This is a genomic window from Luteithermobacter gelatinilyticus, from assembly GCF_005849285.1.
GTDB lineage: Bacteria > Pseudomonadota > Alphaproteobacteria > Sphingomonadales > Emcibacteraceae > Luteithermobacter > Luteithermobacter gelatinilyticus.
The window spans coordinates 112,501-168,881 of record NZ_CP040517.1; the positions used below are offsets into that span (position 1 = coordinate 112,501).

Consider the following 56,381-nt stretch of genomic DNA (forward strand, 5'->3'; position numbering starts at 1 on the left):
GTCCTTGAGTAGGGCGGGACACGTGAAATCCTGTCTGAACATGGGGGGACCACCCTCCAAGCCTAAGTACTCCTATGCGACCGATAGCGCACAAGTACCGTGAGGGAAAGGTGAAAAGCACCCCGATAAGGGGAGTGAAACAGAACCTGAAACCGTATGCTTACAAGCAGTCGGAGGAGCCATGAGCTCTGACGGCGTACCTTTTGTATAATGGGCCAACGACTTAATATATGATGCGAGCTTAAGCCGTTAGGTGTAGGCGCAGCGAAAGCGAGTCTGAACAGGGCGTTTGAGTATCATGTATTAGACCCGAAACCGAGTGATCTAGTTATGGGCAGGCTGAAGGTGCGGTAACACGCACTGGAGGGCCGAACCCACTTCTGTTGAAAAAGAACGGGATGACCTGTGACTAGGGGTGAAAGGCCAATCAAACTCGGAGATAGCTGGTTCTCCGCGAAATCTATTTAGGTAGAGCGTTGGATGATTACCGCCGGGGGTAGAGCACTGGATGGATGCGGGGGGCGCGAGCTTTACCAATTCTAACCAAACTCCGAATACCGGTGAGTACAGTCCAGCAGACACACTGTGGGTGCTAAGGTCCGCAGTGGAGAGGGAAACAGCCCTGACCAACAGCTAAGGTCCCTAAATCATGTCTAAGTGGGAAAGCAAGTGAGAAGGCCAAAACAACCAGGAGGTTGGCTTAGAAGCAGCCACCCTTTAAAGAAAGCGTAACAGCTCACTGGTCTAATAGCCATCTCGCAGCGAAGATGTAACGGGGCTCAAGACATGTACCGAAGCTTTGGGTTTACTCCTTTGGAGTAAGCGGTAGCGGAGCGTTCCGTAAGCCAGTGAAGGGCGACCTGCGAGGGCGCCTGGAGGTATCGGAAGTGCGAATGTTGGCATGAGTAGCGATAAAGAGGGTGAGAGACCCTCTCGCCGAAAGTCCAAGGGTTCCTGCGTAAAGCTAATCTGCGCAGGGTTAGCCGGCCCCTAAGGCGAGGCCGAAAGGCGTAGTCGATGGGAACTCAGTTTAATATTACTGGGCCTGGCGGGATGTGACGGATCGCGTAAGTTGTCTTGTCTGATCGGATTGACAAGGCCGCGAAGCGGTCCCAGGAAATAGCCCCGCCGTATAGACCGTACCCTAAACCGACACAGGTGGACAGGTAGAGCATACCAAGGCGCTTGAGAGAACGATGTTGAAGGAACTCGGCAAATTGCCTCCGTAACTTCGGGAGAAGGAGGCCCTCCATGAAGGCAACTTTATGGAGGGGGCACAGACCAGGGGGTGGCGACTGTTTACTAAAAACACAGGGCTCTGCGAAGCCGCAAGGCGACGTATAGGGTCTGACGCCTGCCCGGTGCCGGAAGGTTAAAAGGAGGTGTGCAAGCACCGAATTGAAGCCCCGGTAAACGGCGGCCGTAACTATAACGGTCCTAAGGTAGCGAAATTCCTTGTCGGGTAAGTTCCGACCTGCACGAATGGCGTAACGACTTCCCCACTGTCTCCAACATCGACTCAGCGAAATTGAATTGCCCGTGAAGATGCGGGCTACCCGCGGTTAGACGGAAAGACCCCGTGCACCTTTACTACAACTTCAGAGTGATAATGGATATGTTATGTGTAGGATAGGTGGGAGGCTTTGAAGCGCGTGCGCCAGTTCGCGTGGAGCCGTTGGTGAAATACCACCCTTAACCTGTCTATTATCTAACCGCGACCCGTGAAGCCGGGTCCGGGACCCTCTGTGGTGGGTAGTTTGACTGGGGCGGTCGCCTCCCAAAGAGTAACGGAGGCGCGCGATGGTAGGCTCAGGCTGGTCGGAAATCAGCTGTGAGAGTGCAATGGCATAAGCCTGCCTGACTGCGAGACTGACAAGTCGAGCAGAGACGAAAGTCGGTCATAGTGATCCGGTGGTCCCGCGTGGAAGGGCCATCGCTCAACGGATAAAAGGTACGCCGGGGATAACAGGCTGATACTGCCCAAGAGCTCATATCGACGGCAGTGTTTGGCACCTCGATGTCGGCTCATCTCATCCTGGGGCTGGAGCAGGTCCCAAGGGTTTGGCTGTTCGCCAATTAAAGAGGTACGCGAGCTGGGTTTAGAACGTCGTGAGACAGTTCGGTCCCTATCTGCCGTGGGCGCAGGAGAATTGAGAGGAGCTGTCCCTAGTACGAGAGGACCGGGATGGACACACCTCTGGTGGACCTGTTGTGGCGCCAGCCGCACTGCAGGGTAGCTATGTGTGGAAGGGATAACCGCTGAAAGCATCTAAGCGGGAAGCCCCCCTCAAGATAAGTTCTCCCCTGAGAGCCGTGGAAGACCACCACGTTGATAGGCCGGGTGTGGAAGTGTGGCAACACATGAAGCTAACCGGTACTAATTACTCAATCGGCTTGATCCATCACCGTCATGAACAGAGATGAGATTATCTGATCTCTACAGACGCTCACACACAAAACGGAACATAATCAGAGCATACACAAACCCGATGTTTTTAATTGACCTGGTGATCGTAACGCCTGTGTCCCACCCGGCTCCATCCCGAACCCGGAAGTGAAACCAGGTTGTGCCGATGGTACTTCGTCTTAAGACGCGGAAGAGTAGGTCGTCGCCAGGTCTATTAAAAACATCGGACCCCAAGACAAACCCAGTCACAATGTCAAAAAACAAAACAAGCGGCCCAAAGCCGCTTTTTTTGTCCCAACAACGCTCTCCCGCGCGCCAGGCTTGCGGGCAAGCGATAGGCCAGTTAGCTTAACCACGGGGGAAGCACCCCCCAGCCCTGGCTCCCCCAGGGCGAAAAGATAAAAAAGCTTCAGGTCCCCTGAAGCGGAAAACAGAAAAAACCTCGGCTCCCCCGAGGCGGAAAATAAAGTGCCGGGCAACGTCCGGAACCATGCACTCAAGCAGCAAAGCGGTAGTGCGATTAAAGTGACGCGGGGTGGAGCAGCCCGGTAGCTCGTCAGGCTCATAACCTGAAGGTCGTAGGTTCAAATCCTACCCCCGCAACCAATAAAGCCCGTTATCTCAATGAGATAGCGGGCTTTCCCGTTCTGAAGGCCAGGATTTGAAATGGCTGAGGTAAGCTAACGGTAAGCGAACGCCAGAGTCAGATGTCTTTGATCTCTTTTTCGATTAGCTTGAATTTTGACCTAACCTGATCGGCGTAGTAGAAGTCCAGAAGCTCCTCTTTGGTTAGAGTGAATTGTGAAAAGGTTGGGTCGGAAAGGGGTTCCCTTTTTGCTTTATTTGTGATTCAAGATAGGGGCTGGATAAGGAGGCCAGTCTCTATGCCGAAAGTGCTTGATCAGGATTTGCGTGACCGCGTTATTGATGCGGTTCTTGTTGAGGGGATGAGCCGCCGTGGAGCAGCAGCGCGCTACGGCGTCAGTGCCTCCACCGCTGTGAAGTGGTTGCAGGCCGTGACACAGGACAAACGCCGCCATCCTGTTGGTACAGGTGGGCATCGCCCTTCAGCCCTGCCTGCTGTACAGGACTGGCTTGTGACCCGGATCGAAGAACAACCAGACCTTACCCTTGAAGCTCTGTGTGGCCTTTTACAGGATGAGCATGGTGTTCGTGCAGACCCGGGCATGCTTTCCCGCTTTTTCCGCACGATCGGTATCAGCTTCAAAAAAAACCGTATTCGCCAACGAGCAGGACAGGCCTGATATTGCCTTCAGGCGTCAACAGTGGAAGAAATACCAGAAGCGGATCACATCTGAACGACTTGTCTTTGTCGATGAGACCTGGGCCAAGACCAATATGACCCCCACCCATGGCTGGAGCCCAAGGGGCCGGCCTTTGAAGGCCCAGGCACCGGGGGGGCACTGGTTGACCATGACCTTCATTGCAGCACTGCGTCATGACGGCATCACGGCGCCATGTGTCTTCGACGGCCCCATCAACGCGGAACGCTTCCTCGCATGGGTGAAACAGTTCCTCGTGCCAACCCTGAAGCCTGGCGATGTCGTGATCCTCGACAATCTCTCGTCCCATAAAGGCAAGGCTGTCAGGGAGGCGATCCGGAACGCTGGCGCAAGGATGTTCTTCCTGCCGCCCTATAGCCCGGACCTCAACCCCATCGAACAGGTCTTTGCCAAACTCAAACGACTGCTAAGGAAGGCAAAGGAAAGAACCAAGGAAGCAACATGGAAACGCATTGGGACACTCCTCAATGAATTTTCACCGCAGGAATGCGCCAACTATCTCAGAAATGCAGGTTATGCGTAAACCTATTAACAAAAGACTCTAGCGCTGTGGCTTCTACAGCTGCCGGGCCCCTGCCTTAAGGTCGATCCCCCCAAGCGAACAAAGGCGGGGCCCGTCAATTTAGTGGCAGATGGTCTATTTGCTCAGCCAGCTAGCGATGATCTCCGTAGAAGGTACGCTGCCAGTATGGATGACTTTTTCGTCACAAACCACAGCCGGGGTACTCATAACGCCGTATCTCATAATCGATTCAGGATTGGTTTCATGGGTAAGTTCGATCTCGGTTCCAGATTTCAGTGCAACTGCTTCAATAAGCTCAGCGGTTTTCTGGCATTTGGCACAGCCACTGCCCAGTACTTTGAATTTTTTCATGAAGTGGTCCTTATAAAAACGGGGTGAACAAGTTGAAGACCCATCCTACAACGCTGAAGGAGAGTAATAACAATATAAACAGGATCACGAGCAATCGCCATTGCATCACTTGCTTCAGCAGGACAAATTCCGGAAAACTCGCGGCGACTGTGCTCATGCAGAAGGCAAGAGTTGTGCCAACAGGCAAGCCCTTGAGGATGAGACTTTCCATGACTGGAATTACGCCAGTAGCATTGGAATAAAGCGGAATGCCTAGTAATACTGCGCCTGGCACAGACCACCATTGTCCACCACCCAAGTGGGCTTCTATCCAGCCATCAGGAACGAAACCATGCAGGGTCGCGCCGAGGCCAACACCCACAATCACCCATTTCCAGACCAGCCTGAAGATATCCAAAGTTTCATCTTTGGCAAAATCATGCCTTTCTTTGAGGCTTAACTTTGGAGCGGCATCAATATTTGAGGAATTCGCAGTCTGACTTTGAGCTTGTTCAAGTGCTTTTTTTGCAAAATCCTGAAGCCAGCGTTCAGCTTTGATCATATCCAGGAATATACCTCCCAGAATGCCTACAAACATACCTACCAGTACATAGAGCAAGGTAAACTTCCAGCCCAGCAGGCTGAGCAGCAAAAGTACGGCCACTTCATTGATAAGTGGAGAGGTCAGCAGGAAAGCCATGGTAATACCAACAGGAATCCCGGCGGAAGTAAAACCAAGGAAGACAGGTATGCTGGAACAGGAACAAAAGGGAGTGACCGCTCCAAAACCAGAGGCCATAACATAACCAAACCCACGGGTTTTGCCCGCAAGGAAGTCACGTACTCTTTCCACCCTGAGTGAAGCGCGCAAAAGCGCTATCACATAGATCATTACAATCAACAGAGCGAAGATTTTAGTGGTGTCCTCAACAAAAAAATGGAGTGCGCTGCCTAGTTTAGTGTCCGAAGACAGGCCCGCAAGATCATAAATCAGCCAAGTGGCGAGGTCTGTAAATATCTGAAACATGATATCTTATCCCGGAAACCAATGCCGTGTTCGGTTGGCGATGGCCACCAGAGACAGCATGACAGGCACTTCCACCAGCACCCCGACAACTGTAGCCAGTGCTGCCCCTGAATGCAGTCCGAACAGGGAAATGGCCACGGCGACCGCCAGTTCGAAGAAATTGGAGGTGCCGATCAAGCAGGCAGGTGCTGCAATGTTATGGGGCAACTTCAGGAATTTGGCCGCGCCATAGGCAATTACGAAAATCCCGTAAGTCTGAATCAACAGCGGGAGGGCGATTAGGACAATAGTCTGGGGTTGGGCAAGGATCACTTCCGCCTGAAACCCGAAAAGAAGCACCACGGTAGCCAGCAGCCCAAGGATTGACCAGGGCTTAAGTGTCCGGGTGAAGAGTTCAATCCGGTGTCCATCTGATTTGTGTTCAAGCAGGCGCCGGGTGAAGACGCCTGCCCCTAACGGCAATACCACATAAAGAACGACTGATAGGAGCAGGGTTTCCCATGGGACATGGATATTGCTCACGCCCAGCAGGAAGGCAGCGATGGGGGCAAAAGCAAAAACCATGATCACATCATTCACCGAGACCTGTACCAAAGTATAGTTGGGGTCCCCCTTGGTGAGCTGACTCCAGACAAAGACCATGGCGGTACAGGGGGCGACCCCCAGCAGGATCATTCCGGCGATATATTCCCCGGCGGTTTGCGGATCGACCCAGTCCGCAAACACAACGCGGAAGAACAGCCAACCCAGCGCCGCCATGGTGAAGGGCTTGATCAGCCAGTTGACGATAAGGGTCAGCGCCAATCCCTTGGGCTTTTTACCGATGTCCTTCATGGCGGAAAAATCAATCTGCACCATCATGGGATAGATCATGACCCAGATGAACACGGCCACCACAAGATTGACATGAAAGACTTCCAGGGCGGCAATAATAGTGAAAACGCTGGGAACAAAATTACCAAGCGCTACGCCACTTATGATGCAGAGACCTACCCACAGGGACAGGTAACGTTCGAACAAACCCATTTTATTTCCTTATGTTTGATTTCGGGGCCAGCTTCTTTAAAAGATCTGACAGCTCCTCCGCGGTAAGAGAATTAATATCCTCTGTTAAAAGGGAGCTGATACTGTTTTCCAGAAGCTCAATGATTTCTGTAAAGGCGGCATCGGTTGTCGGGCCTATCTGGGCATTCCTGCCCGGGTCCGGTAGACCCCAATGTCCTTTCACCGCGTTTCCCAGCCAGATCGGGCAGCTTTCACCTGCCGCCTGGTCACAAACAGTGATAACGATATCGGGAGCATATTCACTGATATCATTCCAACTTTTACTGGTCAGATCGTCGGTGCTGTAGCCTTTCTGATGGAGATAATGGAGGGTAAGTGGATTCACGAAGCCTGCCGGATGGCTTCCAGCGCTGGTAACCTGGACTTTTTCGGCCCGCAGTTTCCGCGCGAGCTGCCGGGTTATAGCTTCCGCTAAAATACTTCGACAGGCATTATGGGTACACAGGAATAACAGCTTCATGACTTTTGCTCATTTGGGAACTTGTAGGTTTAGCGGGGCTGCGGGCAACGGATCTCGGCTCGTTCCGGTCGATCTCCCATGTTATTCAACTTCATCAATGGCTTTTCGAGGAGGTGGATGTTCTGTTCGGTTGTTTGCTGAAGGGTTATAACTGCCCAAGGGGGAAGGTCAGGATTAAGACTGTAGAAATTCCATATTCCCTGCCGCCGATCCCGAAGGATACCGCATTGTTTTAACTGGGACAGATGACGAGAGATTTTAGGCTGGATCTCTGACAAAGCCTCGGTGAGTTCGCAAACACAAAGCTCTCCTTCCTGCTGGATAAGCATCAGGATACTCAGCCGTGTTTCGTCGGCAAGGCATTTGAAAAACTGCAAGGGGGTCATGATGAGCTTTTCCGTTAATCATATACGGGAAAACATATATATGAAAAAACGTATATGTAAAGTGAAAAAGTGTGAACTAGCTTTTTTCGGCTGTCATGCACAGTCCCACACTGCGGCAATCGGGATACACGTCCGGTTTTTGCAGATAAACCTCCGCCTGTTGCACCCGGGGGGAGCGGAAACAGAGTTTCAGAATTTCTTCACACAGGGTTTCCTGAAGATTGAAATGACGATCCCGAACCAGATCCCGGATCTCGTCACGCAGAAAGTCATAGTCCAGAACTTCGGAAATATCGTCCCGGGCGGGGGGAACATCGCTGAGCGTGAGGGTGACATTGATCAACACCCGTTGGCGTGCCTGGCGCTCAAAGTCATGAATCCCGATGGAGGCCTCACACACGAAATCCCGCAGTCGGATTTCCCGGCGGCGGATTTTGTACTCAGTCATGGGGGGTGGTCTCCTTGCCGGCGGTCGGGTTTGGGGGAGCCGGTCTGTTATGGCCCGGTAGTGTTCCCAGGAGGTCTTCGGCAATCCGGGCCACATCCCGGTTGAGCCGCAGATTTTTCTGTCCCCCGTCCAGCGGCAGCACCGCCGCATTGATGGAGGGCGTGCGGATCAGGTGCAGGCAGCTGGTGGCGATATCCTCGGGCGTCGGTGCCTGTCGGTTCAGGTTGAGCCCCCCGGCCAGAGTGAAATTTTCTTCACTTTGGTCACCGCTGAGCAGGGTCAGGCCCGGCGCAAGACCATTGACCCGGACCCGCGGGGCCAGCGCCATGGCCAGGGTTTCGGTCGCCCCCAGCAGGCCATATTTACTGAGGCTGTAGGTGAAAAAGTCCGGATTCATGGCAAACACGCTGCTGTCAATGATGTTAATGACACTGCCCCGGCGGTCCTCGCCCAGCGCCCGGTACAGCCCCCGCGCCAGTTGCAGCGGGGCGCGCAGATTGACATTCATATGGCCTTCGAAGCTGTTCCGGGTGAAATTAAACGCCGTGTCGTCGGCAAAGCGCGAGGCATTGTTGATGACATGTTCAAGCGGCGGGGCGCCGCTGTCCCGGATTAGGGCGGGGATCAGGTTGTCCACCTCGTGAGCATCGCCGAGATCGGCCTGGATCAGCTGTGCGGACCCGCCCTGTTCCCGGATGTCCCGGGCCGTTTGCTCCGCGTCATTCTGTGAGTGGTGATAATGCAGATGAATATGGTATCCGGCCCGGGCCAGGGTAAGGGCGATAACGCGTCCGATCCGTTTTGCGGCGCCGGTGATAAGGATGCTGCTGGTCATGATAGGTCCCTGAAATTTTTATCAGAATACCCTTGAGCGCGATACAGATTCAAGAGGCTTTGCGGAAGGTTGGGGCCGTGCAGGCCAGCCCCGGTTTTTCCAGGGCCTGTTTCAGGGCAGGTCAAGGTCGTTAATGGACATGTCGGCGCGTTTCCACCAGGGTATGGCGGGGCCGTCATACTGCCCCATGTTCAGGGCCTTGTCCGGGTCGCCTGAGAAAACCACCGTATTGGTGGGGGTTTCTTCGATTTCAAGCCGGGTGCAGCGCATGCCGTTCTGTTCCGCGGCCAGAAAGGCGCTGATCTTGGCGAACATACAGGCGGCCAGCGCCTCGGTGGTGGGATCTCCCGGCGTGATCAGCAGATAACGCAGGTTTTCCGGCTCCCGCTCGCGGAAATAGTCGAGCAACGGGTCGCGGCTGGCCAGATGCAGACTGTGATCCACATGGCCGTCAATCCAATCATGCCAGCGCTTTTTCATCTGCCGGAAGGAGGCCGCCATGTTGCTGCCCCCATCCAGTGCATCGTTGCCGTCATAAACCAGCGTCACCTTGACATATTCATTGTGGCCGTGGGGGATGACGCAGGGGCTGCCTTTCAAACTGTAGAGCCGGTGGCCCATGGAATAGCGCCGGGTAAAGCAAATCTCAAACATTGGGGTTCTGTTATTCCAAATTCGGAACTGTTAATCCTGCCTGCTTGATATATCAGGCGGGGCTCAGAGTCAAAGAGAGAGTGCGGACAAATTTCCATGAGACGGGGGCCTGTGGCTCATCCGGTTCCGGTTTGAGGGGCTGGTCCGCTCCATTGCCGCCCTTAATCGCCGAGACGGTATCCGCCCGGTTCGGTAATCAATAGTGTTGCGTGGCTGGGATCGGGTTCGATTTTTTGGCGCAACCGGTAAATATGGGTCTCCAGCGTATGGGTGGTCACCCCGGCATTATACCCCCAGACCTCGTCCAGCAGAACCTCCCGGCCGACCGGGTTGCCGCCGGCCCGTTTCAGATATTTCAGAATATTGGTTTCCTTTTCCGTCAGCCGCACCTTTTCCCCGGTAGTTTCATGCGTCATCAGCTTTTCGCCGGGTTTAAACAGATAGGGTCCGATGACAAAGGAGGCGTCCTCGCTGATGGAATGTTGTCTGAGATGCGCCCGGATACGCGCCAGAAGCACGCCGAAGCGGAACGGTTTGGTCACATAGTCATTGGCGCCGGCGTCCAGGCCCAGAATGGTGTCCGCCTCGGAATCATTGGCGGTCAGCATGATGATCGGGATTTTGACATTGGCCTTACGCAACATGCGGCAGATTTCCCGCCCGTCAATGTCCGGCAGTCCCACATCCAGAAGAACCAGATCAAAATTGTCGTCCCGGGCCGCCTTGAGGCCATCCATGCCGGTGCCGGCTTCTGTCGTTTCGAATTCTTCATGAAAGGACAGTTGCTCGGCCAGAACGTGCCGCAAATCCGCGTCGTCATCCACAATCAGGATACGATATGTCTGGGCCATGATGAATTTTCCCTTTAAACTGTTCTTTTTTCATAAGTCGCATTATATAAACTTACGACGATCAGTAAAACAGAGTTTTGGATAACAATATGGGACCCCGACCCCCGGCATCAACAGGACATCACCCGGAAAAGCTTTTGGATCACAACATTGTGAAGGTGGAACGGGCAGCGGCGGAGTTACGTCGCGGGCGGCCGGTGCTGATCAAAACCGACGATGAAGCCGTCCTTATGGCCTCGGCGGAACTGATTGGGGAGCCGCGGTTGGACCAGTTCCGGGCGTTAAGTTCACAGGCGCCAGTGGTGGGGCTGACCTATAACCGGGCCAATATCCTGAAAATTTCTCCCCGTTCGGGCGATGTGGCGCTGGTGGATATCACCGCCCATATCAACAGTGCCGCCATCCAGAGCATGGCTGATCCTGCTGATGATCTGTCCCGCCCGTTGCTGGGGCCGTTCCGGGTGGCGGACCGTTCGGCCGGGCCAGCTCATGAGGCGGGCCTGAAACTGTGTAAAATTGCCCGGCTGTTGCCGGCGGCGGTTTTTTCCGGGCGGGTTGAGCCGGATATATTGCAGGCACAAGGGGTTCTGGGGGTCACGGCGGCAGAGGTAATGGCCTATGATGTGCGGGATGCGGCGGCCCTGAAAATGGTGACGTCGGCCCATGTGCCACTGGCGGGAGCGGAGCAGACCACGATGATCGCCTTTCGTCCGGATGATGGCGGCACGGAACATTTCGCCATCCTGATCGGAGACCCCAATCGTCATGATCCGGTGCTGGCGCGCATTCATTCGGAATGTTTTACCGGAGATCTTCTGGGCAGCCTGAAATGCGATTGCGGCGAACAAATGCGCGGTGCCATCAAATTCATGCAGAAGGCGGGTGGCGGGGTGCTGCTCTATCTGGCGCAGGAGGGACGCGGCATCGGCCTGATCAATAAACTCAGGGCCTATCATCTTCAGGATCAGGGATTTGATACGGTAGACGCCAATGAACGGCTGGGGTTCCTCAGTGACGAGCGGATTTTTGAACCGGCGGCACAGATGCTGAAACTCATGGGTTTTTCCCAGGTGCGGCTGCTGACCAATAATCCGGACAAGGTGGCCGGGCTTGAAGCCTGTGGCATTACGGTCACGGAACGGGTGGCGCATAAATTTCCGGCTAACGCCCATAATGATTTCTATTTGCGGACCAAGAAAAAACGCTCCGGCCATCTGCTCTAAGAGATATATCGTGGAGAGCGTTGTTTCCGCGCGCCCTGGCAACCACGGCCCTTGGTAACTACGGAATGTCATCTACCCTGTTTGAGGTTTTTATTTCGGAGAGCCGGCGTCATCAACGAGCCCCCTGCCATATATCTTGGGAAAGGGGGGCGGCGCTTCGGGTCAGGTTCCCACCTGTTTTTCTACAACAGGTTATGTTTTTTCAGCTGGTGGCGCAGCTGGTGGTAGGTCAGGTTGAGATAGACGGCCGTGTCCCGCTGATTGTGTTTATTGGCCTTGAGCGCCTGTTCCAGCAGGTCTTTCTCGACCCGGCTTAGGGTTTCATAATAATCGGTGGGCCCCAGGGGGGGCGGAGATGATGCCGGACGTCGGGAGGGGGAGGCTGCGGTGACGGGTGAGGTGAGGTCATTCGGGGCTGTTGTGGGCTGGCTTCCCTCCCTTCGCCTGGCCCGGCCATTGCTATCCGGCCGCCAGGGAGACTGGAACGGATCCAGGACCATATGGTGCACCGGTTCAGTTTCATCTTCCGCGTGATAGACGGCGCGTTCCACCACATTACGCAATTCGCGGATATTGCCCGGCCAGTCATACTCCATCATCGCTTCTATCATATTCTCGGAAAACCCCGGAAAACTGCTCCAGCCGCATTCACGCGCCACCCTCTGGCCGAAATGAAAGGCCAGCAGCAGAATATCCTCCCGCCGGGCTCTGAGCGGTGGCAGCGTGATCACGTCCAGCGCCAGTCGGTCAAGCAGGTCGTGACGGAACCGGCCCGCCTCGGCCGCTGCCGGCAGATCCACATTGGTGGCCCCGATCAGGCGCACATCCACCTGTAACACCTTGTTGCCACCCACCCGCTGAAAGCTGCCATATTCGGTAATCCGCAGGATTTTTTCCTGAGCAGCCGGGGAAATAGTGGCGATTTCATCCAGAAACAGCGTGCCTTCATGGGCTTCCTCGAACCGGCCAATGCGGCGCGTGGCAGCGCCGGTAAAGGCGCCGGCCTCATGACCAAACAGTTCCGAATCCAGCAGGCTTTCGGTCAGCGCCGCACAATTGACCTGGAGAAAGTTTTTTTCCCAGCGTGGAGAGAGGAAATGCAGCCGCGCGGCAATGAGTTCCTTGCCGGTGCCCCGCTCGCCGATCACCAGTACCGGGCGATCGTGCCGGGCGGCTCGGGACACCTGGTCCAGCACTTCGAGAAAAGCCGGGCTTTCCCCGATAATATTCTGATCCTGGGGGGAAGATATGATCATTTCTTACTCTTTAGGAAAAATCACTAACAAGTAGCGTAATTTATCATTTTTTCAAAAGCAAGAAAAAATCTTCTTCTATATAATATCTTTTAAATTCAATGAGTTGGTTTGTTTTTCACAGATCTGGCACGTTTTCTGCAATTACCAACCCCGAAAAGAGTGGTAGCAGGTTTTCAAGCTATTTGGAGAAAGAACATGGGCATTTTTACCCGCCTCAGTGACATTGTGAATTCCAACATCAACCATATTCTGGACAAGGCCGAAGATCCGGCAAAGATGATCCGTCTGATGATCCAGGAAATGGAGGATACCCTGGTGGAAGTCCGGTCTTCTGCGGCACGTGTCATTGCCGACCGTAAGGAGCTGGAACGGAATCTGAACCGGCTGACCCAGGCCCAGGAAGAATGGTATGCCAAGGCCGAACTGGCGCTCAGCAAGGACCGGGAGGATCTGGCCAATGCGGCGCTCCGGGAGCGGGCCAAGCTGGAGGAAATGGCCAGGGATCTGGAAAATGACCGGGAGCCGCTGGAAGAGGCGCTCGCCAAATATGAAGCCGACATTATTTCCCTGGAATCCAAAATCAAGGAAGCCAAGGCCAAACAAAAGTCGCTGATCGAACGGCAGCAGTCCGCCACCAGCCAGCTCAAGGTGCGCCAGCGCCTGTATGACAACCGGATCGAGGACGTCATGGTCCGTTTTAACCAGATGGAGCGGCGGGTTGAGGAAACGGAAAGCCGGGTGGAAGCCGCGGATCTTGGACGGGAAAAAAGCCTGAGCGAAGAGTTTGCTGACCTGGAGGCCGAGCAGAAAGTGGCCGAGGAACTGGCGGCGCTGAAGGCACGCCTGTCCAAAGGCAAGGATGGCGGCAAGGCCGACAAGAAAAAATAACCCGCTGGGGCCCGCACCGCGGGTCTTGGCTCGCCACGGGGTAATCCCTGCGTTATCCTGATCGGCGCTTCGGGGATATAGCATAAGGAAAGGTCGATTTTATGGCTGAATTATTTGGCATTCTTTTTCTGACAATCTGTGCGCCGCTGTGGATTGTTCTGCATTATGTCACGAAATGGAAATCCTCCAAATCGCTGACCAGTGAAGACGAGAAAATCCTGAGCGAGCTGTATGACAGCGCGGAACAGATTGAAAGCCGTCTGAACAATATCGAGCGCATCCTGGATGCGGAATCCCCGGACTGGAGGAGAGGTCAATGAGCCGTTATCGCGATCCCCACCCCCCGCGCTACAACAAGTTCTATCTGGATAAACGCAACGGCAAGATTGCCGGTGTCTGTGCGGGGCTGGCCGATTATTTCGGTTTGGACGTCACCCTGATTCGGATTGTCACCCTGATCTGCCTGTTCTTTTTCGGACCGGTGATCCTGGTCGGGTATATCTTGCTGGCGTGGCTGGTTGATCCGCGTCCCGATGACCTGTTTCATTCGGAAAAGGAAAGCGAGTTTTGGAAAAATGTGCGGGTCAAGCCCCATAATACGGTGCGCGACATTCGCCATAAGTTTCGCGAAATTGAACGCCGACTGAGGGCGGCGGAGGCTCATATCACCAGCCGGGAATACAAACTCCAGAAAGAATTCCGTGATCTGGAAGACAATAACAAATAAAGACCAAGAGAGAGGGGCGGGCCCCGGCTCGTCCCGCAAGAGAAACCATCATGACATACAGATATAACAGATACGATACCTATGAAGACAGCTTCCCCCCGGGCGGGCGTCGGCTTTACAAGAACAGCCTTAAAGGCAAGATCTGCGGCGTGTTTGCCGGCCTGGGGGACTATCTTGGCATCAATGCCGCCCTGCTGCGGATCCTGGGGCTGATTGCCCTGTTGTTTGTTGGCCCCGTTGTGATCCTCGGCTATCTGGTGATGGCGTTGGTGCTGACAGACCAGCCTCACCGGTTCTATCGCTAGACGGAGTTGCGAATTTCGGCACGAACCTACGGAAAGGGAGGGTAAGGTGAACGTTTTTGAAATGGTTGTCATTCTGGTGGGGATCGGGGCAATCGCCAGCCTCGGCCGAGAATGGATCAAGGCCAAAAGAAGCGGAGTGCGGCTGGACCTGGATGAGCTGGCCCATGATCTGGGCCTTGATGACGGATATTACGACAAACAACAGATCAAACCGTATCTGGAACGGATTGAACGGCTGGAGGAACGGATCAAGGTGCTGGAACGCATCGTGACGGATCGCGAAAGCCGTCTGGCCGCCGAAATTGACCGGCTGGCCTGACCATGCACACAAAACCAGGCCCGATATGGCGGGCCCGGGAAGAGAGACCGGAATTACGCCAGGAGAAAAATGATGGAAGATGTGCTGACCGAGCTAATTGTTGTCCCGGCCAACGATAACCCCACCCGGGGCGTGCTGAAAGCCGGGGACCGGGAATTTCCCTGCGCACTGGGGAAAAAGGGGCTGGCGCTCGCTAAACGGGAAGGGGATCACAAAACCCCCATCGGACAATTTCCCTTAAGGAGCGTTTTTTATCGCTATGATAAGTTGTCTAAGCCGATTTATACCCGGGTGCCCATGCTGGCCATACTGAAGGAAGATGGCTGGTGTGACGATCCCAGAGACGCCGCTTACAACCAGCCGGTGATGCTGCCCTATCACGCGCGCGCCGAACGGCTATGGCGGGAAGATGATCTTTATGACGTGCTGGTGGTGCTGGGCCATAATGACAATCCGGTCCGGCCCGGGGAAGGCAGTGCGATTTTCCTGCATGTGGCGCGGCAGAAGGGTCGGGACGACTTTGAAGGCACAGAAGGGTGTGTGGCGCTGCGCAAGGAGGATCTGCTGGAACTGTTGCCGGCCCTATCGCCCGAGACAACTTTAAAGGTGATCAGCCACTGATAGCGGTTTTCTCTACCCCCAGAATTTCTAGCTTATTGGAGATTTCATGCTTATTGGACCATGCGTCTGATATCTTCCGACTTCCCGGCCCCTTTCCAGGGCGCCGGGCTTTTTTTTATTGTGTGGCGTGATGGAGCAACCTATTCACAATTCACTCTAAACCGTTGCCCGAAAATGGCGGTGCCGAGGCGCACATGGGTGGCGCCCAGGGCGATGGCGGTCTCATAATCATTGCTCATGCCCATGGACAGTTCTTTAAGCCCGTGCCGGGCAGCAATCTTTTTCAGTAGCGCGAAATGCGGTGCCGGGTCTTCGTCTGCCGGCGGAATGCACATCAGGCCGACGACCGGCAGGTTCAGCTCTTCTTTGCAGAAGGCGATGAAATCGTCGGCCTCCCGCGGCGCGATACCGGCTTTCTGGGCTTCCTCACCGGTATTGATCTGAATGAAAAGGTCACGCCTTATCCCTTCCTCTTCGAACAGCCGCGCCAGCGTGCGGGCCAGTTTCGGCCGGTCCAGCGTTTCAATCACATCAAACAGACGCACCGCCTGCCGGGCCTTGTTGCTTTGCAGTGGGCCGATCAGGTGTAGTTCCGTATCGGGAAAACGGTCTTTCAGCGCGGGCCATTTGGCGGCCGCTTCCTGAACCCGGTTTTCCCCGAAACGGCGCTGTCCCGCCTGAAGCACTGGCGTAATGACGTCAGCGTCGTGGGTTTTGGAAACCGCCACCAGCCGCACGCTGCTCGGCGGACGTCCGGCGGCTTTTTCGGCCGCGGCAATTTTCTCAAGAACCGTTTCGAGAGCGGTGGTCAAGGTGAATATCCTGCTGTATAGAGAAACCATGTCTTATGCGCGTCAGACCCTATCAGACATTGCTCGAAAGCTCAACGCCCGAAAGTTCGTCAATCGGAAGCCGCGGGACGGGGCGGCCCGGACGCTGCCTTTCGGAGCGGCAATGTTTTTAAGTGATGCCCGAACGGTGCCCGATCCGCGGGTGGTGATCGAACGGCTGCCGCCGGACAGCGTGGTGGTGTTGCGGGATTATGATCACCCGGCGCGGCAGGATCTGGCGCGGGATTTGGCGGCTGTATGTCGGCAAGGGGGGCATTATTTCCTGGTGGGCGCGGATGTGGCGTTGGCCCGGTCGGTAGGCGCGGACGGTGTGCATCTGCCGGAAGGACTTATGTCGCTGGCTTTCTCCCTGCGTGCCCGCCGGGCCCCGTTGTGGATCACGGCCGCCTGCCATGGGCCGCGTGCCCTGCGCCGGGCCGAGCGACTTGGCGTTGACGCGGCTTTGGTCTCGCCGGTCTTTCCGACCCACAGCCATCCCGAAACCTTTGTTCAACGGCGTCTGACCTTGGGGCCACTTCGCCTGCGGCGGATCGTTTGCGAAACCTCCCTGCCGGTCTATGCACTGGGGGGAATTACGGCGCAAAATGCGGCTCGGCTAACAGGGATCCCGTTGGCAGGTCTGGCGGCTATTCGCGGTTATCTGCCCTGATTAGGGGGTTCTAAAACATAACGATCAGAAATTCACATTGGTGCCCAGCAGGAAGATCTGGGTATCGCTCAGGGGGTCCTGTTCGTCGCTTTGCCCATAGGTGTAATAGGTAAAACGGCCGGTAAAGCGAATATTCGGCCGCAGGCTGTAGCCCGCCCCCACTTCCAGGGCATAGATGTTGTTGAAATATTGCTGCGCCATATATTCATTGGCGTTGGCACTGAACAGCAACTCCCGATCGCGACGATACTGGGCAAAACGGATGTCGGTGAACCAGCTTCGGCCACTATAGCCGAGGCCCACGTCAAAGCCGTGCAGGTTCAGATCGGAAAGGCTTTTTTCTCGGCTGAATGAGGCCCCAATGGAAAACCCGGCATAGGCCACGTCCAGAGACAGGTTATAGACCTGGCGGTTCAGGATATCATAACCGGACCCTTCGTAAAGCGGGGAAAAAATGCTATCCGGGGTGATCAGGAAACTGGAGCCCAGGGAAATGTCCAGGGTGTTGCGCGAGGTGTCGGCAGAGACCGAACCATAGGAAAAAGTGATGCGATTGCCGGTGATGATGCTGCCGGACAGCAGGGAACCGGACATCAGGTCCGCCGCTCCCGCCTCTGCCGGAAGGGTCTGTCCCGTTCCGAAAACCAGCGGTTTGATGTTAAACAGAATAGACGGTTTGCTGTCCTGGCTGCGGGCCACTTTCAACGTGGATTTCTTTTTCCCGGCGTCCTCCGGGTCGTTGAGAAAGATAAACTGGTCCGCCGTGTCCGCCGTAGGTTCATCCAGCATGATTTCCACATCATCCGTCTGATCGGCAAGCCGGTCCGAGTCCGCAGGGCCGTTAAAGGCAAAGGACAAGGCCGGGGCAGCGGGAAACTCCTGGGCAAGAAACCGGGAAGACGTCTGGGCAGCAGAAAGCGCCGACGATGGGTCTGGCTCAGCTGCCCGCCCGGACTGGCCCAACGCCAAAGGGGCCGCCAGCCAGATGCTGAAAGCCGTTGCCAGTCCTATAATGCCAGAAGGCCGTCTCACGGGGTTTCCTCTTCTTATCATTTGGCGTTTGTTCTGCGGTTTGTTGTTGCGGGTTTATTAATCCCGGGAGCCTGGTGTTGGTCCGCTCCGCCCGCAGGGGTAACGCCGAATTATGAAAACTTTATGACAGTCTTTCCCTCGTTCTTAAGTATAAGCTTCCTGAACCAGAAATTCAAATGGAATCCCAAAATATTATGGCGAAAAGCTGACTTTTTGGACCAGGAAATTCACCGGGAGACTCACCAGCAAATTTGGCGGGCCGGGCGGTGGGTTTTCGCAAATTCTTGTCGCTTGGGCGAAGAAACTGTTGTCTCAGTCCGGACAAAGGGATAAACAGCTTTATCTGAAGAAAGTCAAGGGCTATGATGCCCTGCCATATCCGCCTCTCTGCCGTTACGGGTGAGGGTCTTGTTCAGTCCCTGTTCAAGACAGTCGCCGGAAACAAAGGAGGGGCGGGGGGTAAAGTAGAACAGACGAATGGATGGTGTATGACTTTACGGGATCAACAAATCGCACAGGCCCAGGGGGCAGAATCAACAAGGACCAAAGCCGGTGGCGTAAGGCCGGCGCTGAGGCTGGGGGGCATGGTGCTTGGGATGCTGCTGCTGGGAGGATGCAGTATTTTCGGTGGCGGAGATGATAAAACCGCGCCACTTGAAGCAGCAGAAGAAGTCTATCAGATTGGTGTTAATGCCTATTTATGGCGGGCCACGCTGGATACGATCCGTTTCATGCCGCTCCTGAAGGCGGATCAGAATGGCGGCGTGGTGCTGTCGGACTGGCAGGTCAATCCCAACAATCCTGAGGAACGCACCAAGGCGGAAATTTATATCATTGGCCGGAAACTGAGTGCGGATTCCCTCAAGGTCAAGATTCACCGGCAACAAAAACGCGGTGAGGACTGGATTGAGGTGGGCCCACGCCCCGGCGCGGAATTCCAGCTGGCCAATGCCATCCTGATGCAGGCCCGGTTGCTACGCCGGAACAATGCCCCGCTCACCAATTAGGCTGGCCAATGAGGGCTGGTCAATGAGAACTGGCCCCTTGGGCATTATGGGTGCTGAAACGATACAACGATCGGAAAAAATTTCCACGAACCACCTGGGGCCTGGCATGCGGGGCCCCGTCGGAGATTCGGGATACACTGAAATTCGGGATACCATGAATGACACGCTATAACGCCGCAGTGACCGAGGCCAAATGGCAGAAAATCTGGGACGAGCGTAACACGTTTCGGGTGACGGAAGACCCGTCCCGGCCAAAATATTACGTGCTGGAAATGTTTCCCTATCCGTCCGGCAAGATCCATATGGGACATGTGCGCAACTACACCCAGGGAGATGTGGTGGCGCGTTATCGCCGGGCCAAAGGATATAATGTGCTGCATCCCATGGGCTGGGACGCCTTTGGCATGCCGGCGGAAAACGCCGCCATGGAACACAAGGTGCATCCGGCCAAATGGACCTATGAAAATATCGCCCATATGCGGGGTCAGCTGAAACAGATGGGCCTCAGCCTGGACTGGTCGCGGGAGATTGCCACCTGTGATCCAGACTATTATGGCCAGGAACAGCGTATGTTTCTGGATTTTTATGAGGCGGGCCTGGTGTATCGTAAGGAAAGCTGGGTCAACTGGGATCCGGTGGATCAGACGGTGCTGGCCAATGAGCAGGTGGTGGATGGCTGCGGCTGGCGCTCCGGGGCGCCGGTGGAGCGGCGCAAGCTCAGCCAGTGGTTCCTGAAAATCACCGACTTTGCCGACGAGCTGAACAGCGCCCTGGAGGGGCTGGACCGCTGGCCGGAAAAGGTGCGCGCCATGCAGGAAAACTGGATCGGCCGGTCCGAAGGCCTCAGGCTCTTTTTTGACGTGCAGGGCGTGGACGGTTTTGACAAGCTGGAGATTTACACCACCCGTCCGGATACGTTGTTCGGGGCCTGTGGTATGGCGGTGGCCGCGGATCACCCGCTGGCGGAAAAACTGGCGAAGGATAATCCCGAACTTCAGGCGTTTATCGAGGAATGCCGGCGCGGTGGCACCAGCGAAGAAGCCATCGAAAAGATGGAGAAAAAGGGTTTTGACACTGGCGTGACCGCCACCAGCCCGTTTGAACCGGACCGCAAGCTGCCCGTCTTTGTGGCCAATTTTGTGTTGATGCATTACGGCACCGGTGCCATTTTTATGTCTGCCGCCCATGATCAGCGCGACCTGGATTTCGCCCGCCGGTACGGCCTTGAGGTGCGCACCGTGGTCTGCCCGCCGGGAGAAGATCGGGAAACCTTTGAAGTGGACTGGGAAGCCTATACCGGGGCCGGGACGGTGATCCGTTCCGATTTCCTGAATGGCCTGGATACGGAAGCGGCAAAACAGGAAATCGCCCGGCGTGCCGAAGAGGCGGGGGTCGGCACACGCACGGTCAATTTCCGCCTGCGCGACTGGGGAATCTCCCGCCAGCGTTACTGGGGCGCGCCGATCCCGATGATTCACTGTGAGGCCTGCGGGATTGTTCCGGTTCCGAAACAGGATCTGCCCGTCAAGTTACCTGAAGATGTAAGTTTTGACAAACCCGGCAACCCGCTGGACCACCATCCCACCTGGAAACATGTGGACTGCCCACAGTGTGGCAAGCCGGCCCGGCGCGAGACGGATACTTTCGATACTTTTATTGACTCGAGCTGGTATTTCGCCCGTTTCTGTTCTCCGAAATCGGACCAGCCCTTTGAGCGGGCGGCGGTGGATTACTGGCTGCCGGTGGATCAGTATGTGGGCGGCGTGGAGCACGCCATTTTGCATCTGCTCTATTCGCGTTTTTTCACCCGGGCCATGAAAAAAGTCGGCCTTTTGGATCTTGATGAGCCTTTTGCCGGCCTGTTCACACAAGGCATGGTCTGTCACGAAACCTATCAGGACAAGGACGGCAACTGGGTCAGCCCGGCGGAGCTGGTGCGGCTGGAAGACGGGACCTATGTCAAAAAAGATAGCCGTGAGCCGGTGCGGGTGGGCCGCTCCATCAAAATGTCCAAATCCAAAAAAAATGTCATTGATCCCAGCGAGATCATTGACCAGTACGGGGCGGATACGGCCCGCTGGTTTATGTTGTCCGACAGCCCGCCGGAACGGGATCTGGAATGGACGGAAGAAGGCATCGAAGGCGCCTGGCGGTTTACCCAGCGGCTCTGGCGGCTGGTGATCGGCAATATCAATAAGGCGGCAGCCGCGCCCCTGACAGAGCCGGCCACCTTCAGCAAACAGGCACAGGATCTGCGGCGGATGACTCATCAGTCCATCGCGGCGGTGGAAAAGGATATCGAGGCGTTTCATTTCAATGCCGCCGTGGCCCAGGTCTATAAATTCGCCAATGCCATTGCTGCCTTTAAAACTGACGGGTCGGAGGGCGACGCCTGGGCGCTGCGGGAGGCGCTGGTGACCATCGTGCAGCTTTGCGCCCCGATGATGCCTCATCTGGCCGAAGAGATGTGGGCCGAACTTGGCGGCGAGGGACTGGTGGCCGATGCGCCCTGGCCCAAGGCCCGCGAAGAACTGATGCAGGAAAGTTCCGTTACCATTGCGGTGCAGATTCGCGGCAAACTGCGCGATACAATGGAGGTGGCCAAGGATATGGATAAGGCTGAGCTGGAGAAACTGGCGCTGGCCTTGCCCAAGGTGCGGTCCAGTATCGACGGCAAGGAGGTGCGCAAGGTCATTGTGGTGCCCAACAAGATCGTCAATATTGTGGTCTAGGGGGTGACGGGGCGCGCACAAAAATGACAGGCGGAAGATAACAGGCGGAACATGACACACAAAGGCAGCGGCAGGATGGTCAAGACAGGGCTGGTGGCGATGGTGTTGCTGGCCTTGGCGGCCTGCGGCTTTAAACCCATGTATGGCCGGTTCTCGGACCAGGGCCAGGATATGGCGGACGTCATGGCCAAGATCCGGGTGGTGGAAATTCGTGACGGTGAGGGCCGCAACTCCCGCATTGGCCAGGTCATCCGCAACAACCTTGCCGCCCGCCTCAGCCCGGGGCGCGAGGTGACGTCTGCCGACTATGTCCTCAAGGTCAGTTTCCAGGTGGAAGAACACGGGTACGGTTTCACGGAAAGCGAATCGGTCACTGTACAAAACCTTAAGCTTCTGGCACTCTATCGTCTGGAAGAAGCGGACAGCAGCAAAGTGGTCGTGGAATCCATGGCGCGGGCGTTGGTGACTTTTGATCTGGTGCAATCCGATTATTCCAACATGATTGCCCGCAATACGGCGCTGGAACGCCTGTCTGATGAGGTAGCGACCCGGATTGTCGCCCGGCTTGGGGCTTATTTCAGCCAGAACGGCAAAGACGGGGCGGTGGCTGCGCCGGACGTGCCGGCGGAACAGAATGAACAGGACAGGAAATAATCCCGGGAACCGCGATATATGAAAATTTCCTATCGCGACATTGAGACCCAGGTCAAGAAGCTAAACCCTGCTTATGCGGCGGTGCTCATTTATGGTCCTGACGAAGGACTGGTGCGCGAGCGGGCGGAAAGCATCGCCCGACAGGTGGTCGAAGACCTCAAGGATCCGTTTCTGGTGGCCAATCTTACACCGGACAGCCTGAAATCAGAACCGGCGCTATTGCTTGATGAGGCGGCGGCGGTTTCCATGATGGGGGGACGGCGGGTCATCCGGGTGGACGGGGCCACAGATGTGGTAACGCCGGCGGCTAGGTCCTTTCTGGACAGCGCGCGGGACAGCGGCCGGGAAGACGGCCTGGTGGTAATCACTGCCGCAAACCTGCGGCCGTCCTCGTCGCTCAGGAAATTGTTTGAAGGCGCGAAAAACGCGGCGGCTATTGCCTGTTATGAAGACAATGCGGCTTCCCTTGAACACCTTGTTCGGGATGTGATGCGCCAGCATAATCTTGATATTGAGCCGGCGGCGGTGGCCTACCTGCAAGCCAATATGGGCAGTGACCGGATGATTTCCCGCAGCGAATTGGAAAAACTGGTTACCTATATGGGCGCCCCGAAAGATGGGGCAAGGTTGACGGTCACATTGCAGGATGTCCAGGCCTGTGTCGGGGACAGCGGGGCGCTGACCCTGGACATGATTGCCCAAGCCACGACCGGCGGGGACCTTAAGCGGCTGGATGATGTACTGTTCAAGGCTTTCAATCGGGGAGAAAATCCGGTTTCGGTGCTTTATGCCCTGTCACGCCGGTTGCAACAGCTTCATTTCGTGCGCGGGTTGATGGATCAGGGGGTGCCGGCGGAGCAGGCCATGAACAAGTTGACGCCCCGAATTTTTCCCATGGAGGCGGGCCGGTTTAAAAACCACCTTGGCCGATGGACAACCCAAGGCCTGTCCCGGGCGTTGGAAATCATTACGCTTGCGGAACAGGACTGCAAATCCACGGACATGCCAGCGGAAACCATTTGCGCGCGGGCTTGTCTGCGCATTGCCAATGCCGCCCGGCGGTAGCGGTTCTATGGGGAACAATTTTAGAGTAAATTGAGCCAACCCATCCGCAATTCACTCTAGGAAGGGGGCGTCTCTCGTTCAGGCTTTTTTGTCCGGTTGATGCTTCTGGTGGGGGTGCCAGGTGAATTCCGGGGAACGTTTATTCAAAAATGCCGCGACACCTTCCCGGTGATCTTCCCCGTCAAAGGCATCATTAAACAGGTTTTCTGACAGCTCGTCATCGTCCCGCGCGCCGGTCAGGACACGTCCGAGGAGGGCTTTCATATGATGCAGGCTGAAACGGGAATTGGCGGCCAGCCGGCGGGCATAGTCCCGCACGGCTTGCTCCAGCTCCCCGGCCGGATATAACGCATTGATCAGACCCATTTGCAGGGCTTCTCCGGCCCCGAAAATACGGGCCGAGAACAGGATGTCCCGGGCCCGGCTGGCCCCCACCAGATCCACCAGTCGCCTTGTGTCGGAAAGCCCGTAAATGAGCCCGAGCCGGGCCGGCGTGATCCCATAGCGGGAGGCATCATCCGCGAAACGCATGTCGCAGCACAAGGCCAGGATACAGCCCCCGCCGACGCAGGGCCCCTGGATCATGGCGAGTGTTGGCAGGGGGCAGTGTTCCAGGGCCTGGCAGGCGGCGCGGATGGCCCGACGGTTTTCATCCCGTTTGACGGCATCTTCCATGAAAGTTTCAAATTCGCTGATATCGGCGCCGGCGCAAAAGACGGCGGGGGTGGCGGAACGCAAAATCAGAACCTTGATCTGAGCATCGTCCGCGGCTTGCTGAATCAGGGCGGGAAGGCGCTCCCACATGGCCTGATTAAGGGCATTTTTGCGGTCCGCCCGATTCAGGACAATCCAGGCGATTTCACCGTCTTTCTGAAGATACAGGGGAGAAGAAGACATGACTACCTCATTCGGTCTCGAACCATCGCAGCGGCCCCAGCATAGGCAGCGTAAGGATTTTTGCAACCTGAATCAGGTAATCAGGTTTTGAAATAAACCACGGCCAACACCATGTTTCCATTGCCCAGATATTCCATATAATCGAAACTGGCGCTGCGGGCGAGCGCAATACCCCGTCCCGAAGGCAGGATATTATTCTCCAGGGGGCGCTGGAAAAATTTGTCCACATCAAAACCTTCGCCATGATCCGTAATCCTGAAGGTGGCAAGATCATCGCCCAAATCGAAAGCCACTTCGACAAATTTGTCCCGATTTTCCGGCAGCGCTAGGCGTCGTTTGATTTCCGATTTTAAGCGACCGTTCTGAATCAGCTCTCGTTTTTCCTCAAAACCAATGCCGAGATTGCCGTGCTCGATACTATTGATCAAAAGCTCCAGAAGGCCCAGCGCAATACGGTCAGGTTCCGGACAGGCCAGGGACAGCATGGTGGCGAGTTTCTCAGCCTGTTCGAACGTTTTGATCCGGAAGATGCCGCTTTTGATGAAGCCGAAAATGTTATCGCGGGATTTGATTTCCCGGCGTAGCTCCTGACGCTTGCGATAATCGGCAAGGGCGGATTTCAAGGTGGACAATAACGCAATTTCGCGAAAGGGCTGATGGAACCAGTAGACACTGTTCTGGTATCTTTCATGCAACAGGTGGTCGGAGCAGCTGTCGTTGACGGCGACGATGATGGGAATGTCATGTAGTTGGGGATCTTTCTGCAATGCTTGGGATAGGGTCTGTCCCTGATCCAGAAACATGCGGTCGCTGAGAATGACGGCTTTGTCCTGATTGTGGGGGGGTTCGGCGCTGGTCTTGTTCTGTTTAAGATATGCCATCGCGGCTTCCAGAGTGTTCACCACATGATGCGCCATGTTCTGGCTGTTCAGGGCTGCCAGAATGGGTTGCGCCTTAAGGTCCTTATGGCTGATAATCAGGATGGTCATGATGTGCGATTTTCCGGGCTGCCACTGTATTATTGTATTATGAAAGTCTAAATTATGGAAATTTTATGCGTTTACGCGGATTCTCCAGAAAGCAGAGGCGGCCCCATGTGCCAAACTCTCCCTATAGGCCTATATTGTGTTTTTTGTGGGGCGGTCGTCTTCCTTACACAGGAGATTACGCGGGAAATCTTACTGCCCGGTTAATAAAACCGTGTAGGCTTGTTTTAAGTCATTGTTAAAGAAAACTGTTTAGGGTTTCCTGATATAGATGAGCGGGGTATTGCCAAGTGCTTCGGAATTTGTGTTGTTCACCATGCCAAAGAGGCCGGATGCTGTTTTGGGGACACTTTTTGGTGGCACTGCGGTTTCGTGCCCCTTATCATCTCTAGAGTGAATGGTGAAGAGGTTGACCCGTTCTGCCGGTCAGGTCTGGTTCAGGAGCCAGGGATTTGGTGCAGGTCATACTGGCGGTACGGCCCAGCCAAATCCCGCAGGAACTGGGCCAGAGCGGCCCGGCCCTTCGGGTTGGCGGCTTGGGGCCGCTCACGTTGTCAGACGCCTGGCCCGATGCCCCGCATCGCCCGGCGCCGTCTTCCGCGTGAGGCGGGCCGCAATCCGCCAACAGAATTGAGCCACCCTATGCACAATTCACTCTAGAGTGAATGGTGAAGGGATTCACGCGAGTATTGTTCCAGAACAAGGGGATATGAATGCGCTATCAATTGATCAAAAAAAACGGTGTGAATGAAGCCAAACTTAGAGAAAAGGTGACTTTTTCCGATCTGGAAGAATTCCGGGAAATGATTGATCATATGCTGGCAGAGAGGGCAGTGGAAAACATCATTGACCTTTCTGAAGTTGATTTTATTGATTCTGCCGGTCTTGGCATGTTGCTTCTGGCGCGGGATGAAATCAGCAAGGCGTCGTCAAGACTGATTCTGCGCGGGCCGCAGGGGCAGGTGAAACGTATGTTTGTCGTGGCCCGTTTTGACAAGATGTTTGATATTGAATGAGCGCGGAGGAGATGAACCGCATAGCCTGCCTGTGGCAAAAGCAATTTTTATGCTTTCGGGGGAGGATCAGGATTGTCACGGAGCTGGAATGATCAATGAAGAAAACGTCGTCTATCATTAACAGGGAAGTCCTCGGCGGATGTATTCTGATTGTCGATGATGTGGAGCTTAATCGGCTTCTGATCCATAACTATCTGACCCAGGCGGGATTCCATAACCTTCATCTTGCCGTTGACGGTCAGGATGCTCTGGATAAAATCAGTCAACTCAACCCGGATCTGGTTATTCTGGATCTGATCATGCCCCATACGGACGGGTTCGAGGTGTGTCGAAAACTCAGGGCGCATGAAATGTTCAGTGACTTGCCCATTCTGGTACAAACCGCCATGTCCGAACCGGAAGAACGTGCCCAGGTGTTTGATGCTGGGGCCACGGACCTGATTGCCAAACCAATCTCGCCACTGGAAATCTGCGCCCGAACCCGAATTCATCTGGAAAACAGGTTTTTGCTGCGGGACTTAAGAGCGTATCGGAAGCGCCTGACCCGTGATCTGGAAATTGCCCGGGACATGCAGACTGCGTTGCTGCCGCGCCAGGAGCTTCTGGATGAAGTGGAAAAGGAGATGCGGATTCAGGTCGCCTATCGTTATGAAAGTTCCGACGAGCTAGGGGGAGATTTCTGGGGTTTGCAGCGGCTTGGTGAACAAAAGCTGTTTTTTTATATGGTGGATTTTGCCGGGCATGGGGTCTCCGCGGCCCTCAATACGTTCCGGCTGCATTCTCTGATCTCGCAGGTGGCCGCAATGGAGTCTCCGGCGGCTTACCTTGAGGTGCTGAATCGGGAACTGTGCAAGCTGTTGCCGGTGGAACAGTTTGCGACCATGTTCTGTGGCCTGATTGATGCCGCGGAAAGGACACTGACCTATGCCTCGGCAGCCTGTCCGGTGCCCTTGCTGGGGAAAAGGGGAACGGAGCGGGTGGAGCTCCTGGATCCCGAGGGGCTGCCGCTGGGGGTGGAGCCAATGGCCGACTATATCAACAGGAGGCTTCCCTTGGCAGCCGGGGATGTCTTGTTTATCTATAGTGATGTGCTGGCTGAAACCCCCTGTCATGACGGCACCCGGCTGGAAGAGGCGGGGGTGCAGGAAATATTCCGCAGCTGCCTTGCCGACGGCGGGGACAGCCGGCGTGTGCTGGAGGCGTTTTTTGAAAAATTTGACAAACGAAGCCCTCGCCCGCTGAGGGACGATCTAACGGCAGTGTTCTTTACGTGTCAATAAGATATGTGGATTCCGTGATCTGTCGAAAATATTTTTGTGCCTAGAGGGACGGCGTTTCGCGTCAATCTCCTTATAATTGAGTCAATGCAGAATATGGCTCTATGCAGAATAACGCGTCGTGAAGCTTGTTTGGCGCCGGCTCAGGCACCAAAACCGACAATCAGAATAACGGACAGCACATAGGAAATGACAAACGCTGCACAAAATGTGCGAAGCTGAGATTTTAGCATTTTTTCTTCCCCACCTTTCCCGTGACGAACAGAAACATTACCACATTCTTAACTTCAAGAGAATGTGCCTCGGTAAGATGCTGATCCTGCATTATGATTCAGGGAGTCCCAATTTGGGATTCGTAAAACTGTTGAGACTCGGGTTTCAAAAACGATATATTGGAGGCCAGAGTGAATTGAGCCAACCTATTCACAATTCACTCTAATGGGAGGCGTACATGACCCGGAAATACAGATCGTTTCGTGAATTTTATCCCTATTATCTGTCCGAACATGCGGACAGCACCTGTCGCCGGCTTCATTTTCTGGGCACGGCCCTGGTCATCCTGCTGTTTTTCTATGCAGTGTTTTCCGGGTCCTTCCTGCTGCTTCTGGTGCTGCCGATCTGCGGATACGGCTTTGCCTGGGTGGGGCATTTCTTTTTTGAAAAAAACAAACCGGCCACCTTCCAGTATCCGCTCTACAGCCTGATGGGGGACTTCGTCATGTTTAAGGACATGTTGATGGGCCGGGTCTCGTTCTAGAGTGAATTGTCATCAGAAGGACACGCAGGCGCCGTAGGGAGCCATCGGTTCTTTCTTCTTTTCTCACAATGGTGTAGCCTGTTGCCAGAGTTTATGTCACAGGGTCAGATATGGGGAAATAGGGGATGAAGGTTGCGCAACTGTCGGATATTGAAGCCATCGAAAGCGTGCCGCTTGAGGAACGGTATGACGGGGAGTTTACCAGCTATGCCGTCATCGCCAGAGCGGCGCGGCAAATGCCCGACAAGCCGGCCTTGCAGTTTCTTGCCACGGCCCAACCGGAGGAGCCACCCCGGACCCTCACCTACGGCCAGCTTTTCACCCGTGTGACACAGACCGCCAATCTGTTTCATGATCTGGGCCTTGGGCCTGGGGATGTGGTGTCCTACCTGTTGCCCAATTTGCCGGAAACGCATTTTGTGTTGTGGGGCGGCGAAGCGGCCGGCATTGTCAATCCTATCAACCCGCTTCTGGATGTGGAACATATTGCGGGGATCATGTGCGCGGCCAAAAGCCGACTCCTCGTCGCCCTGGGGCCGGTGCCGGGCACCGATCTCTGGGACAAGGCCCTGGCGGTACGGGATCTGGTGCCGTCGCTGGAAAAGATTATCCGGGTGGGCGGCGCCGCAGACAGCAATGATCCCGATATTATACCTCCCGATGTTATACCTTATGAGGACGTCATTGACCGGTATAACGCCGCGATGCTAGATAGTGGCCGCCGGATCCGGCCTGATGACATCTGTTCTCTGTTCCATACCGGCGGTACCACGGGGGTGCCGAAGCTGGCGCAGCATACCCATCGTAACGAGGTGGCGGATGCCCTGATGATCGCGGTGGCGGGCCAGATCGGGGAAGAGGCCGTGGGGCTGTGCGGTTTGCCGCTGTTTCATGTGAATGCGGCCATGGTGACGGGCCTGACCTGTTTTCTGCACGGGGCGACGGTGGTCCTCGCGACGCCGATGGGATACCGTACGCCGGCCCTGATCGCCAATTTCTGGAAAATTGTGGAAAAATATCGGGTGACGTTCTTTTCAGCGGTGCCCACGGTTTATGCAAGCCTGCTGTCCGTGCCGCTGGAGGGCGAAGATCTCAGTTCCCTCGATTTTGCCATTTGCGGCGCGGCGCCCATGCCGCGGGAAACCATTCGCCGGTTTGAGGCCCTGACCGGCCTTGCCCTGCTGGAGGGGTATGGCCTGACCGAAGGCACCTGTGCCAGCAGTTTCAATCCCAGGGATGGTGAACGGCGGGTAGGCTCCATTGGCTTGCGTCTGCCCTATCAACAGATGAAAACCGTCATTCTGGATGAAGCGGGGCGTTATGTGCGCGATTGTGTCCCGGATGAGATCGGCGCAGTGGTGATCAAGGGCCCCAATGTTTTCCCCGGCTATGTCCAAGAGGAGGCCAATAAAGATATCTGGGTGGCAGACGGCTGGTTGAATACCGGCGATATGGGACGTCAGGACAGCGACGGGTATTTCTGGCTTACGGGCCGGGCCAAGGAATTGATTATCCGCGGGGGTCACAATATTGATCCGGCGCTGATCGAAAATGCCCTGGCCCGCCATCCGGCGGTGCGCGAAGCGGCGGCGGTTGGCCAGCCGGACAGTTATGCCGGTGAGCTGCCTGTGGCCTATGTCAGCCTCACACCTGGCGCGATGGTTACGGAAGAGGATCTTCTGGCCTTTGCCAAAGAACATATTGCCGAACGGGCCGCCATCCCCAAGGCGATCTATATTCTGGATCACTTGCCGCTGACCGCCGTGGGCAAGATCTTCAAACCGGCTCTGCGTTATGATGCCATTCGCCGGGAATTTGCCGCCGCCCTGGCCGATATTCCGGATCTGGCGGACATTCATGTTGATGCGGACCCGCAGCAGGGCACACTGGCCACGATCCGGCTGAAGCCGGGCGCGTCCGCCGCCGCCCGGGCCAAGGTGGAAAAACGGTTGGGCGCCTATCCGGTGCCATTTGTGCTGGATTAGATTTTATCCGGGTTAATGATACACAATTCTGGTGTCTTTCCGGGGCCCCGGTGAAGGCCGGATCGCGCTTAAGGCATGACGAGGCAATCCGCAAAGCCTGTGGACCGTCATCGACCCCTATCCGAACAGGCGCAGCGGGGAAATATCTCTTTCCATAAGGCCCCGCGCCACTAAGTCTTCCGGCAGGCCGGTTCGGTTAATGAGCGAAGCGGTGATCCGGCCCAGCGCCACGGCGGTCTTGATGCCAAAACCGCCCTGTCCCGCAAGCCAGAAAAAGCCCGGGGCTTCCGGGGCAAAACCGACTACCGGGCGGTGATCCGCCACATGGTTTCTGAGGCCGGCCCAGCGGTGATGAATGCGGCGCACCGGTGTATTCAGGGCCTGTTCGATATAATGGGCGGCATAGGCCACATCCAGTTCCTCCGGCTGGGCGTCACAGGGATCAGACAGGGTCTGATCCATGGGGGAGACCAGAAGCCTGCCGGCATCCGGTTTGAAATAGAATTTCTGATGCACCTCGGTGACAAAAGGCCAGGCGGCGACATTTTGGCCCTTAGGCGGGTCCACCAGGATGGCCGTGCGCCGCAGAGGCTGGATGCCAATAGGACGGACGCCGGCCCGCGCGGCAATCTTGTCCACCCAGGCACCGGCGGCATTAACCACGATGGGTGCGCGATAGGTACCGGCCGGGGTATGCACCTGCCAATGGCCTTTTGTAAAGGTGATATCCTGGGCCGGGGCCTCCAGGTGCACCTGTCCGCCCCGGGCCCTGAGTCCGCGCAGGAAACCCTCATGCAGCCCATGGACGTCAATGTCCTTCACATGCCGTTCCAGCAGGGCCTTTTCCTGAAATGGCGGGGCTAAGGCCGGCAGCAGTTTGGCAATTTCGTCTGCCGCAAGCCAGGTTATGTCTTCGGTGACGCGGGCCAGCGTGTCATACATGTCTTCAAGCGCCGTGAAATCGGCCCGGTCGCAAATATACATCATCTGCCGGGGAGACAAGAGATCGTGTTGCGCAAAACCCGCCGGCGGGTTTTCAAGAAAATCCGCACTGCCCAGCACCAGGGCCCGTAATACCCTGTCGCCGTGCTGGTAGGTGGCGCTGAACACGGCGGCGGAGCGGCCGGTGCTGTGATAGCCGGGCTGATTTTCCCGTTCCAGAAGAACAACCCTGCCAAGTTCCGACAAGAAATATCCGGCGCTGGCTCCTGCTATGCCGCCCCCGATAACAATAAAATCTGCCAAAGTGATGTCCTGCGTCATGTCCTATCCTGATGAGCCGTTGCGTCCTGGTTTATCTGGCTGACTTGTCTGGCCGATTTGTCTGGGCAGCCAAATCCGGGATTCAGCCAGGATTCGGGCGGCGTTATGCTGCATTACAGCATAAATATTCTTTTTCATCATAAGAAAATTGCATATCTTTTCGCAACTGCGAAATTTTCTGTGGATTTATGCCAATATCTTGGTAGATTAATAAACAACACGGATGACTATTTCTATGATTTAATAAACATTACGGCATTTTTCGGTCCCGGCCCCAAGGGCGGGGCGGATCAGTCAGGGAGTTTATCAAAATGAGAAAACCGCCAAAAGATTTTTTCAAACCATTGGCCATCGGGGCGCCGGAGCCGTATCGGGAAATTCCGGTGGCGCTGGAGCGTATGATTCACTTTTTTCCGCCGCATATGGAAAAGATGCGCGCCAAGGTCCCGGATATGGTGGGGCAGGTGGATGTGCTGCTGGGCAATCTGGAGGACGCCATTCCCGCCGACGCCAAGGAAGCCGCCCGGGCCGGTTTTATCGAGGTGGCCACATCCGTGGAGTTCGGGGATACGGGCCTGTGGACCCGCATCAACTGCCTGAATTCGCCCTGGGTGCTGGATGATTTGACGGAAATTGTCGGCGCGGTGGGGAATAAGCTGGATGTGATCATGCTGCCCAAGGTGGAAGGGCCGTGGGACATTCATTATCTGGACCAGCTGCTGGCGCAGCTCGAAGCCCGTCATGAAATCACAAAACCAATCCTGATCCATGCCATTCTGGAAACGGCGCAGGGGGTGAATAATGTGGCCGAGATCGCAGCGGCCAGCCCGCGCATGCACGGCATCAGCCTGGGGCCGGCGGATCTTGCGGCCTCGCGCGGCATGAAAACCACCCGTGTGGGCGGCGGTCATCCCTTTTATGGTGTGTTGGAAGACAGCGCGGGGGATGGGGCAACGCGCATGCTGTTCCAACAGGATCTGTGGCATTACACGGTGGCCAAAATGGTCGATGCCTGTATGACCTATGGGTTAAAGGCCTTTTACGGCCCGTTTGGCGACTTTTCCGACGATGCGGCTTGCGAAGCGCAGTTCCGCAATGCGTTTCTCATGGGCTGCGTGGGGGCCTGGTCGCTGCATCCGAAACAGATTGCCATCGCCAAGAAAGTCTTCAGCCCAGATGTGGATGAGGTGCTGTTTGCCAAAAAAATCCTGGAGGCCATGCCGGATGGCACAGGTGCGGTGATGATCGACGGCAAGATGCAGGATGATGCCACCTGGAAACAGGCCAAGGTGATTGTGGATCTGGCCCGGCGGGTGGCGGAAAAGGATCCTGAGCTCGGCGCGGCCTACGGCTTCTGACTGTCGATCACCCCATATGACAAAAAAGGCCTCGCCTGAAGTTCAGGCGGGGCCTTTGAGTTTGGTTGGTGAAGTGATTAATGTTTGGTCGCTGCGGTGGCACCGATGCCGCTTTCGGAACGCACCAGTTGTTCGTCAAACAGGGCTTTTTCCGTTTGCGCCCGTTTGCTCCTGTCGGTGAGAGATGTCAGCCAGATGACGATAAACGCCAGCGGCATGGAATAGAAGGTGGGATAGGCATGGGGGAAGATAGCTTCACTGTTGCCCAGCACATCGACCCACACACCGGGCCCCAGAATCATCAGCCCGATGGAGGAGACAAGCCCCGCAATCCCGCCCCACACCGCCCCGCGAGTGGTCAGTCCCCGCCAGTACATGGACAGGATCAGGATCGGGAAATTCACGCTTGCCGCAATCGCCATGGCCAGTGAGGCAATAAAGGCGATATTCTGATGTTCGAAGGCGATGCCGAGAATGACGGCGATCGCGCCCAGCACGAAAGTGGAAATGCGCGATACCTTCAGTTCCTCCACATGGGTAACGGGGGTGGTGCGGAAGGTTTTGGCATAAAGGTCGTGGGCCACGGTCGCCGCGCCGGCGAGCGTCAGCCCCGCCACTACCGCCAGAATGGTGGCAAAGGCGACCGCCGACATGAAACCCAGCATCAGATTGCCGCCAGTGATATGGGTCAGATGCAGCGCCACCATATTACCGCCGCCGATCAGCTTGCCCGCGGCGTCATAATAGTCCGGATTGTTCATTACAAAGCTGATGGCGCCAAAACCGATAATGACGATCAGGATGTAGAAATAGCCCATGATGGAGGTGGCATAGAATACTGACTTGCGGGCATCCTTGGCGTCCTTGACGGTAAAGAAACGCATCAATATGTGGGGCAGACCCATGATCCCGAACATCATGGTCAGGCCCAGCGACATGATGGAGATCGGATTGTCCATCCACAGGCCCGGTTTCATGATTTCCGTTCCGCGCGGGTGATGGGTGACGGCGCTTTCCAGAATGGCATTCAGGTTGAAGTCAAAATGCACCAGCACCGCAAAGGCGATGTAGCTGCCGCCGATCAGCAGCAGGATGGCCTTGATCAGCTGCACCCAGGTGGTGGCCAGCATGCCACCAAAACTCACATAGAGGATCATCAGGAAACTGACCAGTATCACCGCATAAACATAATCCATGCCGAACAGCAGCTGGATCAGCTTGCCGGCTCCGACCATCTGGGCGATAAGGTAGAAAATCACCACCGACAGGGAACCGATGGCGGACAGGGTGCGGATCGGTTTTTTATCAAGGCGAAAGGACACCACATCCACAAAGGTATAACTGCCAAGATTGCGCAGCCGTTCGGCGATCAGGAACAGGATCACCGGCCAGCTCGCCATCACCCCTACGGCCAGCAGCGTGGCGTCATAGCCAAAGGCGAACAATGCCCCGGTAATGCCCAGAAAGGTGGCCGCCGACATAAAATCCCCGGCGATGGCGGTGCCGTTTTGCCACGGCTTGATGCCGCCGCCGGCCGCATAAAAATCGTCCCGGGTCTTGTTTTGCCGCGCCGCCCACCAGGTAATGCCCAGCGTGGCCAGCACAAAGAGAAAAAACATGGCGATGGCGTTAAGATTGAGGGGCTGTTTTTCGATCTCCCCGTCAATGCCGCCGCCGGCCGCCATGGCCAGCGCCGGCAGGCCCGCGCCTGCCGCGAGCCCGGCACAGATTCTGATCAGGAAAGGAGGAAACATCCGTTTTTTCATTTTTTGACCTCCTTCAGAAACTCGTCTTTGAGGACGTCAAACCGGCGGTTCGCCCACCAGGTGTACACTCCCGCGCAGAGCATGCCGTTGACAATTACGGCGAGCACCAGAATAATGCCCCAGGTCAGGGTAGCCCCGTTGCTCACCGGTTGGGCAATCAGTTCCGGCAGATAGGCGGTGGCGAAAATATAAAATCCGTAGACGAGCAGAATAAAGGCTGTTAGGCCAAGTGTGACGGCAGTGCGGCGCGCCAGCATTTTTCTGAACTTCGGATGATTGATATAAGCGACAGACATATCTTTGGCGACAGTGTCTTCCGGCATGCAGCATTCCCTTTTTATTTTGTGTCGTTGTCTCATGGCCCGTTCCCGTAGGAGAGGCGGGCCACATCCCTGATCCGGCAAGAGGATAAGCATGTTTCTTTTTGGGGGCAAGCCATGCTTTCTCTTTGGCTCAGTGTGTGATCCCCAAAACGACTGACGGACGGAACCCCTCAATATGTTTTTGACTTTATGGAAGGGGACATTACCTTTTAACTTTTTGAGCGGCGCAGGGGATGAATCCCGCCTAGGCAGGTTATCTGCCCTTTGTTATGATGGAACAACAAAAAGCCTGGATGAGATAAGATAGTGGAAAACAACAGGAAACCGGAAAAAAAACCGGCAAGGGTGTCCGGCAGCAAACAGCCCGGACAAGGCCGTGCCGGCCCCCCTCCTCACCATGAGGCGGACAGGTTCATTGACAATTATCTGCTGTATTTGCTGGCGCGGGTATCCTTTCTGGTCAGCAACGATTTTCATACCCAGATCAAGAAACAGAAAGTCAGCGTGCCGACCTGGCGGGTGCTGGCGACGTTGCGGGACCGGGATCAACTGACCATCGGTGAATTATGTGATTATGTGATGATGCAGCAATCTACGCTGACCAAAGTGATTGACCGTATGACCGAAGACGGTCTGGTGGATCGGCGATTCTCCGAAGAAGACCGGCGCAAGGTATTTGTCGCCATTACGGCCAAGGGGCGTGCGCTGGTGGAGGATCTTATCCCCCGGGCTCTGGCCCATGAAAAAAGGGTCTTGAGGGAGTATAGCAAAAAAGAGCAGGACACCCTCAAAGACATGATGAAGGCGTTGATTACCCGCCTGAGCTGACATGTTTGGATTCTCTATCCGTGCCGTGTCATGGGGGCGATGACGGCGCAGCTTCACGTCATGGCAAGCGTAAGCAACGTCAGCCATGTGTTTGTCTCTGGCATGTGTTTGTTTCCGTGTTCGGCATAAAAAACCCTTCCCCGTCGGGCGGGGAAGGGGTGATGGTGTTTCCTGAACCGGTGCACAATTCACTCTAGAACGCATTGAGTCCGGTTTGCAGGCGGCCGAGGATAAGGGCGTGGACATCATGGGTGCCCTCATAGGTATTGACCGCCTCCAGGTTGAGCACATGGCGGATGACATGGTATTCGTCGGCGATGCCGTTGCCGCCATGCATGTCGCGGGCGGTACGGGCAATCTCCAGCGCCTTGCCGCAATTGTTGCGCTTGAGCAGGGAAATGGCATCTGGCGACAGCTTGCCTTTGTCCTTTAAGCGTCCCGCCTGCAGACAGGCATGCAGCCCCAGCGTGATCTCGGTTTGCATGTCGGCGAGTTTTTTCTGGATCAGCTGGGTGGCCGCCAGCGGCCGGCCGAACTGCTTGCGGTCGAGGGTATATTGCCGCGCCGCATGCCAGCAGAATTCCGCCGCCCCCAGCGCCCCCCAGGCGATGCCATAGCGGGCGTTGGAAAGACAGCCCAACGGGCCCTTCAGTCCTTCTACCCCCGGCAGCAGATTGTCCTCCGGCACAAACACCTCGTCCATTACGATCTCGCCGGTAATCGAGGCGCGTAAGGAAAACTTGCCTTCGATCTTGGGGGCGGAAAGCCCCGTCATACCTTTTTCCAGGATAAACCCGCGCACCACCCCGTCATCGCATTTGGCCCACACCACAAACACATCGGCAATCGGGCTGTTGGTGATCCACATCTTGGCGCCGCTTAAGGAATAGCCGCCGTCGACGCGCCGCGCCCGGGTCTGCATGCCCGCCGGATCGGACCCCGCATTGGGTTCGGTGAGGCCAAAACAGCCGACCCATTCGCCGGTGGCGAGCTTGGGCAGATATTTTTCCTTCTGTGCGTCCGAGCCATAGGCATAGATCGGATACATCACCAGCGAACTTTGCACGCTCATGGCGGACCGATAGCCGCTGTCCACCCGCTCCACCTCGCGCGCAATCAGGCCATAGGCCACATAGCCCACCCCGGCGCAGCCATACCCGTCAATGGTCGGGCCCAAAAAGCCCAGCTCGCCCATCCGGGTCATGATCGAGCGGTCGAAAATCTCATGCCGGTGCGCCTCCTGAACCCCCGGCAGCAACACCTCCTGACAGAAATCCCGCGCACTGTCCCGGATCAGGCGTTCCTCTTCCGTAAGACTGTCCTCCAGCAACAGCACATCATCCCACGGCGCACTCGGCCAGCTAAATTTGCTCATTATCTTCACTCCTGAATATATTGTGAAGAAAAGTCCTTCACTGTTTCAGCATACTTTTCTTCGATGTTTTGCAAGATGTCAATCTGGGTCGGGGGCTTTCGTAAGTCATTTATGATATGAAAGAGTCCTCGCGAGGACCCGATCCCGTCTTGACGCGGTTTCCGGGAAACGGATGTTCAGGCGGTTTCCCGCGGCAATACCGCCGTAGTTTCAATTTCGATTTTGGCCTCCTTTTCCACCAGGGCAGTAACCCCAACACAGGCCATGGTGGGGAAGTTTTTCCCCATATATTCCCGGTATACGGCACCGATTTCCGGCAGCCGGCGGCGATATTCCTCCATATCCGTCACATACCAGGTCAGTCTGACCACATGTTCAGGACCGGCCCCAGCTTCGACCAGCAGGGCCGTGATGTTAATCAGGCATTGGCGGAACTGGTCCACCAAATCGTCACTGGGAAATTCTTCCTTTTCATTCCAACCGACGGTGCCGGCCAGGAAGATCATTTCTCCCTCACACATGATACCGTTGGAATATCCCTTGGGCCTGGGCCAGTCGGGGGGGAGGAGAATTTTTCCCTTGGTTCCTGTCTTGTTCATAATCACCTCATCGTCATTTTGCTGTCAATCAGCTTTCAGGGTCTTAAAATTTGTTGCAAAAAAATATTTCATGTTTAAAATAATAAATCAACAGAAATAAAAAAATCCAGGGATAACAAGGGTTTTCAGGGTCTGAAGAAGGGATAAACTAATTCAAATTAATTAATATAAAACAATAGGATAGAGTTTTATCCCTGATTCTCTGGTAGGTAACAAAAGACTGTTTTGCTTATACATTTAAGTATAAAATAAATAGTCAATGAACGAGTCGAAAGGATCTTCATTATGAAAATCGTGTGTTTGGGCGGTGGCCCCTCTGGTGTATATCTTGCCATTTCCATGAAATTGCGCAACCCCGAGCATGACATCACCGTGTATGAACGGAATCGCCCCGATGATACCTTTGGTTGGGGGGTGGTGTTTTCCGATCAGACCATGGAAAACCTACGTGCCAATGACCCGGTCAGTGCGGAAAACATGATCGGTGAGCTTATTCATTGGGATTATATTGATGTTCATGTCAAAAATGAAGTGGTCCGCTCCGGCGGTCACGGTTTTATTGGCATCGGCCGCCAGCGGCTTCTGGACATTCTGTATAACCGCGCCCGGGAACTGGGTGTGAAAATGCATTTCCAGACGGAGATTGAGCTAGAGGACCTGGAGCAGTTTTCAGATGCGGACCTGATTGTGGCCGCCGATGGTCTTAATTCCAAGGTGCGGAACAATAATCTAGAAGCCTTTGACTGCGATATTGATGTGCGCCCCAATAAATTTGTTTGGCTTGGCACCCACCAGCGATTCGATGACGCCTTTACCTTTATTTTCGAGGAAACCAAGCATGGCTGGATGTGGGTGCACGCCTACCAGTTCGACAAGGATACGTCCACCTTTATCGTAGAATGTGGTCCGGAAACTTATGATGCCTGGGGTTTCGAGCATATGAGCCATGAAGAAAGCGCCGAAACCTGTCGTCAGATTTTTGAAAAATATCTGGGCGGTCACAAGCTGATGACCAAATCCTCCCATATTCGCGGTTCGGCCTGGATCAACTTCCCGCGGGTGCTGTGCCATACCTGGGTCAAGGATAATATTGTATTGATCGGGGATGCGGCCCACACCGCGCATTTCTCCATCGGGTCAGGCACCAAGCTGGGGTTTGAGGACGCCATTAACCTTGCCGAACATCTTAATTCCGGCCTGCCGGTCAAGGACGCCCTGAAAACTTATCAGGACGAACGGGAACTGGAGGCGCTTAAATTGCAGTCCGCCGCCCGCAACTCCATGTCCTGGTTCGAGGAACTGGACCGGTATCTCGATTTTGATGTGACGCAGTTCACCTATTCGCTGCTGACCCGTTCGCAGCGCGTCAGCCATGAAAATCTGCGTCTGCGCGACAAGGAATGGCTGGAAGGCGTGGAGAAATGGTTCTCCGACCGGGCGTTCCGGGCCGTGGGCAAGCAGCCGCCGGAAGGCAAGGCGCCGCCGCCAATGTTTACCCCTTACAAGATCCGCGATATGGAACTGGTCAACCGGGTGGCGGTCTCTCCCATGTCCATGTATTCCGCCAAGGACGGCCTGATCAACGATTTCCATTTTGTCCATTACGGCGCGCGGGCCATAGGCGGGGCTGGTCTTCTGTTCACGGAAATGACCGATGTGTCCGCCGAAGGACGCATCACCCCCGGTTGTGCCGGCATCTATACGGATGAACACACCCAGGCCTGGAAACGGGTTGTGGATTTTGTCCATGAACACAGCCAGGCGAAAATCGCTTTGCAGCTTGGTCATGCGGGCCGCAAAGGGTCCACCAAAGTGGGCTGGGAAGGCTACGATGTGCCGCTGGATGACGGCAACTGGGAACTGATTGCGCCCTCGCCGATCAAATGGGACGACGCCAACCAGACCCCGCGGGAAATGCAGAAAGAGGATTTTGACCGGGTGCTGAACCAGTTTGTGGAAGCCACCTGTCGGGCCGAGGAAGCCGGATTCGACATGGTTGAGCTGCATGCCGGCCACGGATATCTGCTGTCCTCCTTCATCACGCCGGTCAGCAACCAGCGGACCGATGAATATGGCGGCTCTCTGGAAAACCGTCTGCGGTTCCCAATCGAGGTGTTCAAGGCGATGCGCGATGTGTGGCCGGATCATAAACCGATGTCGGTGCGGATTTCTTCCACGGACTGGATCGGCAAGGACGGGATTACGCCCGAGGATGCCGTGTTGATCGCCAAGGCTTTTGTGGATGCGGGCGCCGATATTATTGATGTGTCCACCGGACAGACCCTGCCGGTTCACAAGGTCAACCCGGTCTTCGGGCGTATGTTCCAGACCCCCATGTCGGACCAGATCCGCAACGAGGGGCATGTGTCCACCATGGCGGTTGGCAACATCTTTGAAACCGATCATGTCAACAGCATCCTGGCGGCGGGCCGCGCTGATCTGGTGCTCATTGGTCGGCCGCATCTGATGGATCCGCAATGGGTCATCCGCAGCGCGGCCGAGCAGGAATATCACGGGCCGGCGGTTCAGGTGCCCAAACAGTATCTGACGGCCTTCACCCAGCTGGAGACCAATCTCAAGCGGGCCGCCGAAATGGCCCTGAATGCGTAACGGCTAAATGCCTGAGGAGAATATTGTGACAGGACGTTTGCAAGGAAAACATGCCATTGTCACCGGCGGCGGCCGGGGGATCGGGGCCGCCATCGCCGATGCTCTGGCAGCCGAAGGCGCACGGCTCAGTCTCTTGGGCCGCAATGAAGAGGTGCTGCAAGCCAAAGCGGAAAGCCTGCCTGAGGCAATCCCTCTGGCCTGCAATGTGACCGATGAAGCGGCTGTGGCGGCGACTTTCGCCGCCGCCCGTGAAAAATACGGCCCGGTGGATATTCTGGTCAATAACGCCGGGGCGGCCAAATCGGTGCCGTTTCTGAAAACCCGGCCCGATGACCTCAGGGCCATGCTGGATGTGAATCTTTTGGGGCCGTGGTTGTGCATGCAGGCGGCATTGCCGGATATGCTGGACAAGGGCGCGGGGCGTATTGTCACCGTGGCCAGTACCGCGGCGCTTAAAGGGTATGCCTATGTCACCGCTTACGGTGCCGCCAAACACGGGGTGCTGGGGCTGACGCGGGCGCTGGCTCTGGAACTGGCCCAGAAGGGGGTGACCGTGAACGCGGTCTGCCCCGGCTTCACCGAAACGGATATTGCTTTTGATGCGATAGAGAATATTATGGCCAAGACCGGCCGCAGCCGTGAAGAGGCCGTGGCCGAATTGGCCAAGCACAATCCGCAGAAACGGTTTATCCAGCCGGCAGAAGTGGCGGCGGCGGTGTTGTGGCTGTGCCAGGAAGACAGTGGATCAATCACCGGGCAGGCCATTTCCGTGGCCGGCGGAGAAGTAATGTAAGGGGCGGCGATGCCGGACACCAGCACAACCGACAGCAGCAAGAAACGCCTGGGGCTCTGGCTCCGGCTGATTACCGACAGCACCATGATCGAAAAAGAGGTTCGCGGCCGGTTCCGCAATGAATTTGGCGTGACCCTGCCGCGGTTCGATCTGATGTCTGCGCTGTATCGGGCGCCGGGTGGTCTGACCATGGGCGAATTGTCGAAACAGCTTCTGGTGTCCAATGGCAATGTGACAGGCGTTGTTGAGCGGTTGCAGAAGGAGGGGCTGGTCAAACGCTGGGTATTGCCTACAGACCGGCGAATCTACAGCGTGGGGTTGACCCCCAAGGGGCGCACCGTGTTCAAGGAAATGGCCGACCGCCACGAAGGCTGGATTAATGAAATTCTCGGCGATCTGGATGACGATCAAGTGGATCGGATCCTGCATGATCTGGATGTGCTGAAGGATCTTCTTAAAAAACGTAACGAAACGGCGAAAGCGGAAAGTCAAACCAAAGCTCAGGCCAGAAGCTAGGCCCAAACCAAAGCCCAAATCAAAGCTCAGGCCAAAAGTGTCAAGAAGGAAAAAATTATGAAAATGGCGACGTTGAAACCGCAACATTTTATCTGGGACATGCAGGACGGGGTGGCGGTAATCCGGCTGAACCGGCCGGAGCGGAAGAACCCGCTCACCTTTGAGTCTTATGCGGAATTGCGTGATACCTTCCGCAGTATGGTTTATGCCGAGGATGTCAAAGCGGTGGTTTTTGCCAGCAATGGCGGCAATTTCTGTTCCGGCGGTGATGTGCATGACATCATCGGCCCGCTGTTGCAGCGGGACATGAAGGGGCTTCTGGAATTCACCCGCATGACCGGCGATCTGGTCAAGGCCATGATTTCCTGCGGAGTGCCGATCATTTCCGCCATTGACGGGGTGTGTGTGGGGGCCGGGGCCATGGTGGCGCTGGCATCTGATATTCGTTTTGCCACGCCCGAGGCCAAAACCGCCTTTCTGTTTACCCGCGTCGGACTTGCCGGCTGCGACATGGGAGCCTGCGCCTTGCTGCCGCGCATGATCGGTCAGGGCCGGGCGGCGGAGCTTCTTTATTCCGGGCGCGTCATGACTGCCGAGGAGGGCGACAAATGGGGTTTTTATAACCGGCTTGTCCCGGCGGACTCTCTGGAGGAAGAAGCCATTGCCTTTGCCCGGAGACTTGCCGAAGGCCCCAACTTCGGGCATATGATGACCAAAACCCAATTGCTCAGAGAATGGGATATGTCTTTGGAGGCGGCCATCGAGGCCGAAGCCCAGGCCCAAGCCATCTGCATGCAGACCAAGGATTTCCAGCGGGCCTATGATGCTTTTGTGGCCAAGGAAAAACCCGTCTTCAAAGGGGACTAAAATGACAAAACTGGATCAGACCTATCTTCACTGGCCGTTTTTTGAAGACCGTCACCGCACGCTCGCCCGGGATCTGGACCGATGGGCCCGGGACAACCTTTCCGGACTGAGCCATGACCGCGATAAGGTGGACGGGACCTGCCGGGAACTGGTGCGCCGGCTGGCTGCCGGGGGCTGGCTCAACTATGCGGTGCCGGATGCAGAGAGTGGCAAGCTGGATGTGCGCAGCCTGTGTCTGATCCGGGAAACGCTGGGACGTTATGACGGTCTGGCGGATTTTGCCTTTGCCATGCAGGGACTCGGCAGCGGGGCCATCTCGCTGTATGGTTCCGAGGATCAGAAACAGACCTATCTTCCTGAGGTGGCGGCAGGGCGCAAGATCGCTGCCTTTGCCCTGTCGGAACCCCATGCCGGTTCCGATGTGGCGGCCATGAGCACCTCTTTCCGCGGAGACGGGGACGATCTTGTCCTGAATGGCTGCAAAACCTGGATTTCCAACGGCGGCATTGCCGATTTTTATGTGGTGTTTGCTCGTGAGGAAGGCACAACGGGCAGCAAAGGCATTTCCGCCATTATCGTGGATGCGGACACGCCAGGGTTCGAGGTGGCCGAACGGATCGAGGTGTCGGCGCCGCATCCCCTGGGGAAACTGATCTTTAAGGACTGCCGGGTGCCGCGCCGCAAGCTGATTGCCGAACAGGGACGCGGGTTTCGTTATGCCATGGGCACGCTGGACGTGTTCCGCTCCACAGTGGGTGCTGCGGCCATGGGCTTTGCCAAACGGGCGCTTCTGGAAGCTTCCGAGCGGGCGACCAGCCGGCACCTGTTTGGGGCCCCCATGAGCGACTTGCAGATTATTCAGTCTAAAATCGGCGATATGGCGCTCCATATTGACGCCAGCGCCCTGCTGATCTACCGGGCCGCCTGGACCAAGGATCTGGTGGCGGAACGGGTGACGCGCGAGGCGGCCATGGCGAAGCTGTTCGCCACCGAGGCGGCGCAGAAAATCATTGACGATGCGGTACAGATTTTCGGCGGTCAGGGGGTAGTGTTTAACGAAACCGTGGAACGGCTGTATCGGGAAATCCGCTCGCTGCGAATTTATGAGGGAGCCTCGGAAGTGCAAAAAATTATTATTGCAGGCCAGGCGCTTGCCCCGTATAAAGAAGAAAAATAAACTCAAAAACAGGCCGGAAAATATAAAGATCAACAAGGTGTTCCGGCCGGTCGTTTAAGGGCTTTGGCGGATCAGTCTCACGGCAGTTGTAAGACACAAAACGAGGTGAAATATGTCTTATCCAACTGCCCATCAGGACCATTTTGCGCGCAAGAACTTGCCGCCCCGGGAGACGTGGCCGGATTTTCTTCTGGATCTTCCGGGGTACAGTTTTCCCGATCGGGTGAATGCGGCGACCGATATTCTGGAGTCCCAGATTGCCGCCGGACGGGGCTGGAAACCTGCGCTGCTGTTTGAGGACCAGGCCTGGACTTACGAGGAACTGAACCGCAAAGCCAATCAGATCGCGCGCGGCCTGACCGAGGAAATGGGGTTGATCCCGGGCAATCGGGTTTTGTTACGGGGCTTTAACAATCCCATGATGGTGGCCGCCTGGTTTGGGGTGCTGAAAGCCGGCGGTATTGCGGTGGCGACCATGCCGTTGCTCCGGGCGCGGGATCTTAAGCCGATTTTGGCCAAGGCGGAAATCAGTCATGCGTTATGCGATGTGCGGCTCAGGGAAGAGCTGGACCTGGTGGCAGCGGCCTGTCCGACCCTGAAACAAACAGGATATTTCAGCGCCTTGGGCACGTCCGAGACGGCATTCGATCGTCTGGTTGCTGCCCAGGTGCCGGATTTTGAGACGGTGGAGACCGCGGCCGAGGATGTGGCGCTGATCGCGTTCACCAGTGGTACCACCGGCAATCCCAAGGGCTGCATGCATTTCCACCGGGATATTCTGGCCATGAATTATTGTGTGGGGGAAAAACTTTTGGGGCTGAGGCCGGATGACCGGGTTGTGGGCAGCCCGCCCATAGCCTTTACCTTCGGGCTTGGCGCCCTGGTGACATTTCCCCTGAAGGCGGGGGCGAGTGTGGTTCTTCTGGAAAAACCGTCTCCGGCTGTCCTGCTAGAGGCCATTGCAACATATCGTGCCACCTGGTGTTTCACGGCGCCGACTGGGTACCGGGCGATGCTGGACAATCTGGAGGGGGTGGATCTTTCCTCGCTGAAGAATTGTGTCTCAGCGGGGGAGCATCTGCCGCTGCCCACCTTTGAGGCGTGGCAAAAGGCGACAGGTCTGAAACTGATCAACGGCATTGGTGCGACGGAAATGATCCATATCTTCATTTCCGCCAAGGGGGACGAGATTCGTCCCGGCGCCACCGGCAAGGCCATTTATGGTTATGAGGCGCGGGTGGTGGATGACGATATGAACGATGCGCCACCGGGGGAGGTGGGGCGGCTGGCGGTGCGTGGCCCGACCGGCTGTCGCTATCTCAATGATCCGCGGCAAAAAAACTATGTCCGCAATGGCTGGAATCTCACCGGGGATGCTTACCGCCGGGATGAAGACGGATATTTCTGGTTCCAGGCCCGCGCCGACGATATGATTATTTCCTCTGGGTACAATATCAGCGGGCCGGAAGTGGAAGAATGTCTGCTGGCGCATGCGGCGGTGCGGGAATGCGCCGTGATTGGCGTACCGGACGAGGCGCGCGGTCAGCGCATCAAGGCGTTTGTGGTGCTCAATGACGGATTTTCCGCCGGGCCGGTATTGATCCAGGAATTGCAGGATTTTGTCAAAAACACCATTGCGCCCTATAAATATCCCCGGGAAATCGAATTTGTGCAGACTCTGCCCAAGACGGAGACCGGCAAGATCCAGCGTTTCAAGCTACGCCCGGCATGACCGTAGGGGAGCCGGGATAACCGTAGGGGAGGAAGCGTTATTATGCGCCAGTGCCGCAATCCATGCTGCCCCTGGCGAAGATAGGAACAGGGAGGCTAGCCACAGGGGGCCTTGTCCGCTTCAGGACGCGGAGTCCTCCATGGGGATCAGGAACTGTTCCATCCGGGCACGGATGTCGCCGGGGATGGGGGTGGCTTTGACCTGCGCCTTGCTGGCCCAGACAATGGTATGATGGTTGATCAGCCGGTCTTCGCCGTCATGCTGGACGCGTATTTCGAGATCAATGCGGCTGCGCCCCAGGGATTTCACCCCCAGAAACACGTCAAGCTTCTCGCCCAGCCGACTGGCTTTAAGGAAAGTGGTATCCACATGCACGGTCGGGGTCATGTGGTCTTCCTGCATCAGCGTGGCATAAGGCATCTCCAGCGGGCCTTCAAACCATTTTTCCAGAACTTCATTGAATATTTCAAAATAACGTGGAAAAAAAACAATGCCGGCCGGATCGGTATGGTTGAAGCGGACGGTAATTTGGGTATGGAAATACTTCATAATCTGATACTTTGAAATTGGATGAACCGTTGATTGGGGATGTGGAGGTGATAATGAAAAATTTTTTCGTGAAAATCAAATGTGAACTGGGAAAAGCCTATGACGTGGCGGCGGCTCTTGTGGATACACTTGAAGACAAGGTGGAGGAAGTCTATTCCATTTCCGGAGAATTTGATCTGATCATGAAAATCCGCCTCAATGATGATGAGGATGTGGGCCTGTTCGTCAATGAACATGTCCACGCTATCGACGGCATCAAGGACACTTTCACCCTGATAGCGTTCAAAGCTTTCAAATAGAGTGAATTATGGCGACAGCATCACATATGGCTGTGTCCTGTTTTCTTCGGATGGTCATGATGCTGTCATATTGATTTTTGATATGGATCAGTGTTTCCGGGGCCTGGATACGGTAAAAAGGCCCCCTATAGCACAAAGGATCCAGAAAGATGACAGCACTGCGGACAAAACGGGAATTGTCCCCAGCCCCCCGGCGTTCTGACAGCGCCTCTCAGCCGGAACGTCCCAAACGCCTGCCGCGGTATACCAGCTATCCGACGGCATTACAGTTTGGCCCGTTGAAGGCGGACCAGGCCCGGCGCTGGCTCGACGAGGTGCCGGAACAGGCGCCGCTCAGCCTTTATTTCCATATTCCCTATTGCGATCAGCTATGCTGGTTTTGCGGTTGTTATACCCATATCAGCAACCATTACGGACCGGTGGAGAAATATCTGTCTGTGCTGATTGAAGAATTGCGGCAAGCCGTGGCCCGGCTGTTTTCAGACGAGGTTGCGCGCCGGAAGGTCAGCCATATTCATTTTGGTGGCGGCTCGCCCACCCTTCTCAAGGCCGAGGATTTCGCGCGGCTTATGAAAGTGGTCTCTGAAACATTTGATATCCTGCCTGATGCGGAAATTGCGGTGGAGGTTGATCCGCGCACGTTGAGTGCGGAAAAGGTACGCACCTATGCGGAACAGGGGGTCAACCGCGTCAGCATGGGCATTCAGGATTTCAATCCCAGGGTCCAGAAAGCCATCAACCGCATTCAGCCGGCCGCCCTGATCGAAGAGTGCTTGGGATGGTTTCAGGATGTGGGAATCAGCAAAATCAATTTTGATTTGATTTATGGCCTGCCCCATCAGACCCTGGACAGCATTCGGGAGACGGTCATGCAATCGATCTCTTATACCCCCTCTCGGATTGCCTTGTTTGGATATGCTCATGTGCCATGGCTGAAAAAACATCAGCGCATGATTCCCACTGAAGCCCTGCCGGATCAGGCGCTGCGCCAGCAGATGTTTGCTGAGGCCAGCGCCCAGCTTGAACAATGCGGGTATAGAGCCATAGGTCTGGACCATTTTGCCCGGCCCGGGGATCCTTTGCTGGAGGCGCGGGACAGGGGTCGTTTGAAAAGAAATTTCCAGGGGTACACCAATGATCCGGCCGAGGTCCTGATCGGGTTTGGCGCGTCGGCCATCAGTTCTCTGCCTGGCGGGTATGTGCAGAACACTACCGATATGAAAGACTATCAGGCCCGGATTCTGGCGGGGCGCAGCGCGGCCCGTCGGGGGGTGGGGTTGCGGCCGCGGGATCTTCTGATGCGGACTATCATTTCGGACCTGATGTGTATGTTTGAAGTCAATCCCGAAGCACGGGCAAAACAACTGGGCGTGACTTATGACTTCGGGCGGGAAAAGGCTGGGTTGCACCGGCTGATTTGTGCCGGCTATATGTGCCAGGACGGGGATGTCTATCGTATCACCGAAGCAGGGCGACCGTATCTCAGGGCCATATGTACGCTGTTTGATGAATATTTTCCCCAGGACAGCGATATTCTGCACCGCTGTATTCATGAAAGCGAAGGCTAGAGTGAATTGTGCATAGGTTGGCTCAATTCACTCTAGACTATTCTCCGACGGTTTTTTCCGCATGCTGGGTCAGTTTCCGGATCAGCGTGTCCAGTTGCGCCTGTTCCTCGGCATTCAGCGTTTTCAGCAAAAGCCGCTCATAGTCGGTCACCAATGGTTCGATGCGGTTATAAATATCCTGGCCTTCATTGGTCAGGGAAAGAATTGACCGCCGCCGATCTTCTTCGGCGTAATGGCGCCGGACATGGCCCTTGTCCAGAAGGCTGTTGACCGCCCGGCTGACGGCCACCTTATCCAGTGCGGTCCGTTCCGCCACTTCCGCCGCGGAAATATTCGGAAAACGGTTCAATAGCGCCATCACTTTCCATTCCGAGGGCGAGATTTTAAACTGTTTGGCATAAATATTTGCCAGCCGCCGGCCAATCATATTGGACAGATATGACAGCCTGTAGGGGAGAAATTCTTCCAGAAGCAGATGTTTTTTTGGGCTTTCAGACATGCTTTTCAAGCTTCTTTGTTAACGGGTTTCCAAGTACGGCACCATTATTCCTTGATAAAGTTACAAATGCAACTATAATAACTTCTGTTTCAGGGCGCGCTAAAACCTAACATTCTTTAACGGCGCAGGCAGCAAGTTTTTGGGCTCTGCTTACAGGGCTTCCGACGCCTAGATAAACCAGAACTGGCTTGGGTCAACCGGGATTAAAAGAGAAGGACAGGGTATGAAAAAATGGATTTCTTTTCCGCACCGGGCGGGCAGGCACTCCCGCCAGGCGCATGTGGATCTGCCGGACGGCACTTATGAGCGTGAAATGGGCAAGGAAGGTTTCTTTGGTCCGGCGGCGCATTTTTATCACACGCACATTCCCACCGGATGGAGCGATTTTCAGGGGCCGCTCAGGCCGCACGCCTTTGATACCAATCTGCTGAGCGAGTTCGGGGGCTCGCCGTGGGATGCCGAGCAACTTCTGGGCAATGCCCATCTGCGTCTCAGAATCTGGAAAACGGACCGGGACATGGATCATCTGGTGCGTAATGCCGATGGGGATGATCTGTTGTTTGTGCATCATGGTCAGGGGGATTTGTATTGTGATTTCGGACATTTGGCTTATGAGGCCGGCGATTATATTGTGATCCCGCGGGGCTGCATGTGGCGTCTGGCGCCTGCGCAAAAAACGGAACTGCTGATGGTTGAGGCGACGGGCAGCCATTATCAGCTGCCGGACAAGGGGCTGGTGGGGCCGCATGCCATTTTCGACCCGGCGATGCTGGATATACCGGCCCTGGACGATGCCTTCGAAACGCAAAGGAGCGACAATGAGAACTGGCGTGTGGTGGTCAAGGCGCGTCAGCAGCTCAGCACCATCACCTATCCCTTCAACCCGCTGGATGCGGTGGGCTGGAAAGGGGATCTGAGCGTAGTGCGGGTCAATGTCCGCGACATCCGCCCGCTGATGAGTCACCGCTATCACCTGCCGCCCAGCGCCCATACCACCTTTGTGGCGGGCCGGTTTGTGGTCTGCACTTTTGCGCCGCGGCCCATCGAAAGCGACCCCGGCGCGCTGAAGGTGCCATTTTATCATAATAATGATGATTATGACGAAGTGATCTTCTATCACCGGGGCAATTTTTTCAGCCGCGATAATATCGAGGAAGGCATGATTACCTATCATCCTTTCGGGTTTACCCACGGCCCCCATCCCAAGGCGTTCGAGGCCGGGAAAAAGGCGGCGCTGAAGGAAACGGACGAGATTGCCGTGATGATCGACAGCCGCGATGCGCTGGATATCGGCGCGGCAGCGGAACGCGTGGAAAACAACGACTATGTAAACAGCTGGAAACCGAAAGACTAGCCGGTGATCCATTCAACCTATAAAATCGAAGGAAGATATTGATGAAACTTGCGTCTTTGAAAGCCGGACGGGACGGCAAACTGATTGTTGTCAATCGGGATCTGACCAAGGCGGTCTCCGCCGACGCCGTGGCCCAGACCATGCAGCAGGCGTTGGATAACTGGGCGGAGCTGTCTCCAAAACTGCAGGCCATTTATGAGGATCTTCAGGCCGGCAAGCTGGACGATGTGGCGTTTGATTTCGATCCCACCAAATGCGCGGCACCACTGCCGCGGGCTTATCACTGGGCCGATGGCTCGGCCTATGTCACCCATGTGGAACTGGTCCGCAAGGCCCGCGGGGCGGAACTGCCGGAAAGTTTCTGGGAAGATCCGCTGGTCTATATGGGCGCGTCAGACGCCTTTATCGGGCCCCATGATGATATTGAGGTGGAAAGCGAGGACTGGGGCATTGATTTCGAGGCCGAGGTGGCGGTGATCACCGATGATGTGCCGGCGGGCATCACCCCGGAACAGGGGCTGGACCATATCAAGCTGATCACCATTCTTAATGATGTTTCGCTCCGGAACCTGATCCCGGCGGAATTGGCCAAACAGTTCGGTTTCTACCAGTCCAAGCCCTGGACCGCCTTTGCGCCGGTGGTGGCGACACCGGATGAACTGGGGGAGGCGTGGAAAGACGGCAAGGTGCATCTGCCGCTTCATGCCATTCTCAACGGCACCAAAATCGGCGCGCCCAATGCCGGGGTGGACATGACTTTTGATTTCGGACGGTTGATTTCACATATCGCCAAGTCCCGCTCGCTTATGGCCGGGACCGTGGTGGGGTCCGGGACGGTGTCTAACCGGGGGTCGAAGGACGGGTCCTGCTGCCTGGCGGAAGTGCGTTGTCTGGAAACCATTGCCGAGGGCAAACCGAAAACCCCGTTTATGAAGTTCGGCGACCGGATTGAAATCGACATGCTTGATAAAGACGGGAAAAGCATCTTTGGCCGCATTGACCAGAAGGTGAAACAATATCATCCGCCCCGTTAAGGGGCATGGTTGACATGAGGCGGGAGGCACCGGAGGCAAGCTTCATCCGCAGAACAGGAGACAGGGCATGAAACTTTACGGCTATTTCCGCTCGTCCGCCGCCTATCGGTTGCGGATTGCACTCAATCTCAAGGGGCTGGAGTATGAGCAGGTTGCTGTCAATCTGCTCAAAGGGGAGCATAAAGCTGAGGCGTACCACAAGGTGAACGCCCAGGGCTTTGTGCCGGCGCTTACCGACGGCGACCTGACCCTGGGTCAATCCATGGCCATGCTGGAATATCTGGAAGAAGCCTACCCGCAAGTGCCGCTCTTGCCCCGGGATGCGGCGGGACGGGCGCGGGTACGCCAGATGGCGAATATTGTGGCCTGTGACATTCATCCGCTGAACAATCTCAGGGTGCTGAAATATATCAAAAATACCTTGGGGGCCAGCGAAGGTCAGAAAACTGCTTGGTATCATCATTGGATTATGGAAGGATTCCAGGCGTTTGAAGCCCTTCTGGTTCAGGGCGGGGCGCAGCGTTTCTGTTACGGCGATCACCCCACCTTTGCGGATGTGTGCCTGGTGCCGCAGGTCTATAATGCGCGCCGTTTCAACTGCTCCCTGGAGGCATTCCCCCGGATCCGCCGCATCGCCGATCATTGCAACCGGCAGGACGCCTTCATCCGGGCCCAGCCGGAAAATCAGCCGGACGCCATCTGAACCCGGGATTTACCCGTTCTGGTGATAAGGCTCAGACCATACCGGTCGGCGATGGCCTTGTATTGGCTCCGGTCTTCTTCCCGCCGGTTCTGAGAAGGATTTCCGCCAGATCCATGAGGCGGTTCAGCAAACCTCCCCCAACTATTTCAACATTTCCCGCCCGATCAAGCTGGAAGCCCGGCTTAATGTGATGTGAGGTCGGGAGCAGGAGTCCAAGGCTTGGTACCTCTGGCAGCAGGCCCCTCATGGGGCCTGCCCCCACCAGAGTGAATCACTCTAATCACAATTCACTCTAAGTGCGGGATGTCACTTGCCCGCCTTTTCGCCGGCGCTGTGTTCCTTGACCCCCAGCGCATCGGCCAGGCGCATTTTGGCGCTGCCGGGTTTCAGGGGTTTCGGCTGGCTTTCATGGGGCGCCCAACCCAGCAGATACAACACCTCAAAAGTGACGGTGATCCGCCCTCGTTCGTCGCTGAACATGTTGCGGTACACCCGGTTCATTTCCATCATCATTTCCGCTGAACTCAACCCCTTATAGCCCTTGACAAGCGCATTGGTTTCTCCCATGCCGCGCAGTTCCATCATCAGCGCCAAGGCGTCCTTGTAGGTAACGGTGATGCGGTCCGTATCCACCACCGGCAGCGCAAAACCGGCCCGCTGCAAAAGGGTGCCTGCCTCGCGCACGTCTACAAACGGCGAGACATGCGGACTTGCCCCGCGGTCCATGTTCAGCTCCGCCTGGAACATGGCCTGACGCAATTCAGTGAGCGTCTCCCCACCGAACAGGGCCGCCAGGAACAGTCCATCGGGCCGCAGTGCCTGACGGATCTGAAGCAGCGTGCCCGGCAGATCATTGACCCAGTGCAGCGACAGATTACTGGTGATCAGGTCCAGACTCTGGGCACGATAGGGCAGAAATTCCTCATCCCCTTGCACCCGCCATGCGGCGGTGTCCCGTTTTGGGGCCTGTGTTGGGGCTTGTGTTGGGGCCTGCCCGGGGCTCTGCGCGGCATGGGCCGCAAGCATGGCCAGGGAAAGATCCTGCTGAATGAGGAGGTCGGGGTTTTTCTGGTTCAACAGGGCCGCAAGCTCCCCCCTGTGGCAACCAAGATCCAGCATACGTTCAAAGGACCGGTTCACATCCAGAAGCTTGTCATACAGCCGGTCGGCCACTTCGCGGAACAGAAAATCATGCTTGTCGAAAATCGCCGCTGCCCGGTCCCGGTGACGGCGCACCTGACGGCGGTCAAAAATCTGCGCGCTGCGGGGGGAAAGGGGGTTTTCTGGGGCGGCGGTCTCTGTCATACTTTTCCTGCACTCATATTCTGTCTGGCGGATTCTGCCTGTGGGATTCTATATGTGGGGGCGGTTTGCGCCGGCGCCGGATTTTTCCAGCCTATGAAGCAGTTATGGCATGGATCGCGGCCGATGAAAAGGGGGGGATGTCGATGAATTTTCTGAAAAATCTGTTGCAGACCTTCCCGTTTTCCCTGGCCCCGGTGCATATGCTGCCCGGCACAGTGGGAGGCCGGCTGCTGGATCTGGTGTTGCCGCCGCGGTGTCTGGCTTGCGGGGGTCTGGTGCAGGAGGCGGCCCGGCTGTGTGCGGTCTGTTGGGGCCGCCTTGACTTCCTTACCGACCCCTGTTGTGCCTGTTGCGGATATCCGTTCGATCTGCGCCATGATGGAAGAACGCAGATGATCTTGTGCGGGGTGTGCCAAAGTCGGCCCCGCCGGTTCGACCGGGCCAGAAGTGCGCTCCGCTACGATGCGGCAAGCCGGCCGCTGGTGTTGGCGTTCAAACATGGCGATCGGACGGATTATGCTCCCTATTTTGCCGACCTCCTGTGGCAGGCCGGGGGAGCGTTGCTTGCGGATTGTGACCTGATTTTGCCCGTTCCCCTGCATCCGCGTCGTCTCAGAAAACGCCGCTATAACCAGGCCGCGTTGCTTTCAGCTATGCTCTCCCGCAAAAGCGGTGTGCCCCACGATCCGCTCCTGGTGCGCCGCCGGCGCCACACCCCGCCCCAGCAGGGCAATCTGGCGGCCCGGGTCCGCAATGTCAGGGGGGCGTTTATACTAAAGGCTTCGGCCCGGGAGGCGGTGGCGGAAAAGGCCGTTTTGCTGATTGATGATGTCTTCACCACCGGGGCCACGCTGGAAGCCTGCGCGGCCGTGTTAAAAAAGGCCGGGGCGCAACGGGTGGATGGGCTGACCCTGTGTCGGGTTGTACAGCCTACGCCTGCTGTATAGGCCCATCCCCGTTGAATATGGTGTAAAAACGCCTATATAGTGGGGAAACGAGTTTTGGAGTGAGCCTTAGGATGAGCAAAATTACCATTTATACCAAACTGTTATGCCCATATTGCATGCGTGCCAAGAATCTGCTGAAAAACAAGGGGCAGGATTTTGAGGAAATTGATATTGGTGATCGTCCCGACCAGCGGCCGATCATGATTGAAAAAGCGGGGGGACGGACCACTGTGCCGCAGATCTTCATTGGCGAGACCCATGTGGGCGGCTGTGACGATCTGTTTGCCCTGGAACGGGCTGGCAAACTGGACGCTCTGCTGGCATAAAGGAAACACCGCACTGTGACTTCTTCTTTTCGCGTAGGACTGGTTCAGATGACTTCCACCAATGTGGTGGCGGAAAATCTGGCCATGGCCACGGCGCTGATCCGCGAGGCGGCGGATCAGGGGGCTGATCTGGTCCTGACGCCGGAATGCACCACCCTTCTGGAACACAGCCGCCGGGCCTTGCTTGACAAGGTGGCGCCCGAAGCTCAGGAGCCCGCCATCGCCCATTTTGCCGCCCTAGCTCAGGAATTGGGTCTGTGGCTGTTGATCGGGTCCATACCGGTTCTGGCGGATCCTGTGAGGGCAGATAATGGAAAGGCGGGCGACAAGGTGGCGAACCGGAGCTTTTTTTTCAGTCCGGAAGGAAAGATGGTGGCGCGTTATGACAAAATTCATATGTTCGACGTCGATTTGCCTGGTGGCGAACAATATCGCGAATCCCGATCCTATGCGCCGGGCCGGCAGGCGGTGCTGGCCGGGACACCGTGGGGGGAGCTGGGGCTAAGCATCTGTTACGATCTGCGGTTTGCGCATCTTTACCGAAAACTTGCGCAGGGCGGGGCAGTTATGTTATCTGTCCCCGCCGCCTTTACCCGTCTTACTGGTGCGGCCCACTGGCATGTGCTGCTCAGGGCCAGGGCCATTGAAACCGGTTGTTTTGTGTTTGCGCCGGCCCAGACCGGCACGCATGTTATGGAGCGGCAAACCTATGGCCATTCCCTGATTGTCGATCCCTGGGGCACGGTGATTGCGGATGGCGGCACGGATCCCGGGGTGGTGGTGGCGGATATTGATCTTGCCGACGTCTCCAAGGCCCGCACACGCATTCCGTCCCTGCATCATGACCGGGACTTTGTGGGGCCCAGTAACGAAGTGGATATGAAAAATGATAGTGTTTGATCTGAAATGTGCTGAAAATCACGTTTTTGAAGCCTGGTTCAAGAACAGCGAAGCCTATGAGGCGCAGGCGGCGGCACGGCAGATCGTGTGCCCGCACTGCGGCAATACGCAGATCGGCAAGTCCGTGATGGCGCCCAATATTGCGGTCAAAAGTAACCGCAAGGAGGAGACGCGTGCTCCGGCGGGACCGGAGTCCATGTTGCAACGGAAAAGTTATCATGTAGCCGCCAGCGCCAATGTGCCCCAAGGGCCCGAGGTGTCTGCCGAGGATGTCAAGCGGGCCATGGAACACATGTATGAAACCATGGCGAAATACCGCAAATATATTCAGGAAACCTGTGAGAATGTCGGGGCGGATTTTGCCGAGGAGGCCCGCAAGATCCATTACGGGGAAGCGGAAGAGCGTGGTATTTATGGGGAAGCCACACTGGAGGAAACCCAGGAACTTCTGGACGAGGGCATTGAAATTTTCCCCGTGCCGGGGGGCACCAAGCTGGACAGTTGAGGCCCGGCGGGCCCTGCTGGTCTTTGCCATCATTTTCCGTTAGGCTGATCCGATGATCCACCGGGAAAAACCATTGGGGGTTATCCTCGCTGGCGGCCAGTCCCGCCGCATGGGCGGGCAGGACAAGTTTCTCCTGCCGCTTGGGACAGCGCCGATGATCGGCCACATCATTGAGCGGGTCCGCCCCCAGGTGCGCCGGCTGTATCTTAACGTAAACCGTTCCGTACCGGAAATCCGGGCGCTGGGCCTGCCGCTGCTTAAGGACGGTGAGGGAAGCGGGCAAGGCCCGCTGGCCGGGCTTGAAGCGGCGTTGCGGCTGGCTTGGCGCGAGGGGGACCATGTGGTGGCTACTTTCGCCTGTGACGTGCCGTTTTTGCCAAAAAATTATATCAGACGACTTCTGGAGGAGATGCACCGCCGGCAAACCCGGTTGGCTTTGCCGTCTTCGGGGGACCGGTTGCATCCGGTCTGTGGGCTGTGGCACCGGGACCTTCTGACGGATTTGCAAGCTTATCGGGCGGCGGGGGGACGAAAAATGCTGGACTGGGTGGCGCGTCATGATTTTTCCCGGGTTGTTTTTTCCGGCACCCCGGACCCGTTCCTCAATGTCAATACCCGGACGGACCTGGACCAGGCCGCCCGCTGGAT

58 protein-coding genes, 1 tRNA gene and 2 rRNA genes (2 of these 61 only partly in view) are annotated in these 56,381 nt (G+C 56.1%); 39 read left to right on the forward strand and 22 right to left on the reverse strand.

All coding sequences use genetic code 11. The features are described 5' to 3' along the window. The 4 genes from FE788_RS00510 to FE788_RS00525 all read left to right on the forward strand — a co-directional run. A 23S ribosomal RNA gene (locus tag FE788_RS00510) occupies positions 1-2,402 on the forward strand (it extends 348 nt beyond the left edge of the window). A gap of 101 nt (positions 2,403-2,503) precedes the next feature. After that, positions 2,504-2,618, forward strand: a 5S ribosomal RNA gene (gene rrf / locus FE788_RS00515). A gap of 318 nt (positions 2,619-2,936) precedes the next feature. Beyond that, positions 2,937-3,013, forward strand: a tRNA-Met gene (locus tag FE788_RS00520). A gap of 278 nt (positions 3,014-3,291) precedes the next feature. Then, positions 3,292-4,234, forward strand: a protein-coding gene (locus FE788_RS00525; protein WP_138378812.1) for an IS630 family transposase whose coding sequence is annotated in 2 segments (ribosomal slippage) — positions 3,292-3,633 and positions 3,635-4,234 — 942 coding nt in all. Because the reading frame shifts where the segments join, the coding sequence is not laid out codon by codon here. A gap of 114 nt (positions 4,235-4,348) precedes the next feature. On the opposite strand, the gene FE788_RS00530 is transcribed toward FE788_RS00525, so the two are convergent. The 9 genes from FE788_RS00530 to FE788_RS00570 all read right to left on the reverse strand — a co-directional run bounded on the left by FE788_RS00530 (position 4,349) and on the right by FE788_RS00570 (position 10,290). Further along, the gene (locus FE788_RS00530; protein ID WP_138378813.1) at positions 4,349-4,585 is read right to left on the reverse strand and encodes a thioredoxin family protein; all 237 of its coding nucleotides are present in this window, start codon (positions 4,583-4,585) and stop codon (positions 4,349-4,351) included. A 10-nt stretch (positions 4,586-4,595) separates the two neighbouring features. Next, positions 4,596-5,591 carry a permease gene (locus FE788_RS00535; protein ID WP_138378814.1) on the reverse strand — a complete coding sequence of 332 codons (996 nt, stop codon included), beginning with the start codon at positions 5,589-5,591 and terminating at the stop codon, positions 4,596-4,598. Positions 5,592-5,597: 6 nt separating this feature from the next. After that, positions 5,598-6,617, reverse strand: a complete 1,020-nt coding sequence (arsB, locus tag FE788_RS00540; protein ID WP_138378815.1) for an ACR3 family arsenite efflux transporter — start codon at positions 6,615-6,617, stop codon at positions 5,598-5,600. A gap of 1 nt (position 6,618) precedes the next feature. Continuing rightward, positions 6,619-7,116 carry an arsenate reductase ArsC gene (locus FE788_RS00545; RefSeq protein ID WP_138378816.1) on the reverse strand — a complete coding sequence of 166 codons (498 nt, stop codon included), beginning with the start codon at positions 7,114-7,116 and terminating at the stop codon, positions 6,619-6,621. A gap of 29 nt (positions 7,117-7,145) precedes the next feature. Beyond that, positions 7,146-7,502, reverse strand: a complete 357-nt coding sequence (locus tag FE788_RS00550) for a metalloregulator ArsR/SmtB family transcription factor (RefSeq protein WP_138378817.1) — start codon at positions 7,500-7,502, stop codon at positions 7,146-7,148. A gap of 76 nt (positions 7,503-7,578) precedes the next feature. Beyond that, a complete protein-coding gene (locus FE788_RS00555) occupies positions 7,579-7,950 on the reverse strand; it encodes a dihydroneopterin aldolase (protein ID WP_138378818.1) in 372 nt (123 codons plus the stop codon). After that, the gene (locus tag FE788_RS00560; protein ID WP_138378819.1) at positions 7,943-8,785 is read right to left on the reverse strand and encodes an SDR family NAD(P)-dependent oxidoreductase; all 843 of its coding nucleotides are present in this window, start codon (positions 8,783-8,785) and stop codon (positions 7,943-7,945) included. Before FE788_RS00560 ends, FE788_RS00555 begins: the two co-directional genes overlap by 8 nt. A 111-nt stretch (positions 8,786-8,896) precedes the next feature. Next, positions 8,897-9,439 (reverse strand): 6-pyruvoyl trahydropterin synthase family protein, encoded by a 543-nt coding sequence (locus FE788_RS00565; protein WP_138378820.1) that lies wholly within the window; start codon positions 9,437-9,439, stop codon positions 8,897-8,899. A gap of 161 nt (positions 9,440-9,600) precedes the next feature. Then, positions 9,601-10,290, reverse strand: coding sequence for a response regulator transcription factor (locus FE788_RS00570; RefSeq protein WP_138378821.1), 690 nt, complete (start codon positions 10,288-10,290; stop codon positions 9,601-9,603). Between the two features lie 137 nt (positions 10,291-10,427). Here FE788_RS00570 and ribA point away from each other — a divergent pair, with 137 nt between their 5' ends. Next, positions 10,428-11,513 (forward strand): GTP cyclohydrolase II, encoded by a 1,086-nt coding sequence (gene ribA, locus FE788_RS00575; RefSeq protein ID WP_210414050.1) that lies wholly within the window; start codon positions 10,428-10,430, stop codon positions 11,511-11,513. Between the two features lie 182 nt (positions 11,514-11,695). Here ribA and pspF read toward each other — a convergent pair whose 3' ends face one another. Further along, a complete protein-coding gene (gene pspF / locus FE788_RS00580; protein WP_138378823.1) occupies positions 11,696-12,769 on the reverse strand; it encodes a phage shock protein operon transcriptional activator in 1,074 nt (357 codons plus the stop codon). A 195-nt stretch (positions 12,770-12,964) separates the two neighbouring features. On the opposite strand from pspF, the gene pspA reads away from it, so the two are divergent. From pspA to FE788_RS00610, 6 genes are all read left to right on the forward strand, one after another. Then, positions 12,965-13,657, forward strand: a complete 693-nt coding sequence (pspA, locus tag FE788_RS00585; RefSeq protein ID WP_138378824.1) for a phage shock protein PspA — start codon at positions 12,965-12,967, stop codon at positions 13,655-13,657. Positions 13,658-13,758: 101 nt separating this feature from the next. Then, positions 13,759-13,977 (forward strand): envelope stress response membrane protein PspB, encoded by a 219-nt coding sequence (pspB, locus tag FE788_RS00590; RefSeq protein ID WP_138378825.1) that lies wholly within the window; start codon positions 13,759-13,761, stop codon positions 13,975-13,977. Further along, entirely contained in the window at positions 13,974-14,384 is a 411-nt protein-coding gene (gene pspC, locus FE788_RS00595) for an envelope stress response membrane protein PspC (RefSeq protein WP_138378826.1), read from the forward strand. The genes pspB and pspC overlap by 4 nt, the downstream gene beginning before the upstream one ends. 50 nt (positions 14,385-14,434) lie before the next feature. Next, the gene (locus FE788_RS00600) at positions 14,435-14,689 is read left to right on the forward strand and encodes a PspC domain-containing protein (protein ID WP_138378827.1); all 255 of its coding nucleotides are present in this window, start codon (positions 14,435-14,437) and stop codon (positions 14,687-14,689) included. Positions 14,690-14,735: 46 nt separating this feature from the next. Next, complete coding sequence (locus FE788_RS00605) at positions 14,736-15,008, forward strand: hypothetical protein (protein ID WP_138378828.1); 273 nt, start codon at positions 14,736-14,738, stop codon at positions 15,006-15,008. A gap of 69 nt (positions 15,009-15,077) precedes the next feature. After that, on the forward strand, positions 15,078-15,629 hold the full coding sequence (locus FE788_RS00610; RefSeq protein ID WP_210414052.1) for a L,D-transpeptidase family protein: 552 nt from the start codon (positions 15,078-15,080) through the stop codon (positions 15,627-15,629). 140 nt (positions 15,630-15,769) lie between these two features. Here FE788_RS00610 and FE788_RS00615 read toward each other — a convergent pair whose 3' ends face one another. After that, entirely contained in the window at positions 15,770-16,471 is a 702-nt protein-coding gene (locus FE788_RS00615; protein ID WP_138378829.1) for a YggS family pyridoxal phosphate-dependent enzyme, read from the reverse strand. On the opposite strand from FE788_RS00615, the gene FE788_RS00620 reads away from it, so the two are divergent. After that, complete coding sequence (locus tag FE788_RS00620) at positions 16,470-17,129, forward strand: thiamine phosphate synthase (protein WP_138378830.1); 660 nt, start codon at positions 16,470-16,472, stop codon at positions 17,127-17,129. The genes FE788_RS00615 and FE788_RS00620 overlap by 2 nt on opposite strands. 24 nt (positions 17,130-17,153) lie before the next feature. Here the strand turns inward: FE788_RS00620 and FE788_RS00625 are convergent, their stop codons facing one another. Next, positions 17,154-18,161 carry a carbohydrate porin gene (locus FE788_RS00625; RefSeq protein WP_138378831.1) on the reverse strand — a complete coding sequence of 336 codons (1,008 nt, stop codon included), beginning with the start codon at positions 18,159-18,161 and terminating at the stop codon, positions 17,154-17,156. Positions 18,162-18,649: 488 nt separating this feature from the next. Between FE788_RS00625 and FE788_RS00630 the strand changes: the two genes are divergently transcribed. The 4 genes from FE788_RS00630 to holA all read left to right on the forward strand — a co-directional run bounded on the left by FE788_RS00630 (position 18,650) and on the right by holA (position 23,619). Further along, positions 18,650-19,168 (forward strand): DUF3576 domain-containing protein, encoded by a 519-nt coding sequence (locus FE788_RS00630; RefSeq protein WP_210414054.1) that lies wholly within the window; start codon positions 18,650-18,652, stop codon positions 19,166-19,168. 158 nt (positions 19,169-19,326) lie between these two features. Continuing rightward, on the forward strand, positions 19,327-21,900 hold the full coding sequence (gene leuS / locus FE788_RS00635) for a leucine--tRNA ligase (RefSeq protein WP_138378832.1): 2,574 nt from the start codon (positions 19,327-19,329) through the stop codon (positions 21,898-21,900). A 51-nt stretch (positions 21,901-21,951) separates the two neighbouring features. Then, complete coding sequence (lptE, locus tag FE788_RS00640; protein ID WP_138378833.1) at positions 21,952-22,554, forward strand: LPS assembly lipoprotein LptE; 603 nt, start codon at positions 21,952-21,954, stop codon at positions 22,552-22,554. An 18-nt stretch (positions 22,555-22,572) separates the two neighbouring features. Further along, positions 22,573-23,619, forward strand: coding sequence for a DNA polymerase III subunit delta (gene holA / locus FE788_RS00645; protein WP_138378834.1), 1,047 nt, complete (start codon positions 22,573-22,575; stop codon positions 23,617-23,619). Positions 23,620-23,697: 78 nt separating this feature from the next. Here holA and FE788_RS00650 read toward each other — a convergent pair whose 3' ends face one another. Together FE788_RS00650 and FE788_RS00655 are read right to left on the reverse strand one after the other, a co-directional pair. Then, the gene (locus FE788_RS00650) at positions 23,698-24,516 is read right to left on the reverse strand and encodes an enoyl-CoA hydratase/isomerase family protein (protein ID WP_138378835.1); all 819 of its coding nucleotides are present in this window, start codon (positions 24,514-24,516) and stop codon (positions 23,698-23,700) included. Positions 24,517-24,596: 80 nt separating this feature from the next. Further along, positions 24,597-25,505: an ATP-binding protein gene (locus FE788_RS00655; RefSeq protein ID WP_138378836.1), complete on the reverse strand. Its 909-nt coding sequence runs from the start codon at positions 25,503-25,505 to the stop codon at positions 24,597-24,599. 452 nt (positions 25,506-25,957) lie between these two features. Between FE788_RS00655 and FE788_RS13980 the strand changes: the two genes are divergently transcribed. The 5 genes from FE788_RS13980 to FE788_RS00675 all read left to right on the forward strand — a co-directional run bounded on the left by FE788_RS13980 (position 25,958) and on the right by FE788_RS00675 (position 30,537). Further along, on the forward strand, positions 25,958-26,107 hold the full coding sequence (locus tag FE788_RS13980) for a hypothetical protein (RefSeq protein ID WP_168190201.1): 150 nt from the start codon (positions 25,958-25,960) through the stop codon (positions 26,105-26,107). 108 nt (positions 26,108-26,215) lie between these two features. Beyond that, on the forward strand, positions 26,216-26,518 hold the full coding sequence (locus FE788_RS00660) for an STAS domain-containing protein (protein ID WP_138378837.1): 303 nt from the start codon (positions 26,216-26,218) through the stop codon (positions 26,516-26,518). Between the two features lie 95 nt (positions 26,519-26,613). Then, positions 26,614-27,798, forward strand: a complete 1,185-nt coding sequence (locus tag FE788_RS00665) for a PP2C family protein-serine/threonine phosphatase (RefSeq protein WP_138378838.1) — start codon at positions 26,614-26,616, stop codon at positions 27,796-27,798. A 448-nt stretch (positions 27,799-28,246) separates the two neighbouring features. Further along, complete coding sequence (locus tag FE788_RS00670) at positions 28,247-28,552, forward strand: Mpo1-like protein (protein WP_138378839.1); 306 nt, start codon at positions 28,247-28,249, stop codon at positions 28,550-28,552. Positions 28,553-28,677: 125 nt separating this feature from the next. Further along, positions 28,678-30,537, forward strand: a complete 1,860-nt coding sequence (locus FE788_RS00675) for an acyl-CoA synthetase (RefSeq protein ID WP_138378840.1) — start codon at positions 28,678-28,680, stop codon at positions 30,535-30,537. A gap of 117 nt (positions 30,538-30,654) precedes the next feature. Here FE788_RS00675 and FE788_RS00680 read toward each other — a convergent pair whose 3' ends face one another. After that, positions 30,655-31,800 (reverse strand): NAD(P)/FAD-dependent oxidoreductase, encoded by a 1,146-nt coding sequence (locus tag FE788_RS00680; protein WP_210414056.1) that lies wholly within the window; start codon positions 31,798-31,800, stop codon positions 30,655-30,657. 311 nt (positions 31,801-32,111) lie between these two features. On the opposite strand from FE788_RS00680, the gene FE788_RS00685 reads away from it, so the two are divergent. After that, complete coding sequence (locus FE788_RS00685) at positions 32,112-33,158, forward strand: HpcH/HpaI aldolase/citrate lyase family protein (RefSeq protein ID WP_138378841.1); 1,047 nt, start codon at positions 32,112-32,114, stop codon at positions 33,156-33,158. Positions 33,159-33,235: 77 nt separating this feature from the next. Here FE788_RS00685 and FE788_RS00690 read toward each other — a convergent pair whose 3' ends face one another. Further along, positions 33,236-34,924, reverse strand: coding sequence for a cation acetate symporter (locus FE788_RS00690; protein ID WP_168190202.1), 1,689 nt, complete (start codon positions 34,922-34,924; stop codon positions 33,236-33,238). After that, positions 34,921-35,247 (reverse strand): DUF485 domain-containing protein, encoded by a 327-nt coding sequence (locus FE788_RS00695; RefSeq protein WP_168190203.1) that lies wholly within the window; start codon positions 35,245-35,247, stop codon positions 34,921-34,923. Before FE788_RS00695 ends, FE788_RS00690 begins: the two co-directional genes overlap by 4 nt. 306 nt (positions 35,248-35,553) lie before the next feature. On the opposite strand from FE788_RS00695, the gene FE788_RS00700 reads away from it, so the two are divergent. Further along, entirely contained in the window at positions 35,554-36,075 is a 522-nt protein-coding gene (locus tag FE788_RS00700) for a MarR family winged helix-turn-helix transcriptional regulator (RefSeq protein ID WP_210414059.1), read from the forward strand. 193 nt (positions 36,076-36,268) lie between these two features. Here FE788_RS00700 and FE788_RS00705 read toward each other — a convergent pair whose 3' ends face one another. Next, positions 36,269-37,450, reverse strand: a complete 1,182-nt coding sequence (locus tag FE788_RS00705) for an acyl-CoA dehydrogenase (RefSeq protein ID WP_138378843.1) — start codon at positions 37,448-37,450, stop codon at positions 36,269-36,271. A 176-nt stretch (positions 37,451-37,626) separates the two neighbouring features. Then, positions 37,627-38,049: a RidA family protein gene (locus FE788_RS00710; RefSeq protein ID WP_138378844.1), complete on the reverse strand. Its 423-nt coding sequence runs from the start codon at positions 38,047-38,049 to the stop codon at positions 37,627-37,629. 285 nt (positions 38,050-38,334) lie between these two features. Between FE788_RS00710 and FE788_RS00715 the strand changes: the two genes are divergently transcribed. From FE788_RS00715 to FE788_RS00740, 6 genes are all read left to right on the forward strand, one after another. Then, entirely contained in the window at positions 38,335-40,659 is a 2,325-nt protein-coding gene (locus tag FE788_RS00715) for a bifunctional salicylyl-CoA 5-hydroxylase/oxidoreductase (protein ID WP_138378845.1), read from the forward strand. Between the two features lie 25 nt (positions 40,660-40,684). Then, the gene (locus FE788_RS00720) at positions 40,685-41,452 is read left to right on the forward strand and encodes an SDR family NAD(P)-dependent oxidoreductase (RefSeq protein ID WP_210414061.1); all 768 of its coding nucleotides are present in this window, start codon (positions 40,685-40,687) and stop codon (positions 41,450-41,452) included. Positions 41,453-41,461: 9 nt separating this feature from the next. After that, on the forward strand, positions 41,462-41,968 hold the full coding sequence (locus tag FE788_RS00725; protein WP_138378847.1) for a MarR family winged helix-turn-helix transcriptional regulator: 507 nt from the start codon (positions 41,462-41,464) through the stop codon (positions 41,966-41,968). 57 nt (positions 41,969-42,025) lie between these two features. Then, positions 42,026-42,835, forward strand: a complete 810-nt coding sequence (locus tag FE788_RS00730) for an enoyl-CoA hydratase family protein (RefSeq protein ID WP_210414062.1) — start codon at positions 42,026-42,028, stop codon at positions 42,833-42,835. A gap of 1 nt (position 42,836) precedes the next feature. Further along, on the forward strand, positions 42,837-44,012 hold the full coding sequence (locus FE788_RS00735; RefSeq protein WP_138378849.1) for an acyl-CoA dehydrogenase family protein: 1,176 nt from the start codon (positions 42,837-42,839) through the stop codon (positions 44,010-44,012). 112 nt (positions 44,013-44,124) lie between these two features. Next, positions 44,125-45,744: an AMP-binding protein gene (locus FE788_RS00740; protein WP_138378850.1), complete on the forward strand. Its 1,620-nt coding sequence runs from the start codon at positions 44,125-44,127 to the stop codon at positions 45,742-45,744. 120 nt (positions 45,745-45,864) lie between these two features. Here the strand turns inward: FE788_RS00740 and FE788_RS00745 are convergent, their stop codons facing one another. After that, entirely contained in the window at positions 45,865-46,293 is a 429-nt protein-coding gene (locus FE788_RS00745) for an acyl-CoA thioesterase (RefSeq protein ID WP_138378851.1), read from the reverse strand. Positions 46,294-46,346: 53 nt separating this feature from the next. Between FE788_RS00745 and FE788_RS00750 the strand changes: the two genes are divergently transcribed. Both FE788_RS00750 and hemN read left to right on the forward strand, forming a co-directional pair. Beyond that, on the forward strand, positions 46,347-46,592 hold the full coding sequence (locus tag FE788_RS00750) for an Lrp/AsnC ligand binding domain-containing protein (protein ID WP_138378852.1): 246 nt from the start codon (positions 46,347-46,349) through the stop codon (positions 46,590-46,592). 149 nt (positions 46,593-46,741) lie between these two features. Beyond that, positions 46,742-48,160: an oxygen-independent coproporphyrinogen III oxidase gene (gene hemN, locus FE788_RS00755; protein ID WP_138378853.1), complete on the forward strand. Its 1,419-nt coding sequence runs from the start codon at positions 46,742-46,744 to the stop codon at positions 48,158-48,160. Positions 48,161-48,197: 37 nt separating this feature from the next. Here the strand turns inward: hemN and FE788_RS00760 are convergent, their stop codons facing one another. After that, a complete protein-coding gene (locus tag FE788_RS00760) occupies positions 48,198-48,659 on the reverse strand; it encodes a MarR family winged helix-turn-helix transcriptional regulator (RefSeq protein ID WP_138378854.1) in 462 nt (153 codons plus the stop codon). Positions 48,660-48,882: 223 nt separating this feature from the next. Between FE788_RS00760 and FE788_RS00765 the strand changes: the two genes are divergently transcribed. From FE788_RS00765 to maiA, 3 genes are all read left to right on the forward strand, one after another. Continuing rightward, the gene (locus FE788_RS00765; protein WP_138378855.1) at positions 48,883-50,013 is read left to right on the forward strand and encodes a homogentisate 1,2-dioxygenase; all 1,131 of its coding nucleotides are present in this window, start codon (positions 48,883-48,885) and stop codon (positions 50,011-50,013) included. Positions 50,014-50,054: 41 nt separating this feature from the next. Further along, positions 50,055-51,047 carry a fumarylacetoacetate hydrolase family protein gene (locus tag FE788_RS00770; RefSeq protein WP_138378856.1) on the forward strand — a complete coding sequence of 331 codons (993 nt, stop codon included), beginning with the start codon at positions 50,055-50,057 and terminating at the stop codon, positions 51,045-51,047. 67 nt (positions 51,048-51,114) lie between these two features. Continuing rightward, positions 51,115-51,750 carry a maleylacetoacetate isomerase gene (gene maiA / locus FE788_RS00775; protein ID WP_138378857.1) on the forward strand — a complete coding sequence of 212 codons (636 nt, stop codon included), beginning with the start codon at positions 51,115-51,117 and terminating at the stop codon, positions 51,748-51,750. Positions 51,751-52,056: 306 nt separating this feature from the next. Here the strand turns inward: maiA and FE788_RS00780 are convergent, their stop codons facing one another. Beyond that, complete coding sequence (locus tag FE788_RS00780; protein WP_138378858.1) at positions 52,057-53,055, reverse strand: methyltransferase domain-containing protein; 999 nt, start codon at positions 53,053-53,055, stop codon at positions 52,057-52,059. A 143-nt stretch (positions 53,056-53,198) separates the two neighbouring features. Here FE788_RS00780 and FE788_RS00785 point away from each other — a divergent pair, with 143 nt between their 5' ends. From FE788_RS00785 to mobA, 5 genes are all read left to right on the forward strand, one after another. Continuing rightward, complete coding sequence (locus FE788_RS00785) at positions 53,199-54,002, forward strand: ComF family protein (RefSeq protein ID WP_210414063.1); 804 nt, start codon at positions 53,199-53,201, stop codon at positions 54,000-54,002. 71 nt (positions 54,003-54,073) lie between these two features. Further along, positions 54,074-54,328, forward strand: a complete 255-nt coding sequence (gene grxC, locus FE788_RS00790) for a glutaredoxin 3 (protein ID WP_138378859.1) — start codon at positions 54,074-54,076, stop codon at positions 54,326-54,328. 15 nt (positions 54,329-54,343) lie between these two features. Further along, the gene (locus FE788_RS00795) at positions 54,344-55,228 is read left to right on the forward strand and encodes a carbon-nitrogen hydrolase family protein (RefSeq protein WP_138378860.1); all 885 of its coding nucleotides are present in this window, start codon (positions 54,344-54,346) and stop codon (positions 55,226-55,228) included. Beyond that, the gene (locus FE788_RS00800) at positions 55,215-55,733 is read left to right on the forward strand and encodes a DUF1178 family protein (protein ID WP_138378861.1); all 519 of its coding nucleotides are present in this window, start codon (positions 55,215-55,217) and stop codon (positions 55,731-55,733) included. The genes FE788_RS00795 and FE788_RS00800 overlap by 14 nt, the downstream gene beginning before the upstream one ends. 52 nt (positions 55,734-55,785) lie before the next feature. Beyond that, positions 55,786-56,381, forward strand: partial view of a molybdenum cofactor guanylyltransferase MobA gene (gene mobA / locus FE788_RS00805; protein ID WP_138378862.1) — the 5' portion only. 13 nt of this gene lie beyond the right edge of the window; the window shows 596 of its 609 coding nt (coding positions 1-596); the start codon lies at positions 55,786-55,788; its stop codon lies beyond the right edge, outside the window.

Coding starts and splice junctions, on each gene's coding strand:
- pspC (WP_138378826.1), top strand. CDS start 13,974: ATGAGCCGTTATCGCGATCCCCACCCCCCGCGCTACAACAAGTTCTAT.
- FE788_RS00705 (WP_138378843.1), bottom strand. CDS start 37,450: ATGAGCAAATTTAGCTGGCCGAGTGCGCCGTGGGATGATGTGCTGTTG.
- FE788_RS00765 (WP_138378855.1), top strand. CDS start 48,883: ATGAAAAAATGGATTTCTTTTCCGCACCGGGCGGGCAGGCACTCCCGC.
- FE788_RS00685 (WP_138378841.1), top strand. CDS start 32,112: ATGAGAAAACCGCCAAAAGATTTTTTCAAACCATTGGCCATCGGGGCG.
- FE788_RS00530 (WP_138378813.1), bottom strand. CDS start 4,585: ATGAAAAAATTCAAAGTACTGGGCAGTGGCTGTGCCAAATGCCAGAAA.
- FE788_RS00780 (WP_138378858.1), bottom strand. CDS start 53,055: ATGACAGAGACCGCCGCCCCAGAAAACCCCCTTTCCCCCCGCAGCGCG.
- arsB (WP_138378815.1), bottom strand. CDS start 6,617: ATGGGTTTGTTCGAACGTTACCTGTCCCTGTGGGTAGGTCTCTGCATC.
- FE788_RS00610 (WP_210414052.1), top strand. CDS start 15,078: ATGATGGAAGATGTGCTGACCGAGCTAATTGTTGTCCCGGCCAACGAT.
- FE788_RS00695 (WP_168190203.1), bottom strand. CDS start 35,247: ATGCCGGAAGACACTGTCGCCAAAGATATGTCTGTCGCTTATATCAAT.
- FE788_RS00615 (WP_138378829.1), bottom strand. CDS start 16,471: ATGGTTTCTCTATACAGCAGGATATTCACCTTGACCACCGCTCTCGAA.
- FE788_RS00750 (WP_138378852.1), top strand. CDS start 46,347: ATGAAAAATTTTTTCGTGAAAATCAAATGTGAACTGGGAAAAGCCTAT.
- FE788_RS00735 (WP_138378849.1), top strand. CDS start 42,837: ATGACAAAACTGGATCAGACCTATCTTCACTGGCCGTTTTTTGAAGAC.
- FE788_RS00710 (WP_138378844.1), bottom strand. CDS start 38,049: ATGAACAAGACAGGAACCAAGGGAAAAATTCTCCTCCCCCCCGACTGG.
- FE788_RS00760 (WP_138378854.1), bottom strand. CDS start 48,659: ATGTCTGAAAGCCCAAAAAAACATCTGCTTCTGGAAGAATTTCTCCCC.
- maiA (WP_138378857.1), top strand. CDS start 51,115: ATGAAACTTTACGGCTATTTCCGCTCGTCCGCCGCCTATCGGTTGCGG.
- FE788_RS00650 (WP_138378835.1), bottom strand. CDS start 24,516: ATGTCTTCTTCTCCCCTGTATCTTCAGAAAGACGGTGAAATCGCCTGG.
- hemN (WP_138378853.1), top strand. CDS start 46,742: ATGACAGCACTGCGGACAAAACGGGAATTGTCCCCAGCCCCCCGGCGT.
- FE788_RS00800 (WP_138378861.1), top strand. CDS start 55,215: ATGATAGTGTTTGATCTGAAATGTGCTGAAAATCACGTTTTTGAAGCC.
- grxC (WP_138378859.1), top strand. CDS start 54,074: ATGAGCAAAATTACCATTTATACCAAACTGTTATGCCCATATTGCATG.
- pspB (WP_138378825.1), top strand. CDS start 13,759: ATGGCTGAATTATTTGGCATTCTTTTTCTGACAATCTGTGCGCCGCTG.
- FE788_RS00690 (WP_168190202.1), bottom strand. CDS start 34,924: ATGAAAAAACGGATGTTTCCTCCTTTCCTGATCAGAATCTGTGCCGGG.
- FE788_RS00770 (WP_138378856.1), top strand. CDS start 50,055: ATGAAACTTGCGTCTTTGAAAGCCGGACGGGACGGCAAACTGATTGTT.
- FE788_RS00670 (WP_138378839.1), top strand. CDS start 28,247: ATGACCCGGAAATACAGATCGTTTCGTGAATTTTATCCCTATTATCTG.
- FE788_RS00660 (WP_138378837.1), top strand. CDS start 26,216: ATGCGCTATCAATTGATCAAAAAAAACGGTGTGAATGAAGCCAAACTT.
- lptE (WP_138378833.1), top strand. CDS start 21,952: ATGACACACAAAGGCAGCGGCAGGATGGTCAAGACAGGGCTGGTGGCG.
- FE788_RS00680 (WP_210414056.1), bottom strand. CDS start 31,800: ATGACGCAGGACATCACTTTGGCAGATTTTATTGTTATCGGGGGCGGC.
- FE788_RS00745 (WP_138378851.1), bottom strand. CDS start 46,293: ATGAAGTATTTCCATACCCAAATTACCGTCCGCTTCAACCATACCGAT.
- FE788_RS00725 (WP_138378847.1), top strand. CDS start 41,462: ATGCCGGACACCAGCACAACCGACAGCAGCAAGAAACGCCTGGGGCTC.
- FE788_RS00630 (WP_210414054.1), top strand. CDS start 18,650: ATGACTTTACGGGATCAACAAATCGCACAGGCCCAGGGGGCAGAATCA.
- FE788_RS00675 (WP_138378840.1), top strand. CDS start 28,678: ATGAAGGTTGCGCAACTGTCGGATATTGAAGCCATCGAAAGCGTGCCG.
- FE788_RS00535 (WP_138378814.1), bottom strand. CDS start 5,591: ATGTTTCAGATATTTACAGACCTCGCCACTTGGCTGATTTATGATCTT.
- FE788_RS00655 (WP_138378836.1), bottom strand. CDS start 25,505: ATGACCATCCTGATTATCAGCCATAAGGACCTTAAGGCGCAACCCATT.
- FE788_RS00730 (WP_210414062.1), top strand. CDS start 42,026: ATGAAAATGGCGACGTTGAAACCGCAACATTTTATCTGGGACATGCAG.
- FE788_RS00715 (WP_138378845.1), top strand. CDS start 38,335: ATGAAAATCGTGTGTTTGGGCGGTGGCCCCTCTGGTGTATATCTTGCC.
- FE788_RS00565 (WP_138378820.1), bottom strand. CDS start 9,439: ATGTTTGAGATTTGCTTTACCCGGCGCTATTCCATGGGCCACCGGCTC.
- FE788_RS00570 (WP_138378821.1), bottom strand. CDS start 10,290: ATGGCCCAGACATATCGTATCCTGATTGTGGATGACGACGCGGATTTG.
- FE788_RS00560 (WP_138378819.1), bottom strand. CDS start 8,785: ATGACCAGCAGCATCCTTATCACCGGCGCCGCAAAACGGATCGGACGC.
- leuS (WP_138378832.1), top strand. CDS start 19,327: ATGACACGCTATAACGCCGCAGTGACCGAGGCCAAATGGCAGAAAATC.
- FE788_RS00620 (WP_138378830.1), top strand. CDS start 16,470: ATGTCTTATGCGCGTCAGACCCTATCAGACATTGCTCGAAAGCTCAAC.
- FE788_RS00785 (WP_210414063.1), top strand. CDS start 53,199: ATGAATTTTCTGAAAAATCTGTTGCAGACCTTCCCGTTTTCCCTGGCC.
- FE788_RS00550 (WP_138378817.1), bottom strand. CDS start 7,502: ATGACCCCCTTGCAGTTTTTCAAATGCCTTGCCGACGAAACACGGCTG.
- FE788_RS00665 (WP_138378838.1), top strand. CDS start 26,614: ATGAAGAAAACGTCGTCTATCATTAACAGGGAAGTCCTCGGCGGATGT.
- holA (WP_138378834.1), top strand. CDS start 22,573: ATGAAAATTTCCTATCGCGACATTGAGACCCAGGTCAAGAAGCTAAAC.
- FE788_RS00600 (WP_138378827.1), top strand. CDS start 14,435: ATGACATACAGATATAACAGATACGATACCTATGAAGACAGCTTCCCC.
- FE788_RS00545 (WP_138378816.1), bottom strand. CDS start 7,116: ATGAAGCTGTTATTCCTGTGTACCCATAATGCCTGTCGAAGTATTTTA.
- FE788_RS00555 (WP_138378818.1), bottom strand. CDS start 7,950: ATGACTGAGTACAAAATCCGCCGCCGGGAAATCCGACTGCGGGATTTC.
- pspF (WP_138378823.1), bottom strand. CDS start 12,769: ATGATCATATCTTCCCCCCAGGATCAGAATATTATCGGGGAAAGCCCG.
- FE788_RS00740 (WP_138378850.1), top strand. CDS start 44,125: ATGTCTTATCCAACTGCCCATCAGGACCATTTTGCGCGCAAGAACTTG.
- pspA (WP_138378824.1), top strand. CDS start 12,965: ATGGGCATTTTTACCCGCCTCAGTGACATTGTGAATTCCAACATCAAC.